This window comes from Vibrio sp. R15-SG3-ISO1A (genome assembly GCF_059833955.1).
The window spans coordinates 57,672-115,342 of sequence record NZ_JCBDGH010000096.1 but is presented as its reverse complement, the minus strand read 5'-3'; the positions used below and the strand labels follow the sequence as shown (position 1 = coordinate 115,342).

Annotated in this window: 56 protein-coding genes (2 of these 56 cut by a window edge); 22 read left to right on the top strand and 34 right to left on the bottom strand. The window is 49.7% G+C overall.

What is annotated here, in order from left to right:
- The 10 genes from AC6R0L_RS17750 to AC6R0L_RS17705 all read right to left on the bottom strand — a co-directional run.
- A protein-coding gene (locus AC6R0L_RS17750) for an NAD(P)H-hydrate dehydratase (protein WP_500630001.1) crosses the window boundary here: on the bottom strand, positions 1-713 show its 5' end (the start). 826 nt of this gene lie to the left of the window's left edge; the window shows 713 of its 1,539 coding nt (coding positions 1-713); the start codon lies at positions 711-713; the stop codon falls past the left edge of the window.
- A gap of 69 nt (positions 714-782) precedes the next feature.
- Entirely contained in the window at positions 783-1,217 is a 435-nt protein-coding gene (locus tag AC6R0L_RS17745) for a PAS domain-containing protein (RefSeq protein ID WP_500630000.1), read from the bottom strand.
- The gene (locus AC6R0L_RS17740) at positions 1,217-2,221 is read right to left on the bottom strand and encodes a response regulator (protein WP_500629999.1); all 1,005 of its coding nucleotides are present in this window, start codon (positions 2,219-2,221) and stop codon (positions 1,217-1,219) included. Before AC6R0L_RS17740 ends, AC6R0L_RS17745 begins: the two co-directional genes overlap by 1 nt.
- Before the next feature lie 94 nt (positions 2,222-2,315).
- Positions 2,316-3,419 carry a response regulator gene (locus AC6R0L_RS17735; protein WP_500629998.1) on the bottom strand — a complete coding sequence of 368 codons (1,104 nt, stop codon included), beginning with the start codon at positions 3,417-3,419 and terminating at the stop codon, positions 2,316-2,318.
- 9 nt (positions 3,420-3,428) lie between these two features.
- Complete coding sequence (locus AC6R0L_RS17730; RefSeq protein ID WP_500629997.1) at positions 3,429-6,521, bottom strand: hybrid sensor histidine kinase/response regulator; 3,093 nt, start codon at positions 6,519-6,521, stop codon at positions 3,429-3,431.
- Positions 6,514-7,098 carry a SpoIIE family protein phosphatase gene (locus tag AC6R0L_RS17725; protein ID WP_500629996.1) on the bottom strand — a complete coding sequence of 195 codons (585 nt, stop codon included), beginning with the start codon at positions 7,096-7,098 and terminating at the stop codon, positions 6,514-6,516. The genes AC6R0L_RS17730 and AC6R0L_RS17725 overlap by 8 nt, the downstream gene beginning before the upstream one ends.
- Positions 7,098-7,520 carry an anti-sigma regulatory factor gene (locus AC6R0L_RS17720; protein ID WP_500629995.1) on the bottom strand — a complete coding sequence of 141 codons (423 nt, stop codon included), beginning with the start codon at positions 7,518-7,520 and terminating at the stop codon, positions 7,098-7,100. Before AC6R0L_RS17720 ends, AC6R0L_RS17725 begins: the two co-directional genes overlap by 1 nt.
- Before the next feature lie 20 nt (positions 7,521-7,540).
- The gene (locus AC6R0L_RS17715; RefSeq protein WP_334551603.1) at positions 7,541-7,891 is read right to left on the bottom strand and encodes an STAS domain-containing protein; all 351 of its coding nucleotides are present in this window, start codon (positions 7,889-7,891) and stop codon (positions 7,541-7,543) included.
- 12 nt (positions 7,892-7,903) lie between these two features.
- A complete protein-coding gene (locus tag AC6R0L_RS17710) occupies positions 7,904-8,827 on the bottom strand; it encodes a protoglobin domain-containing protein (RefSeq protein ID WP_500629994.1) in 924 nt (307 codons plus the stop codon).
- 276 nt (positions 8,828-9,103) lie between these two features.
- Positions 9,104-9,565, bottom strand: a complete 462-nt coding sequence (locus tag AC6R0L_RS17705) for a TetR/AcrR family transcriptional regulator (RefSeq protein WP_500629993.1) — start codon at positions 9,563-9,565, stop codon at positions 9,104-9,106.
- Between the two features lie 497 nt (positions 9,566-10,062).
- Between AC6R0L_RS17705 and AC6R0L_RS17700 the strand changes: the two genes are divergently transcribed.
- Complete coding sequence (locus tag AC6R0L_RS17700) at positions 10,063-10,356, top strand: YfcZ/YiiS family protein (protein ID WP_500629992.1); 294 nt, start codon at positions 10,063-10,065, stop codon at positions 10,354-10,356.
- Between the two features lie 122 nt (positions 10,357-10,478).
- Positions 10,479-11,084: a hypothetical protein gene (locus tag AC6R0L_RS17695; protein ID WP_334551597.1), complete on the top strand. Its 606-nt coding sequence runs from the start codon at positions 10,479-10,481 to the stop codon at positions 11,082-11,084.
- 78 nt (positions 11,085-11,162) lie between these two features.
- Here the strand turns inward: AC6R0L_RS17695 and AC6R0L_RS17690 are convergent, their stop codons facing one another.
- Positions 11,163-12,260, bottom strand: coding sequence for a 1-acyl-sn-glycerol-3-phosphate acyltransferase (locus tag AC6R0L_RS17690; RefSeq protein ID WP_500629991.1), 1,098 nt, complete (start codon positions 12,258-12,260; stop codon positions 11,163-11,165).
- Between the two features lie 230 nt (positions 12,261-12,490).
- Here AC6R0L_RS17690 and AC6R0L_RS17685 point away from each other — a divergent pair, with 230 nt between their 5' ends.
- Positions 12,491-13,099 (top strand): AraC family transcriptional regulator, encoded by a 609-nt coding sequence (locus AC6R0L_RS17685; protein ID WP_500629990.1) that lies wholly within the window; start codon positions 12,491-12,493, stop codon positions 13,097-13,099.
- Between the two features lie 95 nt (positions 13,100-13,194).
- Here AC6R0L_RS17685 and AC6R0L_RS17680 read toward each other — a convergent pair whose 3' ends face one another.
- Entirely contained in the window at positions 13,195-14,538 is a 1,344-nt protein-coding gene (locus tag AC6R0L_RS17680) for an alpha-amylase family glycosyl hydrolase (RefSeq protein ID WP_500629989.1), read from the bottom strand.
- A 424-nt stretch (positions 14,539-14,962) separates the two neighbouring features.
- Here AC6R0L_RS17680 and AC6R0L_RS17675 point away from each other — a divergent pair, with 424 nt between their 5' ends.
- Positions 14,963-15,886, top strand: a complete 924-nt coding sequence (locus tag AC6R0L_RS17675) for a M14 family metallopeptidase (protein ID WP_500629988.1) — start codon at positions 14,963-14,965, stop codon at positions 15,884-15,886.
- 84 nt (positions 15,887-15,970) lie between these two features.
- Here AC6R0L_RS17675 and AC6R0L_RS17670 read toward each other — a convergent pair whose 3' ends face one another.
- The gene (locus tag AC6R0L_RS17670) at positions 15,971-16,165 is read right to left on the bottom strand and encodes a hypothetical protein (protein WP_334551586.1); all 195 of its coding nucleotides are present in this window, start codon (positions 16,163-16,165) and stop codon (positions 15,971-15,973) included.
- Positions 16,166-16,324: 159 nt separating this feature from the next.
- Entirely contained in the window at positions 16,325-17,905 is a 1,581-nt protein-coding gene (locus AC6R0L_RS17665) for a BCCT family transporter (RefSeq protein WP_500629987.1), read from the bottom strand.
- 399 nt (positions 17,906-18,304) lie between these two features.
- Here AC6R0L_RS17665 and AC6R0L_RS17660 point away from each other — a divergent pair, with 399 nt between their 5' ends.
- On the top strand, positions 18,305-20,083 hold the full coding sequence (locus AC6R0L_RS17660; protein WP_487901658.1) for an alpha-amylase family protein: 1,779 nt from the start codon (positions 18,305-18,307) through the stop codon (positions 20,081-20,083).
- Entirely contained in the window at positions 20,080-21,924 is a 1,845-nt protein-coding gene (gene malZ, locus AC6R0L_RS17655; RefSeq protein WP_500629986.1) for a maltodextrin glucosidase, read from the top strand. Before AC6R0L_RS17660 ends, malZ begins: the two co-directional genes overlap by 4 nt.
- On the opposite strand, the gene AC6R0L_RS17650 is transcribed toward malZ, so the two are convergent.
- Entirely contained in the window at positions 21,884-23,716 is a 1,833-nt protein-coding gene (locus AC6R0L_RS17650; RefSeq protein ID WP_500629985.1) for an ABC transporter ATP-binding protein/permease, read from the bottom strand. The genes malZ and AC6R0L_RS17650 overlap by 41 nt on opposite strands.
- Before the next feature lie 92 nt (positions 23,717-23,808).
- Complete coding sequence (ygiD, locus tag AC6R0L_RS17645) at positions 23,809-24,624, bottom strand: 4,5-DOPA-extradiol-dioxygenase (RefSeq protein WP_500629984.1); 816 nt, start codon at positions 24,622-24,624, stop codon at positions 23,809-23,811.
- Between the two features lie 187 nt (positions 24,625-24,811).
- On the opposite strand from ygiD, the gene AC6R0L_RS17640 reads away from it, so the two are divergent.
- Together AC6R0L_RS17640 and AC6R0L_RS17635 are read left to right on the top strand one after the other, a co-directional pair.
- Positions 24,812-25,693 (top strand): LysR family transcriptional regulator, encoded by an 882-nt coding sequence (locus tag AC6R0L_RS17640; RefSeq protein WP_487901659.1) that lies wholly within the window; start codon positions 24,812-24,814, stop codon positions 25,691-25,693.
- A 93-nt stretch (positions 25,694-25,786) separates the two neighbouring features.
- Positions 25,787-26,710, top strand: coding sequence for a DMT family transporter (locus tag AC6R0L_RS17635; protein ID WP_487901612.1), 924 nt, complete (start codon positions 25,787-25,789; stop codon positions 26,708-26,710).
- Between the two features lie 62 nt (positions 26,711-26,772).
- On the opposite strand, the gene AC6R0L_RS17630 is transcribed toward AC6R0L_RS17635, so the two are convergent.
- Entirely contained in the window at positions 26,773-27,960 is a 1,188-nt protein-coding gene (locus AC6R0L_RS17630; RefSeq protein WP_487901613.1) for a sugar efflux transporter, read from the bottom strand.
- Positions 27,961-28,155: 195 nt separating this feature from the next.
- On the opposite strand from AC6R0L_RS17630, the gene AC6R0L_RS17625 reads away from it, so the two are divergent.
- Positions 28,156-29,070: a helix-turn-helix domain-containing protein gene (locus tag AC6R0L_RS17625; RefSeq protein WP_487901614.1), complete on the top strand. Its 915-nt coding sequence runs from the start codon at positions 28,156-28,158 to the stop codon at positions 29,068-29,070.
- 182 nt (positions 29,071-29,252) lie between these two features.
- Positions 29,253-30,260, top strand: a complete 1,008-nt coding sequence (locus AC6R0L_RS17620) for a transporter (RefSeq protein WP_500629983.1) — start codon at positions 29,253-29,255, stop codon at positions 30,258-30,260.
- Here AC6R0L_RS17620 and AC6R0L_RS17615 read toward each other — a convergent pair.
- From AC6R0L_RS17615 to AC6R0L_RS17600, 4 genes are read right to left on the bottom strand one after another with little or no spacing between them, the layout of a single operon-like run.
- Complete coding sequence (locus AC6R0L_RS17615) at positions 30,257-30,865, bottom strand: hypothetical protein (RefSeq protein ID WP_500629982.1); 609 nt, start codon at positions 30,863-30,865, stop codon at positions 30,257-30,259. The genes AC6R0L_RS17620 and AC6R0L_RS17615 overlap by 4 nt on opposite strands.
- A gap of 16 nt (positions 30,866-30,881) precedes the next feature.
- Positions 30,882-31,562 carry a C39 family peptidase gene (locus AC6R0L_RS17610; RefSeq protein ID WP_500629981.1) on the bottom strand — a complete coding sequence of 227 codons (681 nt, stop codon included), beginning with the start codon at positions 31,560-31,562 and terminating at the stop codon, positions 30,882-30,884.
- A 2-nt stretch (positions 31,563-31,564) separates the two neighbouring features.
- Entirely contained in the window at positions 31,565-31,891 is a 327-nt protein-coding gene (locus tag AC6R0L_RS17605) for a carbon storage regulator (RefSeq protein WP_334551568.1), read from the bottom strand.
- A gap of 23 nt (positions 31,892-31,914) precedes the next feature.
- Positions 31,915-32,712 carry a hypothetical protein gene (locus tag AC6R0L_RS17600; RefSeq protein ID WP_487901618.1) on the bottom strand — a complete coding sequence of 266 codons (798 nt, stop codon included), beginning with the start codon at positions 32,710-32,712 and terminating at the stop codon, positions 31,915-31,917.
- A 518-nt stretch (positions 32,713-33,230) separates the two neighbouring features.
- Here AC6R0L_RS17600 and AC6R0L_RS17595 point away from each other — a divergent pair.
- Complete coding sequence (locus AC6R0L_RS17595; protein WP_500629980.1) at positions 33,231-33,872, top strand: helix-turn-helix transcriptional regulator; 642 nt, start codon at positions 33,231-33,233, stop codon at positions 33,870-33,872.
- 31 nt (positions 33,873-33,903) lie between these two features.
- Here AC6R0L_RS17595 and AC6R0L_RS17590 read toward each other — a convergent pair whose 3' ends face one another.
- The 7 genes from AC6R0L_RS17590 to kduI all read right to left on the bottom strand — a co-directional run bounded on the left by AC6R0L_RS17590 (position 33,904) and on the right by kduI (position 41,469).
- A complete protein-coding gene (locus AC6R0L_RS17590; RefSeq protein ID WP_500629979.1) occupies positions 33,904-35,067 on the bottom strand; it encodes a transporter substrate-binding domain-containing protein in 1,164 nt (387 codons plus the stop codon).
- Between the two features lie 19 nt (positions 35,068-35,086).
- On the bottom strand, positions 35,087-36,718 hold the full coding sequence (locus AC6R0L_RS17585) for a methyl-accepting chemotaxis protein (protein ID WP_500629978.1): 1,632 nt from the start codon (positions 36,716-36,718) through the stop codon (positions 35,087-35,089).
- A 132-nt stretch (positions 36,719-36,850) separates the two neighbouring features.
- A complete protein-coding gene (locus tag AC6R0L_RS17580) occupies positions 36,851-37,621 on the bottom strand; it encodes an IclR family transcriptional regulator (RefSeq protein ID WP_500629977.1) in 771 nt (256 codons plus the stop codon).
- 76 nt (positions 37,622-37,697) lie between these two features.
- Complete coding sequence (locus tag AC6R0L_RS17575) at positions 37,698-39,005, bottom strand: TRAP transporter large permease (RefSeq protein WP_500629976.1); 1,308 nt, start codon at positions 39,003-39,005, stop codon at positions 37,698-37,700.
- A 1-nt stretch (position 39,006) separates the two neighbouring features.
- Positions 39,007-39,546: a TRAP transporter small permease gene (locus AC6R0L_RS17570; protein ID WP_500629975.1), complete on the bottom strand. Its 540-nt coding sequence runs from the start codon at positions 39,544-39,546 to the stop codon at positions 39,007-39,009.
- A 51-nt stretch (positions 39,547-39,597) separates the two neighbouring features.
- Positions 39,598-40,581 (bottom strand): TRAP transporter substrate-binding protein, encoded by a 984-nt coding sequence (locus AC6R0L_RS17565; protein ID WP_334551556.1) that lies wholly within the window; start codon positions 40,579-40,581, stop codon positions 39,598-39,600.
- A gap of 45 nt (positions 40,582-40,626) precedes the next feature.
- Positions 40,627-41,469, bottom strand: coding sequence for a 5-dehydro-4-deoxy-D-glucuronate isomerase (gene kduI / locus AC6R0L_RS17560; RefSeq protein WP_500630009.1), 843 nt, complete (start codon positions 41,467-41,469; stop codon positions 40,627-40,629).
- 458 nt (positions 41,470-41,927) lie between these two features.
- Between kduI and AC6R0L_RS17555 the strand changes: the two genes are divergently transcribed.
- Positions 41,928-42,347 carry a L,D-transpeptidase family protein gene (locus AC6R0L_RS17555; protein ID WP_334552188.1) on the top strand — a complete coding sequence of 140 codons (420 nt, stop codon included), beginning with the start codon at positions 41,928-41,930 and terminating at the stop codon, positions 42,345-42,347.
- A 4-nt stretch (positions 42,348-42,351) separates the two neighbouring features.
- Here AC6R0L_RS17555 and yddG read toward each other — a convergent pair whose 3' ends face one another.
- The 5 genes from yddG to AC6R0L_RS17530 all read right to left on the bottom strand — a co-directional run bounded on the left by yddG (position 42,352) and on the right by AC6R0L_RS17530 (position 45,878).
- Positions 42,352-43,260, bottom strand: a complete 909-nt coding sequence (yddG, locus tag AC6R0L_RS17550) for an aromatic amino acid DMT transporter YddG (protein WP_500630008.1) — start codon at positions 43,258-43,260, stop codon at positions 42,352-42,354.
- Positions 43,261-43,284: 24 nt separating this feature from the next.
- A complete protein-coding gene (locus AC6R0L_RS17545; RefSeq protein WP_334551554.1) occupies positions 43,285-43,683 on the bottom strand; it encodes an OsmC family protein in 399 nt (132 codons plus the stop codon).
- A gap of 125 nt (positions 43,684-43,808) precedes the next feature.
- Complete coding sequence (locus AC6R0L_RS17540) at positions 43,809-44,423, bottom strand: LysE family translocator (RefSeq protein ID WP_334551552.1); 615 nt, start codon at positions 44,421-44,423, stop codon at positions 43,809-43,811.
- A gap of 89 nt (positions 44,424-44,512) precedes the next feature.
- Positions 44,513-45,433 carry a LysR family transcriptional regulator gene (locus tag AC6R0L_RS17535; RefSeq protein WP_500630007.1) on the bottom strand — a complete coding sequence of 307 codons (921 nt, stop codon included), beginning with the start codon at positions 45,431-45,433 and terminating at the stop codon, positions 44,513-44,515.
- Complete coding sequence (locus AC6R0L_RS17530) at positions 45,423-45,878, bottom strand: Lrp/AsnC family transcriptional regulator (protein ID WP_334551550.1); 456 nt, start codon at positions 45,876-45,878, stop codon at positions 45,423-45,425. The genes AC6R0L_RS17535 and AC6R0L_RS17530 overlap by 11 nt, the downstream gene beginning before the upstream one ends.
- A 182-nt stretch (positions 45,879-46,060) precedes the next feature.
- On the opposite strand from AC6R0L_RS17530, the gene yjeH reads away from it, so the two are divergent.
- The 8 genes from yjeH (at position 46,061) to AC6R0L_RS17490 (ending at position 55,298) form a co-directional block, all read left to right on the top strand.
- Positions 46,061-47,317: an L-methionine/branched-chain amino acid transporter gene (gene yjeH, locus AC6R0L_RS17525; RefSeq protein WP_500629974.1), complete on the top strand. Its 1,257-nt coding sequence runs from the start codon at positions 46,061-46,063 to the stop codon at positions 47,315-47,317.
- A gap of 178 nt (positions 47,318-47,495) precedes the next feature.
- Positions 47,496-48,842, top strand: a complete 1,347-nt coding sequence (locus AC6R0L_RS17520) for a magnesium transporter (RefSeq protein WP_500629973.1) — start codon at positions 47,496-47,498, stop codon at positions 48,840-48,842.
- A gap of 567 nt (positions 48,843-49,409) precedes the next feature.
- The gene (codB, locus tag AC6R0L_RS17515) at positions 49,410-50,648 is read left to right on the top strand and encodes a cytosine permease (protein WP_500629972.1); all 1,239 of its coding nucleotides are present in this window, start codon (positions 49,410-49,412) and stop codon (positions 50,646-50,648) included.
- A gap of 9 nt (positions 50,649-50,657) precedes the next feature.
- On the top strand, positions 50,658-51,935 hold the full coding sequence (locus AC6R0L_RS17510) for a cytosine deaminase (protein WP_500629971.1): 1,278 nt from the start codon (positions 50,658-50,660) through the stop codon (positions 51,933-51,935).
- 94 nt (positions 51,936-52,029) lie between these two features.
- On the top strand, positions 52,030-52,482 hold the full coding sequence (locus tag AC6R0L_RS17505) for a dCMP deaminase family protein (RefSeq protein WP_334551540.1): 453 nt from the start codon (positions 52,030-52,032) through the stop codon (positions 52,480-52,482).
- Positions 52,483-52,957: 475 nt separating this feature from the next.
- Entirely contained in the window at positions 52,958-54,400 is a 1,443-nt protein-coding gene (locus tag AC6R0L_RS17500) for a glyceraldehyde-3-phosphate dehydrogenase (protein ID WP_500629970.1), read from the top strand.
- Between the two features lie 130 nt (positions 54,401-54,530).
- Entirely contained in the window at positions 54,531-54,737 is a 207-nt protein-coding gene (locus AC6R0L_RS17495; protein ID WP_500625548.1) for a hypothetical protein, read from the top strand.
- Between the two features lie 75 nt (positions 54,738-54,812).
- Positions 54,813-55,298 carry an acyl-CoA thioesterase gene (locus AC6R0L_RS17490; protein ID WP_487901632.1) on the top strand — a complete coding sequence of 162 codons (486 nt, stop codon included), beginning with the start codon at positions 54,813-54,815 and terminating at the stop codon, positions 55,296-55,298.
- 44 nt (positions 55,299-55,342) lie between these two features.
- Here AC6R0L_RS17490 and AC6R0L_RS17485 read toward each other — a convergent pair whose 3' ends face one another.
- Positions 55,343-56,251: an NmrA family NAD(P)-binding protein gene (locus tag AC6R0L_RS17485; protein WP_500629969.1), complete on the bottom strand. Its 909-nt coding sequence runs from the start codon at positions 56,249-56,251 to the stop codon at positions 55,343-55,345.
- Positions 56,252-56,394: 143 nt separating this feature from the next.
- Between AC6R0L_RS17485 and AC6R0L_RS17480 the strand changes: the two genes are divergently transcribed.
- The gene (locus tag AC6R0L_RS17480) at positions 56,395-57,279 is read left to right on the top strand and encodes a LysR family transcriptional regulator (RefSeq protein ID WP_500629968.1); all 885 of its coding nucleotides are present in this window, start codon (positions 56,395-56,397) and stop codon (positions 57,277-57,279) included.
- 174 nt (positions 57,280-57,453) lie between these two features.
- Positions 57,454-57,671 carry the 5' portion of a hypothetical protein gene (locus tag AC6R0L_RS17475; RefSeq protein ID WP_334551531.1) on the top strand. The gene runs 28 nt beyond the window's last position, so the window shows 218 of its 246 coding nt (coding positions 1-218); its start codon is at positions 57,454-57,456; its stop codon lies off the right edge, out of view.

The following is a 57,671-nucleotide window of genomic DNA, read 5'->3' as shown; positions in this document are numbered from 1 at the left end:
CGGACCAAGGACGAAAAGGACTCATCTACCCCCAAACCATCGAAGTGGAGTTGACCCACCACGGCCCTCGCCTCCCCTGTCACCAGTCCGCGCTTAATACCAATAAAGGTTAAAGTGTGGTCGGCCGCTATGCATGGTGACTTGCCCTTAATTCCTAGTCGAGTGCCAGAGTCGGCGCATAGCCCAGACGGCACATCGACACTGATGACTGGACAGGGAGTGTGAGAGAGAGTCTCAGCGACCGTGTCGATAATGGCTTGCGTCGGCTGACGAACCGACCCTTTTAATCCGGTGCCAAGTAATGCATCGACAATCAGCGCTGAGCGCAAAAGATCCCGCTTGAGCGCTTCGGCATGATGCTCAGTTTTAAAATAACGGATCTCGCCTCCCGAACGCACAAAGGCGAACTTCGCGGTCTCAGCGTCTCCTTGTAGTTTAGATTCATCGCCACTGAGCCACAGAGTAACGTCATACCCCGCTTGACGAGCAAGACGAGCGACCACAAATCCATCACCGCCATTATTGCCCGTTCCACACAATATCGTGATCGACTTGTCTTCAGGGTATAAGCGCTGAATAAGCGTCAAAATCGCGCGTCCTGCGCGCTCCATCAATTGATAAAGCGTGATATTGGCTCGCTTGGCAGCCAGCACTTCACCTTGTTTGACTTGATCGGCAGTGTAAAGCCACCGTGGTAGGGTTGTGGAATCCATAGGTCACTCACTGGCTAGAATCGTGCTCTCACTGTCGCACAATCCCAGCCTAGATCGCGACCTTATCGATCACTTTTTTGAGACAAGGGCTTCCGCCGTGGCGTCTTGAATCGAGAGAAACAGCGAGCGAATCTCACCGGTTGGCGTGCGCATTGGGTTTAGGGTGATATTCTGATACATGAAATCGGCTTGTTGCGTCACCGGACGCACGTTACGACACTTAAATAAATAAGGACGTTGCTGCCACGTAATAAAGCTGCGACAGCCTAAGTCGTAGACCGGCTTGGTTTTGAGTTTAAACCAGTCTTGAGGGATCTCAGGGAACAGCTCAAACAAACACTTGCCGATCGCATCATGAGATTGCACGCCGCTATGATGGGTCATAAAGCCATTCCACACTTGGACCTTATGCTCACGGTCGATGACGATTAAGCCCAAATCGACGTTTTGTACCATATCCACCATCCAGTGGAATTGCTCAAATTCAGCAGGAAGATTCAACATCAAAAGTCCTCCATCAAGTACGCCAGCTTATTGTCGAGTAGTGGCAGAGATTCATCGACAAACATAAACAGTAAATCACAACGAATCGATGTACCGTCGATGTTATAACTCACCTCAAAGGTCATGGTTTTGCTAAAAGAGCCCGTCGTTGACTCAATAACGGAGTCAATCGAAATATGCTGCCCGAGTAACACCGGAGAGCTTTGGAAAAAGCGAACTTCAGCTTGTTGGCCCAAACCATTTAAAAACGACCCAACGAGGATGTTAGAGACGTCCATTAGGAGTTCGAGTTCTTCCAACTCCTCACTGTCCGCAGGCACTTTCATCAGTTTTTTCAAATCGGAGACACTGGAGTCACTGAGCAAGACCAGCGCTTCTCCGGCAATCCCCTCGCCACTGAAACCTTGACACACGCCGGAGACTTGGTCATTTTCCGCCAAGTCTCTGAGCGCCATGTGCAGCTCGCTCACTTCAAAAATATTGACGTTCGGCAGCGGCAAATGGACAAACACATCAAAGTGGCGCGCAAGCGCATCTGCGGCGCGACCAATCGACACGTTCGCCACTTCCATGTAGATGTCACGGCGGCGAAGAACCGGCAATTCCAGAGACACGGGAGTCACGATTTGTGGCTTGGCCTGAGGTTCCACCAGATCGCGTAGAACCGCTTTCAACGCGTCTTGATTGATAGGTTTTTGGATGAAGGCTTTCGCCCCCAAAGACATCACACGCTCTTTCGCTTTGGGCTGAATGTCCCCTGACACAACCACAACCGGAATGTCTATGTTGCGTTTTTGGATCTCATCTAAGGTGCCAAACCCGTCCAGCTCAGGCATGGTCAAATCGAGGAACATCAGTTTGAATGAGTTCTCTTCAAGCTGTTTTAATGCATCGAGGCCATGAACCGCAAAACTGATGTCGGCATTCAGCGAAGCAGGAAGTGAACGCGCCATTTGTTTGCGGGCTAAAGCAGAATCATCACAAATAAGAACAGGTAAAGACATTCATGCACCTACTGCTAGTTATTGGTTTAATACTTTCAGTGTAACAGATAGTTAGCAAAGCGAGCATTATGAAACACTAATATAGAGAGAATTCCTATGTCTCATCAGAGGAGTGCTTGTCAGAAAACTCACGGGCAATCTGCGCAAACCGTGACTCTATAGAGAGAAAGACCTCGACAATCAAAGGATCAAAGTGCTGCCCAGCCCCCTCGGTAATGATCGATACCGCCTTTTCATGTGAAAAGCCCGGCTTATAGACACGGTGAGAAATCAACGCATCATAAACATCCGCGACGGCCATTAATCGCGCACTGAGTGGAATCGCCTCACCCGAAAGTCCATTGGGGTAGCCACTTCCATCCCATTTTTCATGGTGACCGCTCGCGATCTCTTTGCCGACCTTAAGAAAGTCACTTTCAAAATCCAACGAATCTTCAACGATTTCAATCACAGTCTGCCCAATCGCCGCGTGGGTTTTCATGGTGGTAAACTCTTCATCCGTCAGTTTTCCGGGTTTGAGCAACACCTGATCCGGAATTCCGACTTTACCGATGTCATGCAACGGCGCCGATTTGTAGTAAAGCTCAATCACCGTAGGCGTCAGTACGTCTTGGTAGTGGCCCATGGCAACCAGCTGCTCCGCTAGAGCTTTGATGTAGTGCTGTGTTCGTCGAATATGGTTTCCGGTTTCGTTATCTCGTGTTTCCGCCAGCGAGGCCATGGCACTCATGGTGGCGTCTTGCAACTGCTCTAACTCTCGAGTCCGCTGTTTGACTTTCTCTTCTAAAATTTCATTTTGACGTGCCAGCACTTCCTTCGCTTGCGCAAGTTTAAGGTGGGTATTCACTCGAGAACTCAAGATAGGTGGACTGATTGGCTTAAGGATGTAATCCACGGCGCCCACTTCAAATCCACGTTGTTCGTCCTCGATTTGCGACTTGGCGGTTAAGAAAATAACCGGGATCTCGGCAAGTTCAGGATCCGCCTTCAGTCGTTTACACACCTCATACCCATCCATTTCAGGCATCATTATGTCCAGTAAAATCAGGTCCGGACGTTTGGCTTTCGCGATGTCTAGCGCTTGTTGACCACCCGTTGCGAGCATCACTTTGTGCTCGAGCCTAAGTAGTGCACTGATCAGCACGCGATTTTCAATGTTGTCATCGACCGCTAAGATCTTAGCTTTGCCGGGCTCCATTTTATCCTCCTACTCCAACTGCATTTGCTTATCTGATAACACCTGTTTGAACGACTCACTTGCTGCCACCAAATCATAATCATTAATGTGGCGACAACAGAGGTCGAACGCATCGCCGGCCAGTGCTGACCTTAAAGCGTCATAGTGCTCTTCAAGGAAATCGACTGCATCGACATCCGCCTCTTCTAACAATAGGTCGAGTTGCGCGATCAAAGATGAGACATCACCGTCACTACCTGTGACCACCTCTGAGACGGGCGGCGTGCACGCAATACACGTACAGATTTGATCAAAAAATGGCGCGATCGCGTTATCCAGTTCGTTCAACGCCGCCGATGTTTCGCTTTCGTCCTCATTGATGAGCGCGAGCTCTAATCGAGATCCCATCGCCGCAAGTAAGCCAGCGCCAAGATTCGCCGCCGTCCCTTTTAATGTATGCGCCATGAGCACCGCCTCGTCGCGCCGCGCGTCTTGTATCGCAGAGGTGATGCGCGCCACGACATCACGCTCTTTGTCGACAAACTGACCCAAAATACGCTCATACAAATCTCGGTTTCCCGCCACCCGCAATAAGCCACTTTGGCTATCCAATCCTTGGATGGTATCAAGGGATAAGGGCGCTTGAGACGACATAGGTGATGTAGGACACCATTCATCTTGCCCAGCACTCCGCTGGACCTGACATAAGCGAGCGATGGCTTTAAACAATCTGTCTGGGTCAATCGGTTTGGAGATATGATCGTTCATGCCTAACGCCAAGCAGCGATCTCGCTCTTCGACCATGGCGTGTGCCGTCATTGCAACCAACGGAATCTCGTCATACGTCGAGTTGGCTCGAATGCGGCTCGCCGCTTCATAGCCATCCATCACCGGCATCTGTAAATCCATGAAGATGATGTCGTACGGCTGCTCTGCCGCCGCCAATTGGTCCAGCGCTTCTTGACCGTTATTCGCCACGGTGACCAGCATACCTTTGTCTTGCATCAATTCGACCGCGATCTGCTGGTTGATTTCATTATCTTCGGTCAGAAGAACGCGTAGCCCAGACAAATCCGACGCCGATAGCGGCGCACTGTGCGCGGTTAACTCACTGGTTGATGCAAACAAGCCGATCACAAGATCAATCAGATGGGATTGATTCACCGGTTTGGAGAGCGTGCCACTGACGTTGAGCGATTGAATCGCGCTTGTGAGCTGCTCGGTTTCATGACCTGCCAGCAACACAATATGGTAGTTGGGCTGATTGGAGAAGAGCGTGGATATTTGCTCGACAACTGCCGCATCCTCGCGGGTACTCGTGCTGATAAACACCAAATTGATTGGCGTCTCGCTCGACATTGATTGCTCTAGGTGTGCTAGCGCTTTTTTGCCATCGTCCATCAATACAGGCGAATTAGGTAGTGCCGCAAGCAGTTCTCCCATAGTGGTCAGCGCTTCGGCGTGTTCATCCACCACCAAAGGTCTGACATGATGAAGTTGACTCGGCACAACTTGGCTCCAGTGACTGCGACTGTCCTTAACCCCAACCAGCGCGCTAAAGGTGAAACAACTGCCTTTGCCCGCTTCACTTTGCACTGAGATATCGCCTTCCATCAACTCGACCAAACGGCGACAGATTGAGAGGCCTAGGCCAGTTCCGCCATATTTGCGGGTCGTACTGCCATCGGCTTGCGTAAATGCCGTAAACAGACGCTGGGTTTGTTCCGGCGTCATACCAATACCTGTATCTCGCACCGCGCATTGCAGCATGATGCGATCGCTCCCCTTAGGTTCAACCGTCACATCGACCGAAATATCCCCTTGATCTGTAAACTTTACAGCGTTGTTGACCAGATTAATGATAATTTGCCCAAGGCGGAGGGGATCGCCATATAGGGTACGCGGAATATCGGTTGGCACATGAAAGACCAGCTCCAATCCTTTCTCGAACGCCTTTTGTCCCGTTACCGTTGACACGTTGTGCAGTACCTCGTCTAACGAGAACTCTACTTCCTCTATCGTCAGCTTGCCTGCTTCAATTTTACTGAAATCGAGGATGTCATTGATGATGCCAAGCAGCAGTGAAGCTGAGCTGTTAATTTTGCTGATGTAATCTCTTTGCTTATCACTCAATTCGGTTTTCAGCGCTAAATGAGACATCCCAATGATGGCGTTCATCGGTGTTCGAATCTCATGACTCATGTTGGCGAGAAACATGGATTTTACTTCGACCGCTTCTTCGGCTTTTTCTTTTGCTTGATTGAGCTCATACTCAACTTGCTTTCTCTCGGTCACATCACGAAGGAACATCGCCGCGCGGCATTCACCTTCAATTTCAAACAGACTGATCCCTAAATCAATCGGGATCATAGTGCCGCTCGCGGTGTAGGTTTGCGCCTCAAAAAACGCACCGTTGATACGATCAAATTGATGCACATTAATCGAACGGTGAGTAAGTTCAGCCAGCTCTGGCGGCAACTCTATCTTAAGTAATGTCAGCAGGTCCTGCCCGACCGCCTGCTCTGTTGTGTAGCCGTAACACTCTTGCGCGGTTTTGTTCCATAAAATGACCGACATACGATCATCGACAATCGCAACGCTCGACGGCGCGCCGTCGATAATGGTTCGCGACAGAGCCTCACTCGCCACCAGCTTCTCACTGCGACGACGGATTTCTTCTTCCAGCCCTTGCTGATACACCGACAACTCGTGATTTTTCACCTGCAGTTCATGCATGAGTTCATCACGTGATTTTTGCGCTATCAGTGTCTCGAGATCTGCCATCTCAGCATCGGATAAGTCTGATTTCGCGCCAAGAAACCATATCACCTGATCAGACAACAGCGAGAGGTCAAGCCACTCCAACAACCGCTGACGAAGCACACTGTTGCCTTGTGGCGTATTAATGTAAACCCGTACTCCGGTGGGCAATACATGCACTACCGCCTCATAGTTCGCGCTTAAGGTAAACAAGTCATCAAACAGTTCAGCAGACAAAAACGACAGCTGATCCACTTCTTGCTGACGATAACCCAGGGCCTGAACCACTCGCGCCAGCTTTCGTCGTGTCATCACACGCGAACGATCGTCACTGCGAAGTGTCAGTCTTATCTCATTACTCATCTCTAAACCTTATCGCGAGTGCCGTCGCATCATCGAACTCTTTGGCGTAGCGCTCAAAGAGCAGCCCAACCACCGCATCACAACTGATGATTGCCGCCGAACTCACTGCCTCCTCATCCAGATTTTCACTGATACCATCACTGGTAAACACAAACATGTCTCCCGGTTGAAAGGAACATTGAAAAGGCAAAAGATTGGGAAGCATCTCGCCAATGACGCCCGATTTGGCAGGAAAGGATCGCGTTTTCGGCCATACCTGCCTCATTAATGTGTTTCCTACCCCAACGCCCTCTGCAACCCACGCGCTAGTGTCAAAAAACACCATAGTCGCTGCCGCGCCCAGTGTGCCCCGCAGGTGTTGGTGCAAAGCGGTCATCAAGCCCGTCACTGGCCAATCGCGGCAGTGCTGAAGAAAGCGCTCAATCTCTCGCGCTAACAACGCCGCTTGCTCACCATGGCCAAGCACATCAATCACTACCACCAACACGCCATTGGGTCGCTCATCAATGACAAATCCATCTCCTGCTTCTAACTCGCCCAGATAGGGCACCACGCGCGCACTGTAATCCAATCCCATTAGCGCCTCCATTTAACGACATCGACTTGCGTTCCTTCGCCCAATGGCGCGTTGATATCAAACTCATCTACCATTCGACGAATACCCGGTAAGCCAAGACCTAACGTTTTCCCTGTTGAGAAACTATCGGTCAACGCCTGTTCGATATCTTCAATTCCCGGTCCATCATCTCGGGCGGTAATTTTTAGCCCTGAGCGCGTATCGTCGGTGACATCAAAAAAGGTGATCGCGCCATGACTGGCGTACTTCAAAATGTTCGTCGCAAGTTCTGAAACCACAGTGGTTAACTCACTAACCACCGGTGGCGTAAACCCACGCTGCTGCGCTAAGGTATACATCGACATCACTGCAGTCATGACGTCGGTATCTTGATGAATGACATGACTGTCAAGCACCGTTTCTTGTTGCTGTGGTATTGCCATAGTGACACCTCAAAGATCATTTACATCTCAAATATCGCTAGGCCGTCATCAATGTTGTTCACGCAATTAAGCTTGGTTGTGTCGTAGTCAATGTTGACCAGTGCCATCGCAATACCTGGTCGAATCCCAACAAACACGCTCTTGCGCCCCATCACCGTCACGGCTTGAGTAATGTCAACTAACGTATCCATCGCAGTACGGTCGAGCGTTTTGACTCCGGAGAGATCAATCAACACGCCGTCTACGTCTGAATGTTTTACTTCTTCGAGCAAATCGTTTTGAAAAGCCACCAACGTTTCCAAACTGAGGTCAATTTGAATGCTGGCGATCAGCACCCGCTTGACTCGATTAATCGAGATACTATTGTCCATCTTGTGTCTGCATCATCCTCGATGTCGAATTTCTTTTAGGGCGTCTACGTTCATACCTATCGCAGAAAACGCATTTTCAAGCGCATCGCGCAGTGTTGCGCTGGTACTCACCTCGCCCACGTTGATCCCTAGCTGAACCATCGTTTGTGCAATGGCAGGCGAGACGCCGGACACTAAGCACTCACACCCCATTAACTTGGTTGCTTTGGTGATCTTGATAAAGTGGTTGGCAACCGCAGTATCTACGACCGCGACCCCTGAAATATCCATAATGAAGATTTTTGCACGATGCTCAGCGATTTTATTGAGGACCGCCGCCATGATGTCTTGTGCGCGCTTAGAGTCGATGATGCCAACAATCGGCAACATCAGAATATCTTGCCAGATCATGGTAACCGGCGTTGACATCGCCAGTAGTGCCTCACTTTGCTCAGCAATGCGTTTGTTGATAAGACGAGAATAAGACTCGACCACCAAGGTGGTGTCGAGGTGCAGTAACTTAGTGAACGCTTTGACTAAGGAGCTGTACTCTTCGCTGCTGGTTGTTTCCCCTGACATATAATCGGTAAAGATCACCATCGAGGTATTCATCGAGGCAAAATAGGTCGGCAGCGGCAAGCGAACTCGGGCATGCACTTCCCCCACCTCCCTGCGCCGAGCAATATAATTAGCATCGACATTGGCAGCAAAAAAAGATTGCCAATAGATCAATTGGGAGTCTTGGACCGATTTCAGTTTCTTACTGTCTGAAAAGAACTGACGATACTCGGGGAGTTTATCCAGCCAAAGGTAAAACTCATGCACAAACTGATCGAGCTTTGGCACCATTTTTTCACCAAATCGGCGAATAAGCGCCAGATCTTCCTCGGTTAAATCATGAAGATGCAGCAGGCTCTCCGGACTGTTATAACTTTGACTTGTGGTGCTAATTACCATCTCAGGCTCCCATCCTGTTGAGCTATCTTAAATATTCGAATAAACAAAGAGATAGTTCAAGGTTAGTACAAGCTTAGAGAGTGTGTGAAACCGAATATTTGAAAGTTGTTATTCTGCGGGCGTGCTAACGTTGCGAATAATTAGTCTAAAACTTCGCTTCCCTTCAATGCGGAAAAAGGGTAAAGCGAACCTTCTGGTCGGAGAACCTCTGAGAAATAAAGAAAAACCGCACACTGTCTTCACAGGGCGCGGTTTAAGATTTTTCCGATTTGATGATTAAGCTGTCATGCTGACAAGGGATTTACCCATCAACCACTCGAGCTCTTTTGCACTCTCATCACCAAACTGAGTTTCTACGGTTTTGTATAGACGCTCAATTCCATTTGACGCAAATTCAGGGGCGTTGTGCGACGTCACCACATGGTGGAATAGCAGGCGTAAAATCGCTTTAAATTCTGGATTATCTAGCGCCGTTAACCAGCTGGCCGAAAACTCATTTAATGAGTGATCAAAATCCAAGTGCTCAACAAACATTTTGAAAATACGGCCATCCAAAGCGGCGGTAAAATCGGTCTTTTTCGGGAAGTGATGACTGATCCCAGTTCGCGACACGCCGGTTTGTTGGCTCAATGTGGTGTATGACATTTTGTCATATCCGAGGCGTAACAGTTGGTCTACGACGGCATCCATTATTTTCTGAATGGTGATTTCAGTATCTTCTTTACTACGCTTAGGCATGTTTAGGCTCTTCTCTTTGTATATCCATCTAAATCAAAGTGAATCAAACATGACACCTCTACGAGTTAGCTTTACGGTGCATAACACCCTGGCAGTGAAAAGCGCGCGAGCGCATTTCGTGTCGTGGCTAATGCAGAGCAACGCAAAATCTAACGATCTGGCGTAAGCTAAGTTTTCACAAAAGGCCATAGGGCATTTTTATGAAATGCAAAGACATCATTACTTCTGTATATAATAAGACCGCCGATAATCTTATAAATCCCCCCGACTGACAACCGAGAGCGCACATTCGGCGTGAGTAATTATCATTAATTTTCTCAATTAATTGACAAAGATCACACTGATAATAGGATTCATTCACAATCAATCAGAGCCCCACTGATATCTTACAGCGTAGCACAGTAAATGGTATGTCATGCTGCATCATAGGTTTTTATGTGGATTCACTTCAAATAAACCGATAAAATGACCACAAACTTTGTAAGAGGATAGTGACTATGAGCACTGAACAAGAACAAGTATGTGAAGCGTGTGGCTGTGCAGGCGAAATGGGCTTCATCATCAAAGAAGGTGACGATGTTGCACAAGTGACCATCTTCGCTGAGAACAAAACGTTGCTTGAAGCTGAGTTGGCCAAATATCTTGAACTGGCGAAACAAGTGTCTGAGAGCGTGGAGTATCAAGTATCTCCTATCGCCGATGACGCAAAAGAGCTGACCGCTCACTTCAAATTTGAAGTGAGCGCTGAAAAACTGATTTTTGAACTCAAAACACGTTCACTGGCGCGCTAATCGTACGTATAGAGTGTTGATGTGTCAAAAGCGGGGTCCATCCCCGTTTTTTATTGGCTTAAAATTGACCCTAAGCCCGCTCTCTCTGATACTAAACACACGTCTGTTCATCGTGAGTGTTCATGAAGTATCTCGTTAAACTTGTTGCGCTTTGGCTCAGTGCCGCCTCCTGTGTCGCTGTCGGGGAGCCACTCGACACCTACCGTATTTTGAATCATCTTGATAATTACGGGAACTTGGATCTGCGCAACAAGCCCTACACCTCTTTGCCTGATGGCCTTGTGATCAAGGGCAATCTCAATATTGCCAAAACTCAAATGACACAAATCCCGAAAGGGATAGAGATAGAAGGCAGTTTGGATGCCTCAAACAGCGGGCTGAAAAAAATCGCCCCAGGAGTCAAAATACGCGGCTATGCCAACCTCCTCGGGTCACAAGTGACTCGTTGGCCTCCCGGTATTCAGGTGGGTGGGTTTCTCAATTTTACTGACACGCCTCTAGCAAGCTTGCCACCTAGATTTCGCGTTAAAGGCGATTTGAGTGTGATGCGCACACCACTGACCGAGCTGCCGGAAGGACTGACGGTTGATGGGAACCTCTATATTGGCGGCTCCGCCATCACCACCTTTCCAGACACCATGACCGTCAATGGCAACATCTTCCTTGGTGGAAATCGCATTAGCCGTTGGCCGACCAATCTGACCCTCGGCGGTGCCGTCGCTCCCTAGAGTGAGCACTAACCGACCGAAAAAAAGGGCACAGTATTCAAACTACTGTGCCCTTATTAATTGAACCGCGAATACCGCTTACTGGTTTTTCACCGGATTGGCATAGCTGGCGATCAGGTGGCGCTGCGCACCCTCTGGTAACGCTTGCAATTTGTCGGCTAAGCGCTGCTTAACCCCTTCTTCGACACTTTCATCGCCAGAGGCCAGCAAGTTAATTGGGAACAACTTGTAGTGACGGTGGATTTGCTCGTCGATGGTACTCGCCAGTTCATCAGGGCTATCACAACCCGATTGAATCACGTCGCCAAATGCTACATGGACGCGGCCTTTGTAGCCCACAATACCCTGAATGATACTTTCGATATCTTCAAACTCACCTTTTTGATACACACCGTGAGTCTCTTTTTGATGCAGTTCCAGAGCCTTAGCACTATCACAGGGATCATATTCGTAAGAAATCGAGACCGGGACAATATTGAGTGAGCGGATGTAGTCGGCAAAGTCGACTTTCTGTTTACGTCCTTCGACATGAAACATCTTTAAAATCGCAGGATCAGTAAAATCATTCCCATCTTTCGCTCGGCCCTCTTTTTGTGCAATCCAAATCGAGTGACCAGTGTCGAGAGAGTGCTTAATGTACGCAGACAAGGTGCCCAACGCTTTCATCATCTCACGTGGACCTTTGGCTGAACGTTTAACAATAAAGCTCTTATTGAGCTTCATCAGCTCCGTCGCGCACGGTTTTTTCAATAAATTGTCGCCGATCGCAATGCGCACAGTTTTGTGGTTATTCACGTGCAAACCATAGTTAACCAACGCCGGGTCCATGGCAATGTCACGGTGGTTAGAGACAAACAAATAGGCTTGATTAGGATCTAGCTGGTCTAAACCGCTGTAGGTGACGCCGTCTGTTGTCGTGTTAAGCGTACGCTCAAGGTAGGATTTCACTTCCAACTGAATGGTTTCAACAGAGTTGAGCTTAGACCATTTCATTTTTAGCGCGATTTTCACCAATGGCGACATCAGCACAGTAAACCAGCGTCCACGGTTTGAGAAGCGATGTTTTATGATGGCGCTGATAAACTCTTCATCATTAATTAAGCGTTCAATCGCAGCAGGAATTTCGTCGTCGTTGTAAGGGCGGATGTCTACAAATGGGTCTGTGGTTGTGGTCATGGTCTACTACATCAAATTTAAAGCTGGCTTATTCTACGCGGAGTTTGTGCGCTTAGCAGCTATCGTTGTCGCACAATTAGTAAGGTCAGACCAGAATGTCGGCCCATTTTTGCGCAAACCGTCACCACTTGAGACCGAAAAGCGTGATTTGATTGTGTAGGTTAGCGGCAAGATTGGCATTTCAATTAGAAAACGGTACTCTTGTCGCCCCATAAAGAGTGAGTTTTTCCATGCATTACGCCATTTCCTATCAAGCGCAATCCCACGAGTATCTGACGACAACACCACGTCGTCACACCATCAAGCACGGTTTGCTGCGCGTCACTCAAGGATTCGTCTTTATCCGTTTGGGCAAAAAAGAGTACGTCGTCGAGCCAGGCGATACCTTTTGGCTGCCATTTGATACCCTAGCGGCCGTCACCTATACGCCGAACACTCAACTGGATCGCATCGAGCTATCGGTACGCACCCAACTGCCACTCGTAAGGCAAGCGGGCTACATCCAGCCCACCCCTCTGCTAACCGCGCTGCTTGATCGCTTAAGCACGGTTGATGACAGACAAAAACAGCTTCCGCTACTCACGGTCGTGCGTGATGAGTTACCCTCGATTACGCCTAAGCTGAGCGAATCCACATTCACTAAACAGCTCAATCAATGGTTAAGCGACAACACCCTACGAGCGCAAAGCCCGTTGCCAAGTGAAGTGCAACTCTTACTCAGAGTACGTGAAGCGCGTAAACAGATGCTGTCAGGTCAAGCGCGCAGCCAGGTAATCAAACAATGGTTTGATGGCAACGACGCCCTGTTCGACAATCTGGAACGAGCACTGGTTGGCTAGGTGATGCACGCCTAGCCAACCCGCCCATTTCAAACTCTCCCACTAAACATCGTTGGAGCTAAGGAGCGTCAACGTGCCTAAAGAGCTTCATTGGATTAGCGTACCAACATCATGGCGCTTTTAGGGGCCACAGTCAGCGCATTTTCAGTGCCAAATACTCTCTTTCCTGTCAGCACATCCGTCATCGCCGTCCCCTCTTTTCGCTCTATGGTTTGACTGCGTGTCGATTTGTTGATCACCACAAGACCATCATTGCCACGAGCAAACACCAAGAGGTCGTCTCCGGCTTCAATGATGCGCATCGGTTTGCCATGCATTTGATTGTGAAAGGCAATGGCGGCGCACATTTTTTTGTCCTTCCAAGCGGATTGCCAGCGAGGCTGACCCGAACTGTCTTGAATGCCACTGGTATCGAGATCGGTATAGATCAGCGGTACACCGCCATCTCGGCCCAAAATGTAGCAGTAAGCTAACCACTCCAACGTCTCATCCATCACCAAATTCGCAAAGACATCGTTATTGGGAATGTCATGGGTAATGGCGAACGTAATCGCTCGACTTTCCGATAGCGCTTGGCCAAAGCAATAAGGATCCACCAAGCTTTTCAAGCTTCCTTTCGGTTGTAGCGCGTCGAACAGTGTTTGAAACAGGGGAAAGTCGTAGGCTCCGAGATCGGTTTGAGCAAGAAAGGGCTCTAAGAAGAGATCATACTCTGGCTTGGTCGCACCCCCACTGGTGATAATCTCACCGAAAATATGGACGTCGTGACAAATCTCATCCGTCCACACTTTTTGCAGATGCTCCAGCGTCATGTGCTTTGCGGCATCAATGCGAAACCCTTTGACCCCGAGTGACTTTAGGGCTTTGAGATATTGCTGCTGAATGCTCACCACATGCGCGTTGTCACGCAGAGTAGGCAGCCCCGGATCGCTTGGCCCGCCAGTAATTCGGCCATTTTGCACTTGCCATTTGTCCTGCCAATCCGAGATGCCGAACGCTTCGACAAAGTCATCGTGATCGAACAGTGGCTCACTCAAATCACCAAACAAACGTTGGCGCTCGTAATACGCCTTGTCCTTCTGGTAGGTCTCTATGTCCGCAGCACTGGGGTAGTGTAAATCATCACGTAACGAGGATTCATTCGCCATATGGTTAAACACGACGTCCGCGTAGACCTCCACCTTGTGCGCTTTCAGCGTGGCAATCATCGCGGTAAATTGCTCGGTGTTACCCAATTGATTGTCTATCACTCGATAATCTTGCGGTTGATACCGCTGCCACCACTGTGTGCCTTGTTCGCGCTTAAGCGATTTCATCGGTGGCGACACCAACACGGATTTATAGCCCGCGTTAGCAATATCTGTTGCTCTCGCTTTGACCATCTCATAAGGCCAATCGAAAGCATGCAAAATGACGTCGGTTGCATTCGAGATTAACATCACGATTTCCTTTACCTTTTTGTCAAACGGCTACGTCGGTAGCCCGATTGTCTGCCATTTTACCAAAGCGAGATCCGCTTGCGATTCCCCCTTTATCCGCTTCTTGCCGTAGTAGGTGCGAGGCGTAGAGAGGTGTTGTTCGATGGTAAATGGGCGTCAACTCACATAAGCTTGCTCAATAATCGTCAGCCTGATTGATTCATTGACTAAGCCACATCGTCGTGAGAAGCGACGGATAAGGGTGCAGATATACAATGAGTATAGTCCGAATTGATATGGTTTCCGATGTGGTGTGTCTATGGTGCATTATCGGCTATCAGTGTTTACGAGCCGCACTAAATTCCAGCAGCCGCCCATCAATGATTGCCTCTTGCGCAAGCTATCACTATGCTGTGTGCCCATCACCAATGACAAGGGGTCACCAATGAATCAAACACACGCTTACCCTATCGGAACACGCGGGCAGAAATGGACGGACACAGAGCGAGCGGCTTGGCGAGCGAGCGTGACAAAACAGCGCGATTATCAGCAGCAAGTCGTGAGTAAGATTGAAGCACTTCGTGGTCAATTCGACGTTGAACAATACGGCTCACTTGACTACGACGAGCAGCACTACGCACTTTACTGCATCAGAAGCCGCCAATGGGACGCAAGTAAAAAAGTGGTGTTGATCACTGGCGGCGTACACGGTTATGAGACCAGTGGTGTCCACGGTGCGCTGGCGTTTGCCGCAGAAAAAATGGCCCATTACAGCCAATATTTCAATGTGATCGTCGCGCCGTGTGTCAGCCCTTGGGGCTATGAAACCATCAATCGCTGGAACCCCAGTGCCATTGACCCCAATCGCTCTTTTTACGCCAACTCCCCTGCCAAAGAATCCGCGCAATTGATGAGGCTAGTTGAAAGCATCAACGAAGAGATTTTGGTGCACATCGACCTACATGAAACCACCGATACCGATGAAAGTGAGTTTCGCCCGGCACTGGCCGCTCGTGATGGCCTTGAGTACATAGAAGGCATGATTCCCGACGGATTTTACACTGTTGGAGATAGCGACAATCCGCAATTAGACTTTCAAGCCGCGGTGATTAACGCGGTGAGCAAAGTCACGCACATCGCCCCAGCGGACGAAAAAGGCGAAATCATTGGATCTCCTGTCGTAAGCCACGGCGTCATTCTCTATCCAATGAAACAACTCGGCCTATGTGGTGGCGTCAGTACCTGCCTGTATGGCACCACCACTGAAGTGTATCCAGACAGCCAACACGTCACCGACGAGGAGTGCAATGCGGCTCAAGTCGCGGCGATTGTCGGTGGACTGGAGTACGTGCTCGGCCAGAATCAGTAACAGAAAAGCGTCATACCACAGACAATAGAACACAGATAAAAGAAGAGGCAGCCAACAGGCTGCCTCTTTAGTCCATCTGAGTGATTATTTGTCTAACGACAACCCCACCTGACTGATTTTACTTTTGAATTCTTCGATGCTGTCTGCTTGATAAGTAGGACTGCCGTTAAAGTAACGTGGCTTTTCTGGCTTCATTGCCTCTTTTAGCGCTTTCTCTTGCTCAAGGTCATCATGATAAACCGTCACGCGGTGCGGGATGTCCTGCTTAAACGTAGCCATCATTGTCTCCTTTTTGACGTTGCTGTTGTGTCTTCTTACTTAAGCGTAGACGCGATGCCAGGCAAGGCCTGCCCCTTAATTTCGATTTGTGAGCATCACAGCAAAAAAAATGAGCACATCGCTGTGCTCATTTTCATTCTTTCATTACCACTTAATCACTTACTGATAAGCGGGCAGCTCAGACTTCAAGCCTTTCAATAAGCTGACACACATCACCAGCAGCACCAGCGTGAAAGGCAGGCCGGTCGCAACCACGCCCGACTGCAAGGCTTGCAGGGCCTCTTTGCCCCCGACCCAAAGCATCACCGCCGCGATCGAACCTTCGATACACGCCCAGAAAATGCGCTGAGGGACAGGTGCATCAATTTTACCGCCCGCCGTAATGCTGTCGATCACCAAAGAGCCGGAGTCCGACGACGTCACAAAGAACACCAAGATTAAGGCAATAGACAGTACAGAAATAATGGAGCTGTAAGGCAGCTGCTCATAGACATGGAACAGCGTCAGTGAAATATCCGTTAAGCCATTGGTGCCCAGCTCTCCGACTTTATTGACCACTTGATCCAGTGCAATACCACCGAACACCGCCATCCAGATCAGCGTCACCACGGTTGGAATCACGATCACGGCAAAAATAAATTCACGAACAGTACGACCTTTCGAGACTCGAGCGATAAACATACCCACAAACGGTGACCAAGATACCCACCATGCCCAGTAGAAGACTGTCCAACCATGCATCCAGTCGATGTCTTCACGGCCATGAGGGTTACTCAGCGGCAAGATGTTTTGTACGTAGGCAACCGTGGAGTCCCAAATTGAAGTGGTCGCGACATCAAAACTGACGAATAACACAAACACCAACAGTGCAAACGCGACAATCATGTTGACGTTTGACAACACTTTCACGCCGCCATCAATACCACGAATCACTGAAATGACCGCAATGAAGGTAACGAAAGCGATGACCATCATCTGCATGCCGGTGCCGCCATCAAGACCAAACACATGGTTAATACCACTGGTCGCCTGCTGTGCCCCTAGACCCAGAGACGTTGCCAAGCCAAACAGCGTCGACAACACCGCAAGAATATCGACCACGTGACCTAACCAACCCCACGCTCTGTCACCAAAAATGGGATAAAACGCGGCGCGCAGCGACAAAGGTAGCCCCTTGTTATAGGCAAAAAACGCCAGAGAAAGCGCGACGATCGCATAAATCGCCCAGCCATGAATACCCCAGTGGAACAGCGTCGCCCCCATCGCCAGGGACTTCGCCTGATCGGAATACGGTTCAGCGTTTAACGGCATGCCCCACCAATCGGTGAAGTAGGCCGTCGGCTCAGCTACACTCCAAAAAAGTAGGCCGATACCCATGCCCGCGGCAAACAGCATAGAAAGCCAAGAGACAGTGGAATACTCTTTCTTCGCATCGATACCACCGATGCGAATTTTACCTAGGGGCGAGAAAAGGAGCGCTATCGCAAACACGACAAAGAAGTTTGTCGCCCACATGAAAAAGACATCAAAATCGGCAATGATACCGTTGCGTAAGCCGTTGAGCGCGTCGCGCGCTGTTGCCGGTTCAACCACTAGTAAAGAGACCAAGCAGAGGATGACGAGTCCTGCGCTGATACCAAAAACGGGATTGTGGATATCAAATCCCCACTTTTGAACGTTGTCTTGACCGACTTGATAATCCGTCGTGTCGATACTGTATTTTTTAAATTCACTATCCATAAATAGGTCTTTTGCTAACGTAGTGCCTACCTTAATTTTGTTAAGACTGGCGCTAAGTCGCCTCCTGATAATTTGAACACTAATTATAATTAACCGGTGAGAATCATAACATTTACCGAAAAATTGAGCAATCGTCACATTTTCATGACCATTATCGGATCAAAAAATGCATATTTTAATTTGAAAACAAAGTAATTTTCATCCTAATCCGCAGAGTCAACCGTGACGACGGCGGTCAATGATTCGAAAGTCGCTTATCCCCCTAATCAGTGGAATGTCTAGCGCGCTCACAGAAACGCCCTCTACGCCCCTAATCGTTCTACCGAGGATGAGGAGGCCAGGATCAGGGTGTTCTACACTTTGCTCTCATCCGATCAATACCCGAGCGAGTGGCAAAGCATGCACAAAATTACCCTGTACCAAGTCTTTACTCGCCTTTTTGGCAACACCTCTACCGCCAACGTCCCTTGGGGAACTCGCGAGCAAAATGGTGTTGGAAAATTCAGCGATTTTACGCCTCGCGCCCTTGAGGCGATTCGAGATCTCGGCATCTCCCATATTTGGTATACCGGTGTGCCGCACCATGCGCGGGTCACCGACGATTCGCAATGTGGAATACGCAGTGATCACCCCAGTATCGTTAAAGGCAGAGCAGGGTCGCCCTATGCCGTGAAGGACTATTACAGCGTCAATCCCGACCTTGCCGACAATCCAGAAAACAGGAATCAAGAGTTTGATGCGCTGATTGCTCGCACCCATAAAGCGGGGCTTAAAGTGATCATCGACATCGTGCCGAACCATGTCGCGCGGGTCTACCAAGGACACAATAACCCGCCTGGCGTGCGCGATTTTGGCGCTGACGATGACACCTCGTTAACCTATCATCGTGACAATAATTTCTATTACTTGCCCGGCGAACACTTCTCAGTGCCTGACGAATTGGCGACGAATCCCCCGCTCGGGGGAGAATCTCACCCCGCATTAGAAGAAGCGTACGTTGAGTACCCAGCCAAATGGACCGGCAACGGTTCACGCTTGGCTCAGCCCAACGCCGACGACTGGTATGAAACGGTAAAAATCAATTATGGGGTAAGGCCCGATGGTAGCCACGATTTTGCCTCTCTGCCTCCGCACTATCGCCATTTAGATTGCGGCGAACACCTGCATTTTTGGCAATCGCAAAATGTGCCGGACTCTTGGACGAAATTTCGTGATATCGCGCTTTACTGGCTAGACAAAGGCGTCGACGGATTTCGATTTGATATGGCCGAGATGGTGCCGGTCGAGTTTTGGAGCTACCTCAACGCACACATTAAGCACACCAACGCCGACGCGATCTTGATTGCCGAGGTATATGAACCCGACCGTTATCGTGATTACATCCAACTGGGCAAGATGGACTACCTCTACGACAAGGTGGATCTGTATGACCACCTGGTTAAGGTCACCAAAGGCTGCGCTTCCACCAGCGAGATAGGCCGCATTGAATACCAACTGCGCGATATTGAGCATCATATGCTCAAATTTATGGAGAACCATGACGAGCAACGTCTCGCTTCACCCGCGTGTTGCGCTTCGGGTGAAAACGCCATACCGGCCATGTTAGTCTCGGCGTGCCTATCGAGCGCGCCGACCATGATCTATTTCGGCCAAGAAGTTGCAGAACCCGGCGCTGAAATGGCCGGCTATGGCCAGCCGTCTCGAACCTCTATTTTTGACTACGTTGGTGTCCCTCATCACCAACGCTGGATGAATAACGGCCAGTTTGATGGCGGCCAACTCACCGAGCAAGAACGCACACTGCGTCACTTCTACCAAAGGCTGCTTAACTTAACGTTAAACAGCCCTGCGCTGTGTGGCGACTACCATGATCTCTATGCCGACAACCACCAAGCCTTTGGTGATGGCGCAGATTACCTGTACGCCTTCGCGCGCTCTTGCTCGACGCAAACCTTGATCATCGCCACCAATTTTAGCCAAACGCAGTCTCATGAGGTGACGTTAACGTTCAACGAAGCGCTCATCGCCCAATGGCTACTCACTGAGGGGACCTACGCTTTGACCAACTGCCTAAGCGGCGACACACACCAGCTGCAGGTCAAAAATGGGATTGGCCGAGCCACCCTGAATTTTACGCCACTGTGCGCCTTTTACCTGGAACTCGGGGAAACACTATGACGCTGCCATATCTTTTTCATGGCCAATCTCGCGATTGGGTCACGCTAGATGAGACCAAACCTATCCTCACCGTGCGTTTAGCGACGGAAAAAGGCATTCACTTTGATAAGGTTCTCGTGCGCCATGAACCCGACAACGAAGAGTATTTGGTGGCCATGACCCGCGTCGACGAGACGCCCTATTTGGATATCTGGTCGGCCAGTTTCCCACTCAATCAAGATCGCGCCATCACGCACTATGTCTTCAAGCTGCTGAGCAACCAGCGTCAATACTGGCTCGATGGCCGACAAGTGAGCACCCGCATGCCGGGTAAAGAGACGCACTTTAAGTACAATCGCGAACATCAGCCACCTAAGTGGGTCAGCCAACAAGTGTTTTACCAAATTTTCCCTGACCGCTTTTGCAACGGCAAGCCCGAGTTAAGCGTGAAAGAGGGCGAGTATCTGGTGTCTCGTGGTACTAAGCCAGTCACCCGTAAACATTGGGGCGAACCCGTCGATTTGGAGGGCAATGGCGGCTGCGAATTTTATGGCGGCGATCTCTACGGCGTTGAAAGCAAACTCGATTACTTACAATCACTGGGTGTGACGGCGCTCTACCTCAATCCGATTTTTACCGCACCCAGCAACCATAAGTATGACACCGCGGATTATCGCAACGTCGACGACCACCTTGGCAGCAACGCCCATTTTGCTCAATTATGTGAGCAATTACGTGCGCGAAACATGCGCATCATGTTGGACGCCGTCTTCAATCATACCTCCACCGAGCACCCGTGGTTTAACTTGCAAGGCTGGCATGACACCCTAGGCGCGTATCAATCGGTGAACTCACCTTACCGTGATTACTACTTGTTTAATGATGAGGGCCAAGATTACATCGGTTGGAAGGGCATACAATCCCTGCCTGTGCTCAATTTTGACAATCCAGAGGTAAGAGAATACCTCTATCAAGGGGACGATGCGGTGATCAAGCATTGGCTAAAACCGCCCTACTCCATTGATGCTTGGCGATTTGATGTGATTCATATGCTGGGCGAAGGAGAAGGGGCAAAGAACAACGCGCACTACGTCAAAGCTTTTCGTGACGCCGCCAAGCAAGTCAACCCGGATTGCTACGTACTGGGTGAGCACTTCTTTGAAGCGACTCAATGGCTGCAAGGCGATCAAGAAGATGGCGCAATGAACTACTATGGGTTTGCACACCCACTCAGAGCGCTGCTGACAGGCTTAGACATCGCGTTTGACCCAATCGACATCAATGTGAGCGAGTTTTTGGATTGGCAAGCCGAGGCGAGAGCGAAACTGCCGTGGGCCAATCAATTAGCGCAGTTGAATCAGCTCGACAGCCACGATACTGCGCGCTTTATTGAGCTAGTTAAAGAGGAACCCGACAAATACGCCTTGGCTGCCACGCTGCTATTTAGCTATGTCGGCGTACCTTGCGTCTATTACGGCAGTGAATTGGCACTCGAAGGCAGTCATGACCCCGATAATCGCCGCTGCATGCCGTGGGATAAGGTGGATGCCAACCCCACTCTGGCTCTGTTTCAGGCATTGATCGCCGTGCGCAAACAACACCCAGCGCTGCAATACGGTGATTACGTCCCTCTGGTACACGACGACAACAGCTTTGTGTTTGCGCGTACCCTAGGCGATGAAGTGATTGTTGCCGCCTTTAACGTCAGCAACCAAAATCAAATCGTCTCTATTCCACTGTGGAAGCTCACCAAACCGGTGTTTGTGTTAACCGACTTACTCGACAAGCACGCCCTCCCCGCCGAAGGAGAATCCATGCAGATTACCCTACCAGCGATGGGCGCTCGCCTGCTTGGTGGCTAAATTGTAATTCAACCAGGCGCTGATAGAGCTCACATGACTCGAGCAGCGCCGCATGGCTGCCTTGGTCAACTAACCGGCCCCCGTCGAGTACAGCAATACTGTCCGCATGTTGAATGGTCGATAGACGATGCGCAATGATCAACGTCGTGCGGCCTTGCATCAGTTGCTCAAGCGCCTGCTGAACGTGATGTTCACTTTCACTGTCGAGTGCACTGGTGGCCTCATCGAGCAGTAATATCGCAGGATCTTTCAGAATCGCTCGCGCAATCGCAATGCGCTGCCTTTGACCACCGGACAAACGCACACCGCGCTCGCCGAGAAAACTGTGGTAACCGTCAGGCAGCGCCATAATGAACTCGTGCGCATGGGCTTTTTTCGCCGCCAGCATCACCTCTTCATCACTCGCGTCTGGGCGACCATAACGAATATTGTGCATCACATCTTGGCTAAACAGGGTTGGCTGCTGGGGAACCAGCGCCATATACTCGCGCAGTTGACTCGGTTCAAACTGCTTCACATCACGCCCTGCTATGCGCACCTGACCAGATTGCGGGTCATAAAAGCGTTGTAGCAGTTCAAACAGCGTGGTTTTTCCTGCGCCTGACGGACCAACAAGCGCCAGCACTTGACCATCTGCGACCTTAAGCGAGAGGTTATCGATTGCCGCCACATCTGGCCGCGATGGGTAGTAAAACGTCACCTGCTCCAGTTGCACGCTCGCTCCTTGGATTGGGCTGTCGCTCATGGCCTCACTCGGCCCCACAATATCACTTTGCACTTGAAGAATGTCGACCAAACGCTCTGTTGCCCCCGCCGCGCGTTGCAGCTCGCCCATGACCTCAGACAATGTGCCTAACGAGGAGGCGACCATAATGGCGTAGAACACGAACGCGCCCAAATCGCCAGCCGACATGGTGCCATGAATCACATCTCTACCGCCGACCCAAAGCATTCCAGCAATCGCAGTAAATACGATCACAATCACTCCGGAAATCAATATGGCGCGCTGCTTCACTCGCTGACGGCCAACGTCGTAGGCCTTTTCAACTTCAGTGGCAAAGGCCGCGCGCTCAAACGCCTCACGAGAATAACTTTGCACCGTTTTAATCTGTTCGACCGCTTCGCCGGCGTAACTGCCGACATCCGCCATCGAGTCTTGGCTACGTCGTGATAAAGCGCGAACTTTACGGCCATAAAAAAGAATCGGGACCAACACAAACGGCACGGACGCCAGCACCACCAAAGTTAATTTCACATTGGTGGCAAACAGCATCACTATCGCGCCTAAACACATGAGTGCGCTGCGCATCGCCATGGAGAAAGAGGATCCAATGATACTTTGCAACAAGGTGGTATCGGTGGTGAGGCGTGACATGATCTCGCCGCTGCTGTTGGTTTCAAAGTAACTGGGGTGCAAAGAAATCACATGATTAAACACCGCGAGGCGTATATCCGCACTGACACGTTCCCCCACCGATGAGACCAGATAAAAGCGAAAGAAGGTGCCCACCGCAATCATGATGGTGACTGCCACGATATAAAGGATCGCTTGCTCAAGCTCCGCCAATGACTGCTGCGAAAAGCCATTGTCGATAAGCATGCGTACCCCTTGACCCACCGAAAGCGTCAACGAGGCAGTCACCACCAACGCAATCAACGCGCCGATGACCTGCCAGCGATAAGGACGCACAAAAGCCAGTAACTCGAATAAAATCGCTAAGCTTTTACGTGATTGGGCACTTGGTGTTGCCGAAGATGTCTGATTTTGCTGATTGGTGGATGCTCGTCCCATCAAATGGTCTCTTTTTCCGTCGTGATGACGCTAGGCTATTGAACAGCTTCGAGACTACCACCTCACACACTAGCATGCACCCATTGGCTTTATCAATAAAAGAGGAATGAACGCATCGACACCGCGCCCAGTTCAATGCCACCTGTGATAGAGAAAAGCCGATCTTGTTCATCCGACGCTCCCGCAACCGTTAGCGCAGGCACATAGTGCTCAAGCGTTGGATTCGCTTGATAAAGCAGAGAACCCAGCTCACGCGTATCCGCCAAGGATGAAAAGCGTCGCGTTTGCAGCGCCTGACCGACTTTATCATCGAACTCTAGCGCCCAATCATGAACATGACCGTCTAAATCCAGAGCGCGTAGGTTGTGCACCACGTTGCCAGAGCCGAGAATTAAGACGCCACGGTGGCGAAGTTCACGCAATGTTTTACCGAGATTGAGATGCCAGTCGAGCGGCTTCGTAACATCAATCGACATCTGGAACACAGGAACGTTGGCCTCTGGGTAAAGAGATTTCAGCAGCGCCCACGCGCCGTGATCAAGCCCCCACGCCTCATCTTCATGGGCGTTGATGTGGTCAAGCAACTGCACCACTTCTCGCGCGAGCCTTGGTGCCCCGGGGGCCGGATATTGCTCTTCATACAGGGCCTTGGGAAAGCCGTAAAAATCATGAATGGTGCGAGGCTGCGCAGAAACATCGACCAGGGTCGAGCCTTGGCTCATCCAATGAGCAGACAGCACCAAGATCGCTTGAGGAGTAGGTAAACTGGCGCCCAGTTCCATCCACGAACGACTGTAGCGATTGTCTTCAATGATATTCATCGGTGAGCCATGACCCAGGAAGATCACTGGCATGCGTTCGGATGCGCTCAATGAGCGTTTTAGTTGTTGATAAGTCACGTTGGTCATTGTTGTGCCTCATAGTATTCGCTGGAGATGCTCCCTTGTAAGTAGGAGCGGATGAACTCAGTATGCGCAAAATAAATAATGAACACTATGTAGATTATGTGGAATAATTATCTATATTTTGTTCGTAATTTCATTCGCAAGAATGTTCCCCATTTCGATTGATCATAGGAGGATACCCGTGGATAAAATGGACGGACTTAGAGCCTTTGTCGCCACCGCGCAAACGGGTTCGTTTACCGCTGCGGCGCAAAGGCTTGGCATCTCTAACCGACTCACCTCCAAATATGTGGCTCAATTGGAAGCGCAGGTCGGCGCCCGCCTGTTGCAACGCACGACACGCAATGTCAGTGTCACCAGTGCGGGGTTGCGCCTACTCGAGCAAGCGCCACGTCTTCTCGCCGAATTTGACGAACTGTTCGAGCAAGTCGGTCGCAGTCATCAACAACTCTCTGGGCCACTCAAAATCTCCGCCCCCATCACCTTTGGTGAACTCTACCTGCAAGATCTACTGCGCCGCTTTGCCTTGCTTCATCCAGAGATTGAACTCGACCTGCGCTTAACCGATGATTTCGTTGATCTAGCGATGGAGGGATTTGATCTTGCTTTTCGCATCGGCCTGCCCGACAACGCTTCCGTTCGTGGCCGTAAGTTAGGCATTATTCACAGCCAGTTAGTGGCCTCTGCGGAGTATTTGGCCGCCCACGGCACGCCGATTAGCATCGACGATTTAGCGCAACATAGGTTGATTATTGACACCAATCGGCAAGGTTACCAACGTTGGACATTTACGCGAGAGGGCGTCCAGAGTGACTTCAAACCACGCAGCCAACTTAAAGTCAACAGTGCGCGCGTGGCACAAGAGTGGGCAGAGCAAGGGATGGGTATCGCTTTGTGCCCCGATTTTGTCACTCACGCTGGCATCAAAAGTGGGCGTTTGGTTCGGGTACTGGACGATTACGACCTCGGCACACGTTCGATGTACGCCATCTATCTAGCCGGGCATGAAATTCCACGTAAAGTCCGCGCGCTGATTGATTTTGCCCATCAAGAACTGTCATCCACAATCTAACCTATCTACCCAGCAAGGCTTGGCGTATGATGCGAGGCTATTGCGAATAATAATGAGAAGTCAGCTCAAGCTCCCCTTGAGCCATTTACTGCTATGAACGTCACTACGCCAACCTACCTTATCCCCGTTGGGGTTCGATTTATGCTCTTGTCTGCACTGGGCTTTGCTCTGATGTCGGCAAGCGTCAAGTACGTCAGTGAGCACGGTATTCCTGTGTTTGAGATTGTTGCAGCGAGGGCATTGGTGTCGCTCATCATCAGCTATCTGGATGTGAAGCGTAAGCGCCTCTCGGTATGGGGACACAATCGTAAATTGCTCCTCATTCGCGGCGCCGTGGGCACCTTCGCTTTGATGTGTGTCTACTATTCGGTCACCACGCTTCCCCTTGCGGAAGCGACCATCTTGCAATACGTACACCCGGTGTTCACCGCGCTGCTTGGCGTGCTGTTTTTAAAGGAGCGCATTCAAAGCGCCACAGTAGTGTGCATCGCTCTCTGTTTAACCGGGCTTGCCGTGATGATGCAACCCAACTTCAGTGACAGTGTTCACCATGAACTGCCTCCACTTAGTGTGATGCTCGCGCTCGGCGGCGCGTTTGGCAGTTCGATTGCTTACGTCATCGTTCGTAAATTGAGCCAAACCGAAGACAGCTCAGTGATCATTTTCTATTTCCCATTGGTCGCCCTACCTACCTCTTTACTACTGATGGGCGATAACGTCGTTTGGCCAAGCTTGCCAATCCTGTGCATGTTGGTCCTAGTGGGCATCTTCACCCAAATTGGTCAATACGGTTTAACGAAAGCGATGCAAACCCAAGAAGCAGGCAAAGCCTCGGCGTACTCTTACGTGCAAATCGTTTTTTCTACCCTAATTGGTGTTTGGGTCTTTAATGAAGTGCCATCGCTTTGGACCTACCTAGGCGGCACATTGATCATTACCGGCGCTTTGATCAATGTGTTTGGACGGAAAATGCTGCCACCTATTCGTAAAAGAAATGGGGCAACACGGGCGAAATAGCCGATTCATCGAGGCGAACCTTAAGGTCAACGGTGACAGCGCCGTTGACCCAGCGCCCCCCATCACGCGCTCGGCGCGTGACACTCGGGTTCTGCTTTGTGACTCATCATTTCAAACACCACCAGTAATAAGGCAGCGGTGATGGCCCCCGCTAAACAGAGATATAACGCGCTGTAATAGTTATACAGCTCGGCGACCACACCCACCGCGAGGCTCGAAACAAGGGTACTGATGTTCAGCATGTTGGAAAACAGCGTCGATGCGGTGCCGAGGCGATCCTTCATCATGTCTTGCAATGCCACCATACCTAAGGTCGCGCATATCCCAATAAAGAAACCATTCAGCAATTGAGCAAACAGCATCACGCTAAATTGGGTTTCTACGAGCATCACCAAATAGAACAGCGCACCAGAGACAACCGCGGTCGTCATCACCCTTGTCGTACCAAATTTGTCCGCCATACGGCCGGCGGCCAGCATCACCGGAATCTCAAAGGCGGCCGCAGCCCCAAACAACAGCCCAAGCCAACTGGCATCGACCACTAACTCTTGAGAGAGGTAAAGCGGAATACTGATGATGTAGAGGTTATTCGCAGAAAACGCGCACACCACGATCACGCAGTACAGCAGCACACGTTTACCCAGAGGTTTATTGACGCGACTTGCTGAGCGCTCCTCTTGCGTCACCACATTCGAGGGGATCTGCTTGACGACCACCCAAATACCCAAGGCCACGATCACAGCCGAGACCGCAAACGAGGCGCTAAAGCCAAACTGAGCTTTGAGCATAAACGCTGCGGGTGGACCAAACACCCACGCAATCGCTAGACCCGCTCGCATGGTTGCAACAAAACGCGTGCTGTTGTCGACATGACGGTCACCATACTCTCGGCCGAGAGCGAACAATTGACCAAACGAAGCGCCACTGACGCTGCCGAACAGTGTGACCACAGCAACCGCCAACCAGTAGTCACGAATCACAGTAAAGCTCGCCACGGTAATGAGGTAGCAGCTTAACGAGACGACTAAAATGGTTTTGCGATTCCAATGGCTGTCTGACCGTTTGGCGATCGCCGACGAGACCCATACCGAACTGCTGACCGCCACCACCATGTAGAGGCTCAACATCAATGGTGAAGCACCCAGTTCTTGCACAATGAAGAGACTCGATAATGGATAGAAAAACGCGCCGCACAAGCCGGTGACAAAAGTGGTAAATATAAAATAGAGTGCGGTTTTATCCCGGTACATGGCGGACTCCCCATCCAGACACATTGAGAACGAACACGGCGAATACGCCGCAAGCAATGTCCGTCAGTCTACGACAATCCCCCGCCGATAATGGTAGTATTCGAGCCAGATTTGATACTATTCCTTCAACTTTACACTCATCTTTGACAGAAAAGCGTCACAAAGCTAGGCTAACGACAAACCAAGGAGCACATTGTGAAGCCATTTAAAGAGCATGTACTGACCACCCCTAGCTTTGACTGGCTGGTGCGTGAATTTCGTTGCCGAGAGCACAACGATCAGTACGCCTGCTCATGGCACTATCACAGTGAGTATGAGTTGGTGCTCTATCTCGATCCGCACTCAGTGTTTCAGGGTAACTATTACGCCGGTGATGCGATTGGCGAGATTGTGGATCATACTCTGCTGCTTTATGGGCCTGGGCTGCCCCACATGCTCGCAGGCAAAAGTGTTGCCTCAGAGAACAATGAGCAACACACGGTGATCATTTGGTTCTCACAGCACTGGGTGGATCAACTGCAGCACTTAGTGCCCGAAGCGAGACACCTCTCTCGCTTGCTGAGCCAAGCTGCGCACGGGCTGCATTTTAGCCCTGAGATTGCCCAGAAAGTGGCCAACATCATGGAAGGGTGTATCCATCTGCCGCGCCATCACCAGGTGGTCAAAGTCATTGACGTGCTGCTCACGCTTGCCGACGATCTTAAGGCGACCAAACTCTGTACCTCACCATATCGTATACAGCCTTTTTCCTCCCAGCACGACACGGATCGCCGCATTGAACTGGCCACGCATTACATTGAACAGCACTACGCACAAAGCATCACAATGGCCGCGTTGTGTCAAACACTGCACATGAGTGAAAGCTCCGCCTATCGATTGTTTGAAAAACACTATGGGGTAAGTTTCTCTGAACATCTCAAGCAGTATCGCGTGGGCAAAGCCTGCGAGCTGCTGGCCAGTACTCGTTTGCCGATCTCCCTTGTTGCAGAGCGTACCGGCTTTAAAAACCTCTCCAACTTTAACCGTCAATTCAAAGGGGTTAAGGCGATGACACCGAGCGAATTTCGCCAACAGTTTATCTCTCCCTTAACGGTAAAATCCTCTCCCTAGCATGTTGTTGGCCTTAACCGCAGACGAAAAAGTATGAACACTCTCTCCTCCTTTTGCCTGCAACACGACACGTCTAACCGTCTCAGGGCTTAGAAGAGACACAACACAAACTTTCGTTCATAGCGGAGCCTCTCACCCTGTTCTATCTAATCAAGTACCTATGGATAGAAGAGGCTTACCCGATGTCCTTTCCCTTGACGAAATTCTCCCTAACAACCTTGACTCTACCCTGCTTAAGCGCATTGCTCTTGTCCAACACGACATTCGCGCAAGAAGAGGCGGCTCGACCGTTAACTGTGGGCGATGTGATCGCACGACCTGGCGTACTGACACCGAAAGGAAAACTCACTTTTGACGCCTCACTCAGTTACACGCAAAACTCATCCAATAAAGTCTCTGTGGTTGGGTATACCGTGTTACCGACGCTGATTGTTGGACGTATCGAGGTGAGTGATTCAGACAGAACCACCATTACCGCAGGGATGAGTGCGCGTTATGGACTCACCAACACAACAGAGTTGGAACTGCGCTTACCGTTTGTGTATCGAAACGATCAAATCTCTACCCGCCCAATCCAAGACGGTGCGCAAGACAACACGGTCAATATCACGCTAGATGGAGGGGGATTAGGCGATGTGGAGTTAGCGCTGCGCCATCAATTCAATGTCGACTCAACGCCTTACTGGATTGGCGGCCTAAGCGTCAAATCAGACAGCGGAAAGTCGCCCTATGACATCGAGATCGACGACACCACCAATACCTACAAAGAGGTCCCAACCGGATCCGGTTTTTGGAGCATTGAGCCCAGCCTTTCGATGATCTATCCGACCGACCCTGCCGTCCTCTTTACCAGTTTCAGCTACATTTACAATTTTGAAGATGACGTCAATGTAGGGGACAGCAGCAGTGCCGTAAAATTGGGTGATACCCTTTCATTAGGCGCGGGGATTGGCTTTTCAGTCAATCCTGATCTGTCGTTTTCGCTCGGCTTGAGCCACAAAACGATATTGAAAAGCACACTGGATGGCGAAGAGGCGGACGATGCAAAACTACTGCAACTGGATTCGATCAACTTTGGTATCAACTACGCGTTTTCAAAGACATCGTCATTGAACGTCAACGCTCAGGCAGGCTTAACCGAAGACACCCCCGACTTCCAACTGACAGTGAGGGTGCCGTTCAGTTTCTAATATCCTCCGATCAATAAGGCATCTTGAAGCTTGGTGCGACTGCGAATCTGTTGCACTAAGCCGCTGACTTGAGCGTCAATATTGACAATCGTATCCACCCCCAGCACGCTGTGATCGAGTGTATTTTGAATCACATTAGTGATGCTTGCTGAGGTGATCGACGCCGATGTACTGTTGGTCACATCCAGTGAATTGACTAACGCCGCTGGGTTGACACTCACATCTCCTGCAATCTGATTGCCTTCGCCTACTTGAACAACATTCACCACATCGGTGACGGGCACCGCAGTCGTTGTAGTCGACGAGTCCGTTGGATTGGCTTGCCGGACTTGATAGTTCGCCGACTGCTTGAGCAGTTGACCGTTTTCAAACACCAAGTTGGCGATTTGCGTATTAAAGACCGATTGTCCATTAACACTGCTTCGTACACTCAAGCCTATATTGATGACGTAGTCTCTGTTGATTTGAAACCCTCCTCGATACAGAGCCAATCTCGATTGACTCATGGGTGTCAGTTGAACTTGCTGTATATCAATGGCATCAGCAAACACGGACATCGACGCCATGCTGGCTAATACTCCTATTACCACCTTTACCGTTTTCATAATGTCGCCCTAAAGGCTAGTATTCCCCGGCCTCTGGTAACGTGATCGAAAATACCCCGAGAGATTCTCGAGATACCCCTGTGCTTAATGGTGCGCTATGATAAACCGCGAAGTGATCATCGGTAATAAACGAGGCCCTCCCCACTTCCGCTTTATTGCGAATCAGCAGGACAACACCTTGATAGTACTGTTCAAACTCTTCAAAGCTCATCATCATGGTGCCACGAGAAGGATCGCCTAAGATCACAGAATGTTGGTTCATTCCCTTTATGACCACAAAGTGAAGATAACCGTCAAAGTTCACTAAGGTCACCCCAGGGACACCTACCTGTTTCATTTTCTCCAAACTGATCTGAAATCCATCTGCGCGCAGCCCTTGAGCGTCAAGATACTGCTTCATATCCAGCAACGAAAAGCCCTGTTGCTCAATGAGGGCTTGATCCCCATTTGAGAACATCACTTCAAATATCTCTTGTTCGGCGGAAGGGGTTTGGTAGTGGTAAGTCAGAAGGGAAGCCAGCGCCGCAGAGCCACAACTAAAATCGTATTGTTGACGATGCACGTCACCAAACTGCAACTCCTTGTAGCTTTTTACGGGCACGCTGTACATTCCGCGCTGGGGGAGAAAATTGAGAGCTTGAGCAGAAGAACAGAGCATCGCTCCTACCCAAGCTAAAATTACGCACCAAAGTTTCATGGTCATTTCAGTGTTAAATTGACAACTGTTGAGTTTTGTATCAACACATTATTGCCAGTGTTTTGGACCACGCTCGTGATACCTGAGCTGTGCATGAGCGCACTACTCGCGATCACGTTGTTCCCCGTGACACTGTTTGTCACCGCATTTCCTGCGTTGATACCATTTATCTCTGACGACGCAGTCACACTCTCGATGTCGATGTGATATTGGCCTCCACGGGAGCTGTCGAGTTGCTGCTCCGACAGCCCCGGTTGTTCCAATATCAACTCATCGGCATAAGCAGATAGCGTGCCCAACGTCATCAGGACGAATAGAGCTGTACGCATCGCTTTGCTCCTAGAGTGCGAACTTAATCGGTAAACACAGACGCGTTAGTGGATACAGACTGTTGGATCAATGAGTTTGAACCCGCATTCTGCGCCACAGTCACGATACCCGCTGCACTGCCAAAGCCATCCATACGATTGATGTTGTCTACGCTCACACGGCCTTTGTTTCCACCGGCACCGTAAACGACAGATACACCCGATACGCTACCGCCCAGTGTTGAGCTGGCCACAACCGTGTCGGAGTCGAGATCAATCTCATAGGTATTCGTGTAGGTATTGGCACTGTTGTTCCAAGTATTACTGTTATCACTGCCATCGTTGTAGCTGCCATTAGTACTGGAATTGGTGTTACCACTGGCGACCGTTGCAGTATTACCACTATCGTCAACACTGTTGTCGATATCAGTATTCGCCTCGGTATACGTAGCAGTGTTACCACTGTCGTCAACACTGTTATCCGTCATGGTGTTACCACTCGCTAAATTCGCCGTATTTCCACTATTGGCCACACTGTTGTCAGTATCCGTGTTCGCTTCGGTATACGTCGCTGTGTTACCACTATCGTCAACGCTGTTGTCCGTCATGGTGTTGCCGCTGGCTAAATTCGCCGTATTCCCACTGTTGGCCACACTGTTGTCGGTATCATTGTCATACACCGTTTGCGTTTGCGTCACGGTGTTGGCACTGTCGTCCCAGTTGTTACTTGAATCTGTATTGTGACTTAGAAAGTCGTCACTGTTATTGTTATCGGCCCACGCTATACCACTCACAAATAGCGCTGACATCGCGACAGCAATACCGGTTTTTTGAAGATTCATAATGTGCACTCCATTAAGTTGACTGATTGTTCCTCGCCCTAAGGCAAGCTCAGTATAGGGGGTGCGCAATTTGGAATTGTCTCACCGCTAAGACTGTCTAAAGCCAGACACCAGCAATTTAGTGAACACTTATCACTGCTTGTTTTTTTAATCTTTAAAAACAATATCTTATCGGGAACTGCTGACTGAAGTATGAAAGAAGATGACTATTTTGGAGGGAAAAAGTATGACGTGTTTACGGCTAATTTCAGTCTTGCACGCTCATACAGTCGTGATGAAAGATAAAGTCAGAGCAAAGTTAACCTACTGATTTAAAATCACAAAACAACGTTCCGACTAAGCGCTTAGTTTATATACCGCCGATCATGTTGAAACTAAAGGTCACCGCCCGAATCCGCTTCTAGTCTCTCTTTATGATTTTACGCAGTCATACTGGGCGCTGGCGTATACTTACCCCTATTGAAAGGACGATGTTTAGAGGCTTTCGACGTTCATTTTGTTGCCAGGATGGGAAACCCATGGATACCTATACACTGATGCTCCTGACGCAAAAAAATTTGCAAAGTAGCTTAATTCAACAACAGCTCTCAACCATCAAGAATGTCAGTGTTGAGAGCTGCGCTCCAGAGCAATTGGTCGAGCTTTCCGGTAAGCGCAAAGTGGATCTGGTCGTGGTGGATTACGCCTACTTGGACGATATGTTACGTGAAGACGTCCTGCCTGACTTCGAGTTGCTCGGATTTGGTTTGCTGGTTCACAACGTACCGGAGGAGGCGCAAAATTTTACCTTCGTGCGTTGGAAGTTTCTGCGTGGCCTGCTCCTTCAATCCGCTTCGGTCGACCACTTAACACAGAGTGTGAAATACATTTTGTCTGGTGGATTGTGGCTGCCCAGAAAATGCCTAGAACACACCGTGCTCCACTATCGAGATCCGGACACCGTCCAACACGACTACTACGCCAACTTGACCTGCCGAGAGAAGCAGATTCTAGATTTAATCTATCATGGCAAATCTAACCAGCAGATCGCCAACCAACTCTATCTCGCTGAAAGTACGGTCAAAAGCCACATCTACAAACTGTATAAAAAGCTGCATGTACACAAGCGAAAAGAGGCGGCGCAGGTCGTCCGAGCGGTCCAAAACGCCACGGGGCTTTAATTCAATGTGTGTGATTGAGCTTGGAACTTAATCATTTTGCTTGGTCGTTTTGAAAGAATCGCTCCAGATTCACGCCCACCGTCATACCGCCGATAAATCGCCCTGTTTGGCTGTCGCGGATAGGAACACTGATTTGGGTTTGAAACAGATTGGTCGAAGGATCGTACTGAATGTCGTCAATAAACATGTCAATGCCGTTCAAGAGCCTCAAGTATTTGGGCTCATCGCCTTGCCACAAGTCTGATGTCACCACACTTTGTCCCACGTTATAGCCTTGAGCATCAAAAACCATGATTTCGGAGAAGATCTCTTGGCTTTGTTGCTGAACTTGAATCAGATGTTGTGAGAGCGCATTGCCCATCAAGGCATCAAAATTGTTTTTCATTTGTCTGTGCTGAGGATCTTTATTCGCTATCGCGACGCCATCACTGACCAACGCATTTTTCGCCAAAGGCACAATATCTTGCATGGCGAACTGCTTAAGCACTTGCTCCTCCTTATCATTCAGCGAATAGGAAACACTCGAACAGACAGGAATATAGCTGTTGAACCTTGCCATGAAGCCTTCATTTTCGTTGACGAACTCATTATTAAAGTAAATGCCCAATGCAGAGAATTTCAAAAACTGCGAGTTAAGCTGCGACACTCGGTCCATCGGGTAAGAGCCGGAGGCAATTTCACTGTTGAACGCATTCAGGTCAATGGCGATCACCTCGATGCGATTTTTCAGTAGCAGGTTGATCAACTGTGCCGAATCTTTGGCGCGGATGATGGGGGTGTACATGGTTTGGCCTGATAGCCAAGCATCTTGAGCACTGCCATGCACCACGCCGAGTTTGTCAAAATTGACGGTGTCACCGCTGTACACCCAATACCACTTTTCCAGTACTAGAGGGTGCGTCAAGGTCGCATTACCAGAGAGCTCTGAGTTATAGGTTGAAGAGAAAAAGCCATCCACACCGCCAGTTTTCAACGACTGACTGGCGCGCTTCCAAGGTGAGAGTTGGATTCGGTAATCCATGTCCATATTTTCTAAAATACACTTTACCGTGTCCACCACAGTGCCATGTAGCTCGCCATTATCAAAGCTTTGATAAGGTTTAGAAATTTCCGTATAAAGCTCAACAGAATTGGCCCATGTCTTTACCCAAGGCATCAACAGGAGCCACCACACTGCGACTAAACGCGCCATCATCACTCTCCTTGCTTATGGGTTATCTCACCACAAACTGATTGACGTCACGGCTCAGCCCACTCGATAGCTCCATGACATTTTGCGCGACTTGATGGATACGCTCTGACAAGGCTTTGCTGCTCTGATTCTGATCATTGAGGCTGACAAGGTTAGTGTTGATCTCTTCAGAGGTGGTGCTTTGTTCCTCCGTCGCGGCGGCAATTTGGGTCGCCATGTCACTGACATCAATGGTGGCTTGATGAATCTCGGTAAAGAGCGTTTGAATTTTCTCCGCCGCTTCGACTGAACTGCGTACTTTATCATTCCCCACGCGAATCGATGACACGGCGTTTTGCACACCCACCTGCAAGGAGTCGATCATCTTCTGAATCTCCTCAGTAGATTGTTGGGTTTTGCTTGCCAATGAGCGAACTTCATCCGCTACCACAGCAAAGCCGCGTCCTTGCTCACCCGCTCGTGCTGCTTCGATGGCCGCATTAAGCGCCAGTAGATTAGTCTGCTCTGCGATGTTACGAATCACATCCAATACGGAGACGATGTTTTGCGATTCGGTTGACAGATTTTCGATAACATTATTGGCATCGGTAATCGCATCAGACAACTCATGCGTGCCACGTACCGACCCCTCAATCAAGGCTTGACCATTTTGCGTCACTTTCGCGGTCGATTCCGACATTCTTGCCGCTTTGTCCGAATACTCAGCGACCTCTTTTACCGAGACGCTGAACTGATTAACAGCGGTGGCGATCATATCGATACCACGACTGATCTCTTCGTTCACCACCTGCGCCTGTGAGTAGCTCTGGTTGAGTTCATCAGCCGTATGATTAAGATTATTGGTGTTATCGTAAATACCAATAATGATGCCCTGCAGTTTGCTGACAAAAGTATCAAAGGTACCGGCCAGCAGCCCAAGTTCATCTTTGCGTTTAGAGTCGATACGTTGTGTTAAATCCCCATCACCTTGCGAGATTTCACCCACGCGTGAGGTCAATTGGCGCATACCGTCGACCAATAGTTTGGGGACAAAGAAGGTCAGTACAGACGAGAGCACACCGACGAAAATGACGAAAAGAAGAAGATTGCGGTGATTCACATCCATGCGTGCATTGAGCACATCGACGGTTTGCTTTGCTTGTGCATCGAGCGCTTCACCGGCGACGTCATAGAAATCCCTTAACGTGGAAAAGTGCGCGCTGTTATCACCACTGAGCAATTCGGAAGCACGTTGCATCTCCCCTTTGTCACGCAGCGCAATCACTTCAAGAGAGGAGCTTTTCCATAGGTCAAACGCTTGTTGGTAGCCTTTAAGCTTCGCCAATATTGCCTGCTCCTCTTGCATATAACCGAGATAGTTGTTCATTCTATCCAGTGCTTGCTGTGCGTTTTCTTCAAAATCAGCAAGATCATCCTCAGTGCCATTGGCTGTGATGTAACTCATTTGCGCCACTCTGGCTTGGTATAAATCTCGGTCAGCATTGAGGATATCGGACAGCGCAGGCATATAAGTTTGACCAAACAAACCCAGGCCATTATTGAGTGCGGAGGAAATGGTACTAAAGGTGACAAACACCACCACCAGTGAGACCACTAGCAAACCTAGTGCTGAAGATAGTTTTAAACGGATACTTTTTGACATGGCTGAGAGCATACTCCCTCCTAAGCTCGAATGAGTAGACAGCTACTCATTTGAAGTTAGTTCAGAATGTGACCACCCTCAACCTAAGTGATAGGAAATAACCGGCAAATAACCCACAAGTTGTACCAGTTGCGTCAAGGCTACTTAGTTATTGAGACGCATACTCAATTGAGCGGCCACCTGCGCCAGTTCTTGACGGGTTTGCTCGATGTCTTCGATGTGATGATGAACAGTGCGCGAATTTAAGGTCATGTAAGGTACTGTCATCACTGCCATCAGTTCGCCTAAAGCACCAAAAATTGGATAGCTGATGTTGGTAACGCCAGAAATTTGCGGACTGGCGCCAACGAAGTAGCCGTCTCGCTGTGTTTTCTCGATGTTCGCTAACGCGTGTTCAATTTCAGCGGACGTCGCATCGGTTTGCGCAAGGATTTTGTCGCGCTGAGCTTGCTCGGTAAAACTGAGCAGCACAATGCCCGAGCCCGATGAGCAGATGTCTAACGTTGCCCCTAAGCGTAAGCCAAAGCCCATTTTATAAGGGCTCTCCTGCACACTGATCACCACGAGCTCACCATGTTTGTATTGGCTCAAGTGACAAGATTGGTTCACCTTCAAACACAGATCTTCCATCATAGGCACCGCACGTTTGAGCATCTGCGCAATGGGAGGATGTTGGTTGGACAGCACAAACATTCTCAGGCTGAGCGAATACGCCGATTGTTCAGCGTCGAGCTCAATATACTGCCGCTCCACTAGCACCGACAACATACGAAAAATTTCACTGACGCTGCGATCGAGTTTTTCCGCAATTTGCTTTTTACTCAGCGCCACTGGAGACGCGGCAAGAAGCTCCAAAATGTCGAGCCCTTTCTCAAGTGCGGGCGCGCGATATTCAGTTTTTTTAATGTTGCTCATGATCAATAGAGGCTGGCATAGAGAAGTCTCAGTATGACAGCCAATCTAGGTCCTTTAAAGTAGGTTAACGCCTTGATTAACGGATCAATCCCATCCACTGAGGAATCATCAAGGAAATCGCAGGAATGTAGGTGACGAGCATCAACACACCAAAGATCATCACAAAGAATGGCAACAAGGTGCGAATCACGCTATCAATGCTGATGCCACTGACCTTACAACCGGTAAACAGAATCGGGCCTACCGGCGGCGTAATGGTGCCAAGCGATAAGTTAAACACCAACAAGATACCAAATTGCACCGGATCCATACCCAGAGAAGTACAGATAGGTAGGAAAATCGGTGTGAAGATAAGCACCGCAGGCGTCGGATCCATAAAGGTGCCGACAAACAACAACACCAAGTTGATGATCAGCAAGATCATAAATGGGTTGTCAGTCAATGAGAGCAGCGAGTCTGCAATCATGCCCGGGATCTGGGTAAACGCCATGACCCAAGACATGATCGACGAGGTCGCCAACATGAAAATCACAATCGCTGACATTTTCGCCGTACTGAGGAAAATCTGCGGTAACTCACTGAATTTCAACGAACGATAGCACGACGTCAAAAAGAGTGAGTAAACCACGGCAATCGCCGACGCTTCGGTTGCGGTAAATACGCCGCCAAGAATGCCGCCAATCACCACCAGAACCAAAGTTAAGCTTGGCACCGCTTGAATCGTGACGGAGAAACACTCTTTCAACGTCATGGTATGTTTGGCGATATAGCCACGGCGTTTTGCCATAAAGCCGGCGATGATCATCACGCTCAAACCCCACAAAATACCGGGCACGTAACCACCGACAAACAGCGCCGAGACCGATACGCTACCGGCAACCGTCGCGTAGACAATCAAGGTGTTGCTGGGTGGAATCAACATTCCCGTCGGCGCGGAAGCAATATTTACCGCGGTACTAAAGGCTGGGTCGTAGCCCTCTTTTTTCTGAATCGGCGACATGATGCCACCAACCGCCGCCGCGGATGCCACGCCAGAGCCACTGATTGAACCAAACAGCATGTTGGAGACCACATTGGTCTGCGCCAGTGAACCAGGAAAGAAGCCACTGATGATTTTAGAAAAGTTAATTAGCCGTATTGCTATGCCACCATTGTTCATGATGTTACCGGCCAAAATGAAAAACGGAATAGCGAGCAACGCGAAGGAATCAAGCCCGACGAACATACGCTGCGCTGAGGTCGTCATTGCCCCTTGAAATGGAAGAATGACCGTCATCGCGGCAAAAGAGGCCGCGCCGACACTGATGGCAATCGGCGCACCGATAATCAGCAAGACGATCGCCCCAACAAACATCACCAGTGAGGCGGTAAGAGCCATATCCATATTACACCTCGCTTGAAGCTTTGCTGTGTTTGAGAGCTTTGAATTGATGGATTAGATTCAATTCGTTATAGAGGAAATAAAAGAGAATCAATCCTCCAGAAATCGGGATGGCCGCGTAGATGACACCCATCGGGATTTGCAGTGCCGAGTCTAACTGCCACATTTGGCGTACTGCACTGTTGTAACCACCGATGATCATGATCGCGTAGGCAAAACTGACCGTCACCAACTCGATGAACATCTCCACCAACACGCGCACTTTGTCATTGAACTTGTCACGGATAAAGGTGATGGCCATATGCTCACGTAGTCCAAAGACGTACGCACTGCCAAATAAAATCAGCCAAATGAAGAGATAGCGCGACAGCACTTCACTCACCGCACTTGGGCTATTGAATAGATAGCGTGAGGCAACCTGATAGGTGACCAAGGCGGTCATGGTGCCCACAATCAGAATCAAAAACAGGGACAGCACTTTGTCCACCCACTGTTTTAAGGTTGTCATGGCTGACAACAAGGTTTGAAATACGGTTTTTTGCATAATGAAGATCCGACAAGGAGCCAGCACCGCGCTGGCCCCTTACTCTTGAACTTATTTTAAAGCGGCGATTTTTTCGAACAGCTTCTTCTGAGCTGGAGACTCAGTGAGCGCCTGCTGAAGCGGTTGACAGCTCTCTTGGAATGGCGTGATGTCGACTTCATTGAAGGTCGCACCGTGCGATTTCGCGGTCTCCATTGCCGTGCTGATGCGATCATTCCATAGCTTAAACTGCGCTGGCGTGCTCTCTTTCGCTAGGCGGCGCAGTGTCGCTTGGTCTTCTTTCGACATCGTATCCACAAAGTAGCTGCTCACCACAACCAGATCGGGCACCATCAAATGACGGGTTGATGAGAAGTAAGGTGCCACTTCGTACTGCTTAAGATCCGCATAAGTGATCTCGTTGTTTTCCGCGCCATCCAATACGCCTTGTTGAATCGCGGTGTACACTTCACCTTGACTCATAGGTACGCCCGTACCGCCCATGCACGACAGCATCTTAATCATGGTTTCAGACTGCATTACACGAATCTTGTTGCCTTTCATGTCCGAGACGTTTTCAACCGGCGCATTCTTGGTGTACATGCTGCGAGCGCCTGCGGTGTACGCCGTCAAGACTTCAAAACCAAAGCGTTTGGTGGACGCGAACAGCTCGTCCAACTCGCCCGACGTAAATACTGCCTCTTGGTGCGCTGGACCAGAGTAGACATACGGCATACCAATCACACGGTAGGTCGCGTCGTAGTTTTCAATCAGTGGGTTGGCGACAACCGCCATTTGAATTGCGCCATTTTGCACCAACTCAAGTGCGGCACGTTGGTCGCCAAGCAGTTCATTTGGGTAAATAGACAGTTTGTAACGGCCGTCCGTTTGCTCGTTGAGTTTTTTGCCAAACTCTTGCAATGCGATGTATTGCGGATGATTGTCTGACTGGTTAAACGCCGCTTTGATTTCAGTTGCCGCTTGAGCCATAGAAACGGTGCCTAGGCCAACGCTGACCAAAGCAGATAGAGCCGTCATTTTCAGTACTTTTTTCATCACAGTAGTCCTTGTCAATGTGTAGGGTAATGTCGTTATTGGTTGTTATCGGATGGCGGTCATGTCCACGAAATCCATGTCATCAAAGGTCTGGTTTTCGCCCAACATGCCCCAGACAAAACTGTAGTTGCTGGTCCCACAACCTGAGTGAATTGACCAACTCGGAGATAGCACTAACTGTTTGTCACGTACGACGATGTGTCGTGTTTCTTGCGGCTCTCCCATGAAATGGAAAACCACTTGATTCGGTTGAACGTTGAAATAGAGGTAAGCCTCCATACGGCGTTCGTGAGTGTGCGCAGGCATAGTGTTCCATACACTGCCCGGCGCCAGATGCGTCACACCCATGCACAATTGGCAGGTCGGCAGCACATCTGGGTGCAAGTATTGATTGATCACTCGCAGGTTAGCGGTGTCGTTTGAGCCAAGCTCGACCACTTTCGCTTGTTCACGGGTAATCAAACGCGATGGGTAACCATGATGCGCAGGCGCACTTAAGCAGTAAAGATACGGTTTGTGCGCACTCTCTTCAGAGTGGAAACGGATATTGCGTACCCCTTTGCCTAGGTAAAGGGCATCGAGCGGCTCAAGTCGGTAGATCTCTTCCGAGGTGTGGACTTCAATCGCCCCTTCTCCCAAGTTGACCATGCCCAGTTCGCGGCGCTGCAAGAAATAGTCGGTGCCGAATACGCCATTATCGATGTACTCATCCAAAGAAAGTGGTTGAGTCGTAGGGCACACACCCAGTGCGACCACACGATCGATATGGCTGTAAAGCAAGGTAATCGAGTCTTCAGCAAACAACTGTTCATTTAAGAATTCTGCGCGTAAGCGATCCGTATCGTAGTGCTTCGCATCGAGCGGATTGCTGTTGTAATTGGTAAACATCATTCTCTCCTTTGTGTTGGCAGTAAGTGTATCTTCAATTCATATATGATCAACATCGTTCAAATATAATCAAAAACGAATTGAGATCTTCATCCGCTACCTACCCTCTAAAGGGAAATTTTGTGTGATGTTGGCCATCATTTTTTGCCAAAAACGCGCTAAAAATTAGACATTGAAACAATTTATCTCATTTTTATGAACCATTGTTTTAATATCAATCATTTATCACTCAAGACCGAACTTAGGCGCAATGCGCAGCCCAAAAGAGACAAGCGGATCGCACTGGGCAGCGGTTGTCGTTATACTACTTTGGTTGAGAATGATGCAGCTTGGAGAGAAGGGTTTTGAAGGGGTTACCACAGCGTGCGCTGACGATTGCAGCGCTTTGTTTTTTTGCGAGTGTATGGGGAAGCCCTGAGAGCCTCGCCGCCGACTCTGATGCCTTTAGTCAACCCCGAGTGGATTTGATCCAAGTCGATAAATCAAAACGACGTATGTACCTACTGTCTAACAACGAAGTGGTTCGAGAGTTTCGCATCGCCCTGGGTAAAGCGCCCAAAGGACACAAAACACAAGAGGGTGATCAAAAAACGCCCGAAGGACGCTACTACTTAGATTTTGTGATGGAAGATTCTGAGTTCTACCGTTCCATCCACATCAGTTATCCGAACCAAGCGGATCTCGAATACGCCAGTGCGTTGAATGTTTCGCCGGGCGGAGACATCAAAATTCACGGTTTGAGAAATGGCGAGCAAAGGCCCGCCAACTATGTGCAGAGTTTCGATTGGACGAATGGATGCATTGCTCTCAGCAACCCTGAAATGGATGAATTACTCAGCCTTGTGGAAACGGGAACCCCAATCGACATCCACTGGTGAGCCGCTAAGAGTTGACCTCTTCCAGTGTCGGCGTTTTGCGCTTTTCTCGAGTCACCCACCAGCAAATCAACGAGCCAATGGTGACCATCGCCACGCCTTGAAGAAAACTGTGAGTGATCGCCACACCCAGCAACCATGACGAGATAACGGTCGCGATGATGGGAGTAAAGTAGGACAAGGTCGCCAGAAACACCATGTTGCCACCGATAATCGCGTAGTTCCACAGCGCATACCCTGCCCCCATCGTTACGCCGGCAAGTAACAAAATCGCGCCAGATTCCATCGTCAACACCTCACTCAAAGGCAGAGCGCTGTACTCTGTGAACAGTGGCGCTTTAATCCATAAGGTGATGGCCGTGAGAATAAAAAACAACGTAATGGCGTTTTGCCCTCGCGCTAGGGTTTTGGTTAGGTTGCAATATAGTGCCCATAAAAAGGCTCCGATGAAGGCCATCGAATACGTCGCTGGGTTCGTGGCGACATTGGCTGCAATTTGGCTGACAGAAAGACCCGCATCGCCGGTGATACTCCACGCCACGCCAACAAACGCGAGTGCAATACTTGGGTACACCAGACAACTGGCCCGTTTCGGGCTCAACAGCAGAGCCATCAGTACAGTGAGTGCTGGCCAAAGATAGTTTATCACCAACATTTCAATCGCTTGCATGCGCGAGTTGGCCATGCCCAGCGCTAAGGCGAGACAAATCTCATAGGCGACAAACAGCCCTCCGCCAATGAGCACATACCGCCAAGAGTACTGGCGCCACTTTGGCCTCCCCATCACCAGCAGCAAAAACAACGACGCCACGCTGTACATCGCCGCAGCGCCCGCCACTGGGCCAAAGGACTCTGCGACTAAGCGGGCTAATCCCGTCACGCTGCTCCAAAGAAGAATGGCCGCAATACCGGCCATTGTGTATCGATCGACGGACACGATTTAGACGATTTCCCAACTGTGGGTCATTTCAACGCCCTCACCGAGCATCAAGCAGACTGAGCAATATTTTGTCAGTGAATCGGCCGCCACTTGCGCCACGACTTGGGGATCAAGCGCCTCTCCAGACACCTCAAAATGGATATTCACTTTAGTAAAAATACGTGGCGCGCTGTCACGGCGCTCAGTGGTCAGCTTGGCGACGCAAGTGCTCACCGCTTGGTTGGCTTGTTTGAGACCATCGACCACGTCTACCGAACTACATCCCCCCGCTGCCATCAACACCATCTCCATTGGGCTAGGCGCGCTCGCCCCCCCATTGCCATCCATCACGACAGAGTGGCCCGATTGGGAATGACCTAAAAACTTGAACTCATCGATCCACTTAACTTCTGCTTGCATGATTGTCTCTCTACTCATTTAAAAACTGCGAAAACGTCAGTGTGTAAAAAGCGCCAGTGAAAAACTCACTCGCGCTCTGTTGTCTGCTCATTGCTTCAGCGCATGCTGATACCGGCGATTAGCGATTATACGGTCAGCAAAACTCGCGCTGCGAGCAGTATCAATACACACCCTGATAGTCTATCAATCAATACGGCTTTAGAGCGAATTTTATCGATAAGCTTCGGACTGGAGAGCAAAAACGTAATCAAGGTATACCAGAGTCCATCCACCACAAACGGTGTAAGCACGATGATCGACTTCGCGGCAAAGGTGTCACCAACCGCAACAAATTGGCTAAACAGCGCAATGAAGAACAGCGCAATTTTCGGGCTAAGCAGAGAAATCAGCAGCCCTTCTCGCGCCGATTGAGCCACTGGTGTTGGCTCGCCCGACTCCAGCCTTGCTGCTACGCCACCTTTAGAACGCAGCGCATTGTAGCCAAGGTAGATAAGGTACGCAGCACCGGCGTAGCTAATCCCCTTGAATAGCAAGGGTGATTGCTGCAACACCACAGCTAAGCCAATTAAGGTAATAAACGCATAAACGCCAATACCAAAAGCGTGCGCCCAGGCAGCGGCAAAGCCATTGATGCGCCCGCCCGCCAAACTGTGCTTTGCCACCATGGCCAAACTAGGCCCCGGAGACATAGCACCGAGTAGACAAATCGTGAAAAGTGAAAACCAAATCGTTAAGGTCATGAAAACGTGTCCTAATCCATGTGAATGGCGTAACGATAATGCTGATTAGCTATGATTTGAAATCAAACTTTTTCATAAGCATCATGATTTCATATCATACCTATCGAGTAAGGGGATGTGCGCATGGCGCTCAGCACAACCTCTCTCATCCATTGATGGGCGGGATCAAGATCGTACTTGGGATGCCAAATCAACCAATAGAGATGACTGGCCGTATCAAAAGGCAAAGGACGATAAAGAAGTGACGCATCCCGCGACAAGTTAATCGCTATGTGTTCTGGTACCACCATCAGGTAGTGGCTGCTTTGCAGGGCATTGACTGCGGCGGTAAAGAACGGCACTTTCAAGGCAACGCGTCGTGTGTGACCTAGCGCGTTCAATACCACATCGGTGCTGGTGTCCTTGTCGCCGCCCCCTGTAACTTTCAAATGTGGGTAAGCCAGCATATCTTCCATCGATACCGCACCTTTATCGGCAAGCGGATGCCCTTGGCGCATCAACAAAACGGATTTGTCTTCACCGATCAGCACGGAACTGACGTACTCTGGCTGACGAGGGAGCATGGTTGACGCCAGATCAATACCGTTCGTATGAAGCTGGTCCAAATAATCTGGGTCCCACAGCTTGTAGGTCAGATTCAAATGAGGGGCTTGATCGGTCAGGACCGAGACTACGCTAGGTACGATGTACTGCGCGACATAATCACTCGAGGAAAACACAAACTCTTGTCGCCAATTGTGCGGTTGAAACGGCGCATCGGCCAACAGATTATCCACCTCAGAGAACATCCGATCCAAGCGCTTCTTAATAACCAGTGCACGAGGGGTTGGAACCAATTGGTTACCGTCTCTCACCAGCAGTGGATCATCAAATAGTGTACGTAGCTGAGCTAACTGACGGCTCACCGCAGATTGAGTAACGTGCAAACGCTCTGCTGCGCGGCTGACATGGCACTCGTCCAGTAACACCGATAACGCCCGTAGCAAGTTTAAGTTGATGTTATTGAGCATCATGAAGCGTGTTGAAGAACTCAGTTAAAACGGTATGCGTCACCAAATGACGCAGCTCTGGGATGGTGTACAGCTCATCTCGAATCCGGTATAGCTGCGCCATACTCTCCACTTCGACAAACAGCATCATATCCGTTTCACCACTGATGGCATGGCACCACTTCACCCCTTCAATCTGATAAATACGGGGGGCATAATGATCGCAATAGTGCCTGGTTTTCGTCGTATCAAATTTGAGTGCGAGATAGGCTTGGATTTTGGCGCTACTGGTGTCTGGCTGAGCAATTTCTGCGTGATAACCGAGGATCACTCGCTCCGCTTCTAAACGCTGAATACGCGCCGTCACAGCAGAGCGGGACAAGTTGACCTGACGGGCGAGTTCACTTACAGACAATCGAGCGTTGCCTCTGAGTAATGTAATGATTTTATTATCGAATTTATCCATTTCTTTTTCTCATACTTGCCCTTTGGTCAATTTGACACAAAACGAACAGGAAGAAAAGATGCCAAAATGGCGGGCGATACGTGAAAAAACGTCAAAGTGACGGCTAAGCGAGACACATTGATAGATGCCGAGATAGACACAATTGGTTAAGCTTGGCCAATCACCCCGCGCTAGGATGCGACATGAACCAACTAAAACAAGAAATCTCGTTATTATCAGGCATCGGCCAACTCTCGACCACATTACTCGGCACTGGGCTATTTATGGTGCCCGCCATCGCGGCTGGCATTGCCGCTGAAGCGTCGCTATGGGCTTGGTTGCTGCTGTTTATCGCCATCTGCCCCATTGCGCTCACGTTCGCCCAGTTAGGTAAACGCTACCCCAACGCTGGCGGAACCGCCTATTTTGTACGAATGGCGTTTGGCCCCCGCCTTGAAAAAAGTGTCGCGTGGCTGTTTTTGAGTGTCATTCCTGTCGGTGTACCTGCCGCCATTGCGTTGGCTGCGGGCTTTCTTGAACAGATTCTTCCTACTAGCCTTCAAGACCCTTTGCTTGCGCAAGTGATCACCGTGTTATTACTCGTGCTGGTTAACTTATCTGGGGCGAAATCTTCGGGTCGTCTACAAACGGTGATTGCGCTCGCGATCTTTGCCCTCGTCGTCGCGTTTTGGTGGCAAAGTGATCTAAAGACCGATGACATCACGCTCCCCACCTTAAGCCAAAAAGATTGGCTGCCGATTGGCGCGGCGCTCGGCGTGATGTTTTGGTGCTTTGTCGGTATCGAAGCGTTCGCCCACATGGGGGAAGAGTTTAAAAACCCAGAGCGCGATTTTCCTATCGCAATTGTGATTGGCTGTTTAGTCGCCGGCCTTACCTATTGGGCTTGCTCGGTCGTGATTTTAAAATTGGGCGCCTATGGTTCTGCGCAATTTGAAAGCACCTCTATTCCGTGGATGGCAGCTCAGTTGTTTGGTCCGAGCGTCAAGTGGCTCATCAGCATCATCGGCTTTGCGGCCTGTTTTGCAAGCGTCAATCTCTACACTCAAAGTCTCTCGCGTATGGTTTGGTCGCAAGCGCGCGATTACACGCCACACAGTGCGCTTGCAAGATTGTCAGTGCGTGGCGTGCCGGCAAACGCAACGATTGCCGTTGGCGCTGTGCTGCTGCTTTCTTGCGTCGTGGGTGAAATTTCCGGCCTTAACTTGGAGTTTTTCCTTAAGCTCGCCAACGGGATCTTTGTTTTGGTTTATCTACTGGCGATGCTGGCGGCCTACAAACTGCTGCGCGGCGTGGATAAAGTCTTAGCGAGCGTCGCGCTACTGCTGTGTAGCCTTGTGTTTCTCTGTTTAGGCTGGTCGATGTTTTACGCCGTGACCATTTTTGCCGTGCTCACACTCCCTTGGCATAAATGGCGTAAACTGCCGCCGCAAGCCACCTAAAACCAATACAAGAGAGAGATTGACCGACGCTATTGGTGCAAAAGTAATCATTCAACCCAACATGTCCCGTTTTGTTGGGTTTGTGTGCTAGGTTTTTCAAGATAGAGTATTGTTTTTCTGCCGTTTTCGAGTACTTTGAACACAGCGTTTAAACGGACAATAACGGCTGGAGTGCTCTGTGAGCCAATTTCAAGATCTCTCTATTTTGATCGCCGAACTGCTTCGCAGTGAAGACAGTGAGCAGGTCACAACTCTTAACGAATCTATCGAACACGGACTTGAGCCCGGCGCTGTGGCGCTGATTCTCGAGGCCTTTCCCATTGATGACCGTGTGCGACTTTGGCGCAGCCTGCCCCTTGAGCTGCATATTGAAGTACTTACCGAAGCGCGTGCGGAAGTTCGCCACTCCATCATCAAAGAGCTGTCTGAGGTTGAACTCAAATTAACCCTCGCCAAACTGGATAACTTATCTCTGATTGAATGGTCTGACTCACTCCCTGAGGACATCATCAATGAAGCGCTACGCCTGATCGAAAAAGATGAACTTGAGCTTTACGATCAAGCGAATGCCTATGAAGATGATCAGATCGGTCGTTGGGCCGAACGAAAAGTGGTCACGCTCCCCTTCACCATTTCCGTTGAGAAAGCGAAAGGTTTGATGGAGCGCTACAGCTATGACGCCCCTGAGCACATCTATCTGATCAATAAGAAGAAACAGTTTCGAGGCATAGTGCGCTATATCGATTTGCTGCGCGCCGAGCCGGGCGACAGGCTTAAATCATTGGCGCTAGAGCACCCTGTCACCTTAAACGCCAAGCTAGAACTTTCTGAAAGTATCGAGGCGTTGGAGCACTCTTCACTCTCAACCATGCCAGTGACCGATGACGATGACACCTTGATTGGTGAAGTGGATTGGCATTTTGCCCTCAGTACTCAACGTGAAATATACGAAGCGCGCCTAATGGCGGGTACCGGTATGGATGAAGGGGACGACCTGTTTGCTCCCATCATTCGCAGCTCGAAAAAGCGTGGGGTTTGGCTTGGCATCAATCTCATGACGGCAATCCTTGCCTCAGTCACTATCGGCTTGTTTGAAGATGTGATTGCTCAAGTGGTTGCGCTGGCGGTCTTAATGCCTATCGTCGCCTCGATGGGTGGCATCGCAGGTAGCCAGACGTTAACGCTGATGGTCCGCGCGATGGCGCTCAACCAGATCACAGCGGGGAACCGCTGGGCGCTAATGAAAAATGAAGTGGGCATTGGCTCTATCAACGGATTGCTGTGGGCAGTCATCATCGGTGGACTCGCCGGACTGTGGTTTCAGTCTGTCATATTAGGTGCCACCATCGCGCTGGCGATCGTCGTCAACATTATTACCGCCGCTCTATTTGGTGTGCTGATCCCAATTGTTCTCGACAAACTCAAACTTGACCCTGCACTGGCAGGCTCCGTCATCCTCACAACTGTGACTGACGTGGTGGGTTTTTTCGCCTTTCTCGGCACAGCGAGTCTCGTCATGCTCTAAGCCCTAGCGGCACATAAGATGACCTTAGATCGCGCACCTACAAGGTGCGCAATCTGATCCTCTGTTCGCAATATGCTGGTGTATTTGCAATATGCAATGCCAATATGCAACCAGCCACTCTTTCTTGGTCTCAATCTCAACGTAAAGCCTGATACAGCGGGCATATTAAAGTTGGCACATAACCTGCTATCTATACAGTGACCCTAGCGTTAGGGTCACCTAGCCAACTGACGTTGTTAGTGAACCCAATTTGTTCACACCCAATATCAGCCAGAATCCTCACGGTTTCTGGCTCTTTTTTTTATTTCACGCCAATCCATACAAAATACAAATAACACCCACCCAATTATTAGCAATACAAATCCTGGAATAATCAATATTCCAATAGAAAACATAAAATAATAAAAACGCAACGCACTGTTTTATTTAATTAAATCAATCAAAAACATCCAAGCAACCGTTTTACAAGCCGCAACTTGCATTGACAGCGCAAAATACACCCCCATAATACGCGCCGCAATCGAATACATTCTGGTAAAGACAGTCTCATTCTGCGGAGGTAATACAATGGCTGATGACAACAACTACAGCTTAGGACCGGTCCCGAGCAACGCACGCAAAGGGGTTGCGTCTCTCACTATGGTTATGCTTGGTTTAACCTTTTTCTCCGCCAGTATGTGGACAGGTGGCGCTTTGGGTACGGGCTTAACGTTCAACGATTTCTTTCTTGCCGTGTTAGCCGGTAATTTGATTCTCGGTGTCTACACCTCGATTCTTGGCTATATTGGTGCCTCTACCGGCCTATCTACTCACCTCCTTGCTCGCTATTCCTTTGGTACACAAGGCTCTTGGCTACCTTCTGCGCTATTAGGCGGTACGCAAGTCGGTTGGTTTGGCGTGGGTGTGGCGATGTTTGCTATTCCAGTCCAAAAAGCGACGGGGTTAGACGTCAACTTGCTGATCCTCGGATCGGGCTTATTGATGACGGCAACGGTTTACTTTGGCATCAAAGCGCTGATGGTGCTCTCTGCCATCGCCGTCCCTGCGATTGCTATTCTTGGTAGCTACTCGGTTTCACTGGCGGTGGACAGCGTGGGCGGTGTGGATGCCTTAATGCAGGTTTCACCCAAAGAGCCGATGGATTTCTCTATCGCATTGGCAATGGTGGTCGGTTCTTTCATCAGCGCGGGGACGTTGACAGCTGATTTCGTTCGCTTTGGTAAAAAACCCGCTGGCGCTGTTCTTGTCACCATGATTGCGTTCTTTATCGGAAACTCACTGATGTTCATCTTCGGTGCTGCTGGCGCTGCAGCGACTGGCCACGCGGATATTTCTGACGTGATGATCGCGCAAGGACTGTTACTGCCTGCCATCATCGTTTTAGGTCTCAACATCTGGACCACCAACGAAAACGCCCTTTACGCTTCGGGCCTAGGTTTTGCCAACATTACCGGCCGCTCAAGTACCTTAATGTCGATCGTCAATGGCGTCGTCGGCACCATTTTTGCGCTGTGGCTATACAACAACTTTGTCGGTTGGTTGACCTTCCTCTCAACGGCGATTCCTCCTATCGGCGGCGTGTTGATTGCTGACTACCTCATCAATCGAAAACGCTACAAAGACTTTGCCAATGCAACCTTCAAACGTGTTAACTGGGCCGGCATTATTGCCGTAGCCGTTGGTGTGCTAGCGGGTAAATTCATTCCGGGCGTCGTGCCGATCAACGCAGTATTGGGCGGTGCGTTATGCTATGTCATACTCAACCCATTATTGAATAAATCTTCGCTGACCACGCAAACTGCGTAAGGAGATCGCATGCCATCGCTACTGATCAAAAACGTCACGCTTGAGGCGCAAAGCGGCCTTAAACAGATTCTTATTGAAGATGGATACATTTCGTCCATCACCGATGCGAACTCCCCTATCAACTTTGAGGGGGAAACGCTGGATGGACAAGGGGCGATGGCCGTCGCACCCTTTTGCGAACCACACATTCACCTAGACACAACTCAAACGGCTGGTGAACCGAGCTGGAATATCTCGGGCACGCTATTTGAGGGCATCGAGCGCTGGGCAGAACGCAAGCAGCTGCTCTCTATTGAGGATGTAAAGCAGCGCGCCAAACAGACGTTAAAGTGGCAGATTGCAAACGGTGTGCAGCATGTGCGTACTCACGTGGATGTCTCTGATCCGACTCTGGTTGCGCTAAAAGCAATGATTGAAGTGCGTGAAGAGATGCGACCTTGGGTAGATATCCAAATCGTCGCCTTTCCACAAGAAGGCATCCTCTCCTACCCTAATGGTAAAGCATTGCTTGAAGAAGCAGTCAAACTAGGCGCCGATGTGATTGGTGCTATCCCGCACTTTGAGTTTACGCGCGAGTATGGTGTCGAATCGCTGCATTACGTCTTCGAGCTAGCACAACAATACGACCGTCTGATTGATGTGCACTGTGACGAAATTGATGATGAGCAATCACGCTTCGTCGAAACCGTAGCCGCATTGGCTCACAAGTTCGATATGGGGCACAAGGTCACCGCAAGCCACACGACGGCAATGGGTTCATACAACGGCGCTTACGCGTCACGACTGTTCCGACTGCTACGCATGTCGGGCATCAATTTTGTCGCTAACCCGCTGGTCAACATTCACCTTCAAGGTCGATTTGACGACTACCCCAAACGCCGTGGCATCACACGCGTGAAAGAGATGTTAGCCGCAAACATTAATGTCTGTTTTGGCCACGATGATGTGTTTGACCCTTGGTATCCACTCGGTACCGCCAACATGTTGCAAGTGCTGCACATGGGGCTGCATGTGTGCCAAGTGATGGGTTACGATCAAATCAACCAGTCACTGGCGCTGATTAGCCACCACTCCGCGCGTACCCTCAACATCACAGAGCGTTACGGCATTGAAGTGGGCAAACCGGGTAACCTGCTACTGCTTGAAGCAGAAAACGGCTTCGATGCGGTCAGACGTCAAGTTCCAGTGCGTTATTCGATTCGTGGCGGCAAAGTGATCGCTGAGACTCAACCCGCGACCACGCATATTCACCTCGAGGAGCGTGAAGCGGTCGATTTCACCCGTTAACAGTAGGATTGGCTAGGTGGGGCTGGACTAATGGCGTCGAAACAAGGATATTAGTCAGCAACCCTATCCATCTAATTTGTTTGAGGAAACTTTGATGATATCTAAGTGGGCGCAACGTTTTTACCAAATGGCAGAATTGGTTGGCTCTTGGAGTAAAGATCCTTCGACTCAAGTCGGCGCCGTCATTACAAAACAGAACCGCATCGTTTCTGTCGGCTTTAATGGCTATCCACATGGCATTTCCGACAGTGCCAATACGGATGACAGAGACATGAAGTATCTAAAGACGCTGCATGCCGAAGAAAATGCCATTTTGTTTGCTAAGCGAGATTTAGATGGCTGCGAGATCTGGGTGACTCACTTTCCGTGCCCAAACTGTGCAGCGAAGATCATTCAGACTGGCATCTCCTCGGTGCACTGCCCAGAGCAAACTGAGGACTTTCTCTCTCGCTGGGGTGACAAGATCAAAGTCAGCCAAGACATGTTCTTACAAGCGGGTGTGAAAGTGAACTGGTTGCCGCTCGATGATCTGATCCCAAGACCATAGACTTTTCTCGACCCATTTATCCCCAAAACGGAGCCCACAGCGCTCCGTTTTTTTCATTCTTACTCATCGACACTTAAAGACATCACGCCCCCACTCACGTTCGACCTTGGTTTACCGCTTTAAGATCGCGTTTTGTTTACCAAATCTGTAGATTCCATGAGTTAAAACGCATTCCTTGTGTACCTTGCCGGTAAGATTGCATCAACGACGTGTCACAAGTATTTTTTGTCGCGAATTAACTGCGCTCTTCATTTTTTGTCAATAGGCACTTCTACTGATTCTTAACGTGATCAACCTCTGCAATGTCGACGTTATCTAGTGATAACCACCGACATTATTTTTACTAGCAGAATAAGATATTAGCCATTACAATCCTGCCGCATAAAAATTACAAAATAGTTACAACCCTATCGCTGTATTGAGCACCCCAACTGAATACAGCATCAGCCCTAAAACGTGAAAGGTCCCCTAAACCATGAGTCCAGAACATCACCTTCTAGACTGGCAGAAAAGCCAAACGATTGCTGAAACGATTTCCCCTTTACTCAGCCAACTTTATCGACAAAAAGGTGTTGAAGTGCTGCTGTTTGGCAAAACACTGGTCAACGCCGCCACCATCGACATCATCAAAGCGCATCGGCTCGCTCGTCACTACACCGGAAAGCCGCTGAGCACAGAACAAACCCTGCCTCTGATTCAGGCGCTCTCAACCATGGCGCTGTCACCATGTCGTATTGATGTCGGCCAACTCGCCCACCAATTTTGGCAAGGTCGCGATGATGCCCACGGCGTCAGTGACTTTTTGCACACGGCACTGGTCGGTGCGATGAATGGCAACACGGTTCCGACACCTCGCGATGTGGTGTTGTATGGTTTTGGTCGAATTGGACGACTTCTAAGCCGCTTGTTGGTCGAAAAATCCGGCCCGGGTTATCCATTACGTTTGCGCGCAGTGGTCGTACGCGGAGGAAAGCAGGGTGATTTAGCCAAGCGCGCGAGTCTACTACGACGCGACTCTGTTCATGGCCAATTTAATGGCAGCATCATTGTCGATGAAGAGCGCAAAGCGTTGATTGTGAACGGCAACTACATTCAATTCATCTATGCCAACCAACCTCAAGACGTCGATTACAGCGCTTACGGTATTCAAAATGCGTTAGTGGTCGACAATACGGGCGTGTGGCGCGACGCCGAAGGCTTGAGCCAACATTTGGCCTGCCCGGGTGCGAGCAAGGTGCTGCTGACCGCTCCAGGCAAAGGTGAAATCAAAAACATCGTCTTTGGTGTGAATCACGATGAAATCGAAGCGAATGATACCATAGTGTCCGCTGCCAGTTGCACGACCAATGCGATTACACCGGTGCTCAAAGCGGTTAATGACCAGTACGGTATTCTCTCTGGCCATATCGAAACCGTGCATTCTTTTACCAATGACCAAAACTTGATTGATAATTTCCACTCAGGCGAACGTCGTGGTCGCAGCGCGTCGCTAAATATGGTTCTAACGTCAACCGGCGCAGCTAAAGCGGTCGCTAAAGCCCTACCTGAATTAGCGGGCAAGCTCACGGGCAATGCCATTCGCGTTCCGACTCCGAACGTCTCGATGGCAGTCGCGAACCTCAACTTGGTCCAAGGCACCGACAAAGCGTCACTCAACGCCTATCTTCGTGATGCCGCATTGAATTCAAGCCTGTCTGCCCAGATGGACTATACGGATTCCACCGAAGTCGTCTCGAGTGATTTGGTCGGTTCACGTTTTGCTGGTATCGTCGATGGCGCAGCTACCATTGCGCAAGACAACCGCTGCGTGCTCTACATTTGGTATGACAATGAGTTTGGCTATAGCTGCCAGGTTGTCCACTGTATGGAACAAATGATGGGCGTTCGCTATCCCACGTTCCCACAAAGCCGCGCTTAATCTCAATTCAGCTCCACAACAATAATAATCCCCCCGAATTGCCGCTGCATCAATGCAGCGGCCTTTTTCATTCATCTTTCATTCATACCGCCTTCAGTACGATAGACTCTCACACTAAGAGGAGTCCTATATGGCACGCGCAATCACCGCTATCTTCGCCCTGTTTGTCGGCATGTTTACTTTGATAATGAGCCTTATCCTTGCTATTCCATTGACCATCGCTGCGATTTTCGCTGGCAAACGACTTCAGCGTTCAGCAGCATTTTCACGCACTGAACCATCCGCCAATAAAAGCGGCAACACGATTGAAGGTGACTATGAAGAGGTCCAGCGCTAGTTAAGTTTGCACCTCGACCAAAAAGTGTGCTAACTCTATACCCTGCTTGCTCAAGAGAATAAAAAGGAAGAGTTTATGAGCCATGGGAAAAGGGACATTACACTGCGTTTTCTGGCCGAGCCGGGTGACGTCAATTTTGGCGGTAAGGTCCACGGCGGCGCAGTCATGAAGTGGATAGATTTAGCGGCCTACGCCAATGCCGCCGCATGGAGCGGTAAGTACTGCATTACTGCCTACGCGGGTGGAATTCGTTTTGTAGCGCCAATCCATGTTGGCAACTTAGTCGAAGTGAGTGCCAAAGTGATCTACACCGGCACCTCATCGATGCACATTGCCATTGATGTACAAGCCAGCGATCCTAAAGAGATGAAAAATCGCCTCACCACACACTGCATTGTCATCATGGTCGCGGTCGACGAGCATGGAAAGCCCTCACCTGTCCCTGAGTGGATTCCCGAGACTGCCGATGATATTAAACTGCGCGACTCAGCGATCCGCTTAATGAACATGCGTAAAGAAATCGGTGAGGAGATGGAAGCGCACGTCAAATACCTCAAATAGACATCAACAGGGGGCACTTGCAGTTCCCCCTCTCATTCTATCGATTAGCCATCAAGATTAGCCAACTTTCTCAGTTCCGTTCTATGATTTGTTAACCACTGTTCGAACGTTTGCGGTTGAGAGCCTGTCAGGGCAACAAACTCATCACTGCTACCATCCGAGAAGAGACCTCGATTGTGCTGGTCCATCGTAACACACAGCTCAATAACAGGCTCTGGCAGTTGGAATGAGGTCAGTTGAGAACGAAATTCATCGTCACTCAAGTGCACCATATTGATTGACGTACCCAAGATGCGATCCATGATATGCGCCATTTCATCATTAGTCAGTGACTCGGGCCCATTCAGAGTCAATACTTGATGTCCTGAAGGGGCTTTAACCAACGCCGCCGCAGCCGCCATCGCGAGATCGCGACGAGAGAGTTGCGCTGTTTTGCCATTACCGGCAGACGTCAACCAATGGCCCGTTTGTAACGTACTGGCAAAGTACTCAGGTAGATTTTCAAAATACCAGTTGTTGCGAAGAATCACGGTATTGTCGATACCACTTTGAACGATCGCCGCTTCGGTCGCCTCATGTTCATGAGCAAACATAACCGGTGACTGGCTCGGCGCTGGCATAGACGTATAGATAAGATGGTCGACGCCCGCTTTTTTCGCAGCGTTAACTGCGTTGAGGTGCGGCTGGGTGCGAGAGCCCGCAGACAAATCAATGCTGACTAACAGTAGGCTATTCGCCCCGTCAAAGGCCTGCTCTAACGAGCTCGGATCAGAAAAATTTGCTTCTCTCACGTCCACACCCAACTCGACCAGCGAGCTCAACTTCGCTCTGTCACGGGTGGTGACGATCAATTGCTGCGCTGCTAACGCACCTGAGCTAAGAAGTTGCTCTACTACTGCTGAACCTAACTTACCGGATGCGCCGGTCACCAAATATTTACGATCTGACATCATGATATTCTCCGTTTCTCTAACTGTTCCAAAGCGACAGACTCCTTCAGCCTGTCATGGGATGAACTGACTATATAATTATTAATTTGATAAATAATTAGCCAATTATTAAACTTATTGTTTATTAATAATAAACAGTGAAAGTCATGATCTCCCTTGACGATATGTTGGTGTTTGCCATGGTGGCAGAGAAACAGTCTTTTACTCAGGCAGCCGAGGCGCTGGGTCTTGGTAAGGCAAGAGTGTCGCAGATTGTCACTCGCTTAGAACGTTCGTTGAACACACGCCTGCTTCACCGCACAACCCGTTCGCTATCTCTCACCGATGCCGGTCAGCGCTACTACGAAAAATGCCGAGCGATCAAAGATATTGCTAGAGAGGCCAACAGTGAGACACTCACCGGGAACCAAACCCCAAGTGGCACCATTCGAATCTCCACCCCCAGCAATGCGATGGTCGAACTACTGAGCGAGTTCATTCGCCAATATCCCGATATTCGACTCGATATTATTGAAAGTGATAGCTACAGCAATCTGATTGAGTCGCGTTGTGACATTGCACTGCGAGCCTCTTCAGCGCTTGAGGACTCTCGTCTCTATGCCACCAAAATTGGCTTTTTCCGCGACATGATTTGCACCTCGCCGGATCACTTAAAACGCGTCGGGAAAATTGAAGAGCTGAAGGACTTAGTCAATCTTGACTGGATAAGTCATCACATCGTCCACGGCGATAAGCACTTGGTTTTAACCAATCAACAAGGTGAAGTGACCCGACTGGCACATCAACCTAAGGTGCAAGTGCGCACCGCCAACGCAGTGAAGCAATTTGTGCTCAACGGGTTAGGATTTGCCATCATGCCCAGTTTTATGATTAAAGAAGAGCTAGATGCCGGTCAGCTTGTGCGGATTTTACCTCACCTTCATGACCGTGAAATTCCTCTGTATGCGGTTTATCAGGAGAAAGCCCTTATGCCACTACGTGTGAGAACCTTGATTAAATTTCTCAAACAAAAAGGCAATGCGTTTGATTAGAGAGGTAGCGCGAACTGAGGCCTGACATGCCCTTCACGGCAATGACATCATACTGTCATCATTCCTTCATCTAGTTTTGGTTAAATCCGCAAACGTTTTCATCGCTTGGATGGGAACCCACACGCCTATGGCTAGGCTTATGATGACAATCCGCCAAGATCGAAGGAAACCCCATTGAACGTCAGTGAAACCACGCTCAGTGAATCGACCATTTCAGACCCACGCGCAGTAGAGTACCAATGGGTACGGACGCTGTATGTGGAAGGGTATAACCCGCAAGAGATAAACCACTACATCCGCACCTGCTTTGGCGGTGATGATGTGTTTGCTGATCTATTTCGTAAAGTCGCGCTCTCTCAAGAAAGCGTCTATGTGCTGTTGCAATACGTCGG

What these genes read in the sequence shown, in the direction of transcription:
- AC6R0L_RS17745 (WP_500630000.1), bottom strand. Translation starts at nt 1,217, where the DNA reads ATGTTGAATCTTCCTGCTGAATTTGAGCAATTCCACTGGATGGTGGAT.
- AC6R0L_RS17740 (WP_500629999.1), bottom strand. Translation starts at nt 2,221, where the DNA reads ATGTCTTTACCTGTTCTTATTTGTGATGATTCTGCTTTAGCCCGCAAA.
- AC6R0L_RS17735 (WP_500629998.1), bottom strand. Translation starts at nt 3,419, where the DNA reads ATGGAGCCCGGCAAAGCTAAGATCTTAGCGGTCGATGACAACATTGAA.
- AC6R0L_RS17730 (WP_500629997.1), bottom strand. Translation starts at nt 6,521, where the DNA reads ATGAGTAATGAGATAAGACTGACACTTCGCAGTGACGATCGTTCGCGT.
- AC6R0L_RS17725 (WP_500629996.1), bottom strand. Translation starts at nt 7,098, where the DNA reads ATGGGATTGGATTACAGTGCGCGCGTGGTGCCCTATCTGGGCGAGTTA.
- AC6R0L_RS17720 (WP_500629995.1), bottom strand. Translation starts at nt 7,520, where the DNA reads ATGGCAATACCACAGCAACAAGAAACGGTGCTTGACAGTCATGTCATT.
- AC6R0L_RS17715 (WP_334551603.1), bottom strand. Translation starts at nt 7,891, where the DNA reads ATGGACAATAGTATCTCGATTAATCGAGTCAAGCGGGTGCTGATCGCC.
- AC6R0L_RS17710 (WP_500629994.1), bottom strand. Translation starts at nt 8,827, where the DNA reads ATGGTAATTAGCACCACAAGTCAAAGTTATAACAGTCCGGAGAGCCTG.
- AC6R0L_RS17705 (WP_500629993.1), bottom strand. Translation starts at nt 9,565, where the DNA reads ATGCCTAAGCGTAGTAAAGAAGATACTGAAATCACCATTCAGAAAATA.
- AC6R0L_RS17700 (WP_500629992.1), top strand. Translation starts at nt 10,063, where the DNA reads ATGAGCACTGAACAAGAACAAGTATGTGAAGCGTGTGGCTGTGCAGGC.
- AC6R0L_RS17695 (WP_334551597.1), top strand. Translation starts at nt 10,479, where the DNA reads ATGAAGTATCTCGTTAAACTTGTTGCGCTTTGGCTCAGTGCCGCCTCC.
- AC6R0L_RS17690 (WP_500629991.1), bottom strand. Translation starts at nt 12,260, where the DNA reads ATGACCACAACCACAGACCCATTTGTAGACATCCGCCCTTACAACGAC.
- AC6R0L_RS17685 (WP_500629990.1), top strand. Translation starts at nt 12,491, where the DNA reads ATGCATTACGCCATTTCCTATCAAGCGCAATCCCACGAGTATCTGACG.
- AC6R0L_RS17680 (WP_500629989.1), bottom strand. Translation starts at nt 14,538, where the DNA reads ATGTTAATCTCGAATGCAACCGACGTCATTTTGCATGCTTTCGATTGG.
- AC6R0L_RS17675 (WP_500629988.1), top strand. Translation starts at nt 14,963, where the DNA reads ATGAATCAAACACACGCTTACCCTATCGGAACACGCGGGCAGAAATGG.
- AC6R0L_RS17670 (WP_334551586.1), bottom strand. Translation starts at nt 16,165, where the DNA reads ATGGCTACGTTTAAGCAGGACATCCCGCACCGCGTGACGGTTTATCAT.
- AC6R0L_RS17665 (WP_500629987.1), bottom strand. Translation starts at nt 17,905, where the DNA reads ATGGATAGTGAATTTAAAAAATACAGTATCGACACGACGGATTATCAA.
- AC6R0L_RS17660 (WP_487901658.1), top strand. Translation starts at nt 18,305, where the DNA reads ATGCACAAAATTACCCTGTACCAAGTCTTTACTCGCCTTTTTGGCAAC.
- malZ (WP_500629986.1), top strand. Translation starts at nt 20,080, where the DNA reads ATGACGCTGCCATATCTTTTTCATGGCCAATCTCGCGATTGGGTCACG.
- AC6R0L_RS17650 (WP_500629985.1), bottom strand. Translation starts at nt 23,716, where the DNA reads ATGGGACGAGCATCCACCAATCAGCAAAATCAGACATCTTCGGCAACA.
- ygiD (WP_500629984.1), bottom strand. Translation starts at nt 24,624, where the DNA reads ATGACCAACGTGACTTATCAACAACTAAAACGCTCATTGAGCGCATCC.
- AC6R0L_RS17640 (WP_487901659.1), top strand. Translation starts at nt 24,812, where the DNA reads ATGGACGGACTTAGAGCCTTTGTCGCCACCGCGCAAACGGGTTCGTTT.
- AC6R0L_RS17635 (WP_487901612.1), top strand. Translation starts at nt 25,787, where the DNA reads ATGAACGTCACTACGCCAACCTACCTTATCCCCGTTGGGGTTCGATTT.
- AC6R0L_RS17630 (WP_487901613.1), bottom strand. Translation starts at nt 27,960, where the DNA reads ATGTACCGGGATAAAACCGCACTCTATTTTATATTTACCACTTTTGTC.
- AC6R0L_RS17620 (WP_500629983.1), top strand. Translation starts at nt 29,253, where the DNA reads ATGTCCTTTCCCTTGACGAAATTCTCCCTAACAACCTTGACTCTACCC.
- AC6R0L_RS17615 (WP_500629982.1), bottom strand. Translation starts at nt 30,865, where the DNA reads ATGAAAACGGTAAAGGTGGTAATAGGAGTATTAGCCAGCATGGCGTCG.
- AC6R0L_RS17610 (WP_500629981.1), bottom strand. Translation starts at nt 31,562, where the DNA reads ATGAAACTTTGGTGCGTAATTTTAGCTTGGGTAGGAGCGATGCTCTGT.
- AC6R0L_RS17605 (WP_334551568.1), bottom strand. Translation starts at nt 31,891, where the DNA reads ATGCGTACAGCTCTATTCGTCCTGATGACGTTGGGCACGCTATCTGCT.
- AC6R0L_RS17600 (WP_487901618.1), bottom strand. Translation starts at nt 32,712, where the DNA reads ATGAATCTTCAAAAAACCGGTATTGCTGTCGCGATGTCAGCGCTATTT.
- AC6R0L_RS17595 (WP_500629980.1), top strand. Translation starts at nt 33,231, where the DNA reads ATGGATACCTATACACTGATGCTCCTGACGCAAAAAAATTTGCAAAGT.
- AC6R0L_RS17590 (WP_500629979.1), bottom strand. Translation starts at nt 35,067, where the DNA reads ATGATGGCGCGTTTAGTCGCAGTGTGGTGGCTCCTGTTGATGCCTTGG.
- AC6R0L_RS17585 (WP_500629978.1), bottom strand. Translation starts at nt 36,718, where the DNA reads ATGCTCTCAGCCATGTCAAAAAGTATCCGTTTAAAACTATCTTCAGCA.
- AC6R0L_RS17580 (WP_500629977.1), bottom strand. Translation starts at nt 37,621, where the DNA reads ATGAGCAACATTAAAAAAACTGAATATCGCGCGCCCGCACTTGAGAAA.
- AC6R0L_RS17575 (WP_500629976.1), bottom strand. Translation starts at nt 39,005, where the DNA reads ATGGATATGGCTCTTACCGCCTCACTGGTGATGTTTGTTGGGGCGATC.
- AC6R0L_RS17570 (WP_500629975.1), bottom strand. Translation starts at nt 39,546, where the DNA reads ATGCAAAAAACCGTATTTCAAACCTTGTTGTCAGCCATGACAACCTTA.
- AC6R0L_RS17565 (WP_334551556.1), bottom strand. Translation starts at nt 40,581, where the DNA reads ATGAAAAAAGTACTGAAAATGACGGCTCTATCTGCTTTGGTCAGCGTT.
- kduI (WP_500630009.1), bottom strand. Translation starts at nt 41,469, where the DNA reads ATGTTTACCAATTACAACAGCAATCCGCTCGATGCGAAGCACTACGAT.
- yddG (WP_500630008.1), bottom strand. Translation starts at nt 43,260, where the DNA reads ATGGCCGGTATTGCGGCCATTCTTCTTTGGAGCAGCGTGACGGGATTA.
- AC6R0L_RS17545 (WP_334551554.1), bottom strand. Translation starts at nt 43,683, where the DNA reads ATGCAAGCAGAAGTTAAGTGGATCGATGAGTTCAAGTTTTTAGGTCAT.
- AC6R0L_RS17540 (WP_334551552.1), bottom strand. Translation starts at nt 44,423, where the DNA reads ATGACCTTAACGATTTGGTTTTCACTTTTCACGATTTGTCTACTCGGT.
- AC6R0L_RS17535 (WP_500630007.1), bottom strand. Translation starts at nt 45,433, where the DNA reads ATGCTCAATAACATCAACTTAAACTTGCTACGGGCGTTATCGGTGTTA.
- AC6R0L_RS17530 (WP_334551550.1), bottom strand. Translation starts at nt 45,878, where the DNA reads ATGGATAAATTCGATAATAAAATCATTACATTACTCAGAGGCAACGCT.
- yjeH (WP_500629974.1), top strand. Translation starts at nt 46,061, where the DNA reads ATGAACCAACTAAAACAAGAAATCTCGTTATTATCAGGCATCGGCCAA.
- codB (WP_500629972.1), top strand. Translation starts at nt 49,410, where the DNA reads ATGGCTGATGACAACAACTACAGCTTAGGACCGGTCCCGAGCAACGCA.
- AC6R0L_RS17510 (WP_500629971.1), top strand. Translation starts at nt 50,658, where the DNA reads ATGCCATCGCTACTGATCAAAAACGTCACGCTTGAGGCGCAAAGCGGC.
- AC6R0L_RS17505 (WP_334551540.1), top strand. Translation starts at nt 52,030, where the DNA reads ATGATATCTAAGTGGGCGCAACGTTTTTACCAAATGGCAGAATTGGTT.
- AC6R0L_RS17500 (WP_500629970.1), top strand. Translation starts at nt 52,958, where the DNA reads ATGAGTCCAGAACATCACCTTCTAGACTGGCAGAAAAGCCAAACGATT.
- AC6R0L_RS17495 (WP_500625548.1), top strand. Translation starts at nt 54,531, where the DNA reads ATGGCACGCGCAATCACCGCTATCTTCGCCCTGTTTGTCGGCATGTTT.
- AC6R0L_RS17490 (WP_487901632.1), top strand. Translation starts at nt 54,813, where the DNA reads ATGAGCCATGGGAAAAGGGACATTACACTGCGTTTTCTGGCCGAGCCG.
- AC6R0L_RS17485 (WP_500629969.1), bottom strand. Translation starts at nt 56,251, where the DNA reads ATGATGTCAGATCGTAAATATTTGGTGACCGGCGCATCCGGTAAGTTA.
- AC6R0L_RS17480 (WP_500629968.1), top strand. Translation starts at nt 56,395, where the DNA reads ATGATCTCCCTTGACGATATGTTGGTGTTTGCCATGGTGGCAGAGAAA.